The organism is Heyndrickxia coagulans 36D1, assembly GCF_000169195.2.
Taxonomy (GTDB): Bacteria; Bacillota; Bacilli; order Bacillales; family Bacillaceae_C; genus Weizmannia; species Weizmannia faecalis.
The window spans coordinates 2,364,528-2,422,198 of sequence record NC_016023.1 but is presented as its reverse complement, the minus strand read 5'-3'; the positions used below and the strand labels follow the sequence as shown (position 1 = coordinate 2,422,198).

Here is a 57,671-nt window from a genome sequence, read left to right as displayed (position 1 = left end):
GGATGGCACGGTCAGGACGGAAGTTATAGAAAATGACCGAGTCATGATCCTGAACCGTTGCAACCGGTGATCCGTCTTCTTTTGTAATCACAGAAGGAATAACGAATTCATCAAAGATGCCATTTTTATAGGAATCTTCAATGACCGCCATTGGGTCCGGATATTTCGGACCTTCGCCGTATGCCATGGCGCGGTACGCTTTTTCCACACGGTCCCAGCGTTTGTCACGGTCCATGGAATAGTAACGGCCGGTAATCGTTGCAAATTCGCCGACACCGTATTCTTTAAATTTTTCTTCTGTTGCTTTGATGTATTTTTCCGCTGTTTTCGGGCCTACATCACGTCCGTCAAGGAAAGCATGGACGTACACTTTTTTCACACCTTGATCGGCTGCGAATTTCAGCAGCGCGAACATATGGCGGATATGGCTGTGCACGCCGCCGTCCGACAACAAGCCGAATAAGTGGAGGCTTGTCCCGTGTTTTTTCACGTTTTCAACCGCGCCGAGGAAGGTTTCGTTCTTTTCAAACTCGCCTTCGCGGATCGACATGTCTACGCGCGTCAAATTTTGGTAAACGATACGCCCTGCACCGATGTTTGTATGGCCGACTTCCGAGTTCCCCATCTGGCCGTCAGGAAGGCCGACGGATTCGCCGCTTGCGCCGAGTTGATTGTGCGGGAATTCCTTCCAGTAGCGGTCAAAATTTGGTTTTTTTGCTTGGGCTACAGCATTGCCGTATGTTTCTTTCCGGCAGCCGAAGCCGTCTAAAATGATTAATGCCACAGGTGCTTTACTCATGGCTTACCGCCTCCAATAATTGCAAATAAGATTGTGGGTCAAGGCTTGCACCGCCCACTAATGCGCCGTCAATATCCGGTTGTTCCATAAATTCTTTAATGTTGCCGGGTTTTACACTGCCGCCGTATTGAATTCGAACGCTGTCAGCAACATTCCGGCTGAATTGGTCCGCGATCACACTGCGGATATAGGCACAAACTTCGTTGGCATCTTCGGCAGTCGAAGATTTGCCTGTTCCGATTGCCCAGATGGGTTCATAGGCAACGACAACCTGTTTTGCCTCGTCGTCAGAAAGCCCGGCAAAAGCAGCTTTTACTTGCGATCCGACGATTTGTTTTGTTTCATTGTTTTCCCGTTGTGCCAGTGTTTCTCCCACGCAAACGATTGGTGTTAAATGATGGGCAAAAGCAGCTTTTACTTTCTTATTGACTGCTTCATCCGTTTCATTAAACATTTCACGGCGTTCAGAGTGTCCCAGGATGACATATTCAACATGCAAATCAGCGAGTGCAACCGGGCTGATCTCGCCTGTAAAAGCACCACTTTCTTCATAGTGCATGTTTTGGGCGCCAATTTTTACGCGGGTGCCTTTCGTTGCTTCCACCAGGCGTTCCAAAAAGAGCGCAGGCGCACATATGACGCTGTCGACAACAGATTCGCCAGGTACCGAATGTTTTACCTCTTCGGTAAAAGCCAGCGCTTCCGGCAAGGTTTTATTCATTTTCCAGTTCCCCGCAATGATCGGTTTACGCAATAAGGACACTCCCTTTCCTGATAAAATTATTTGTCATTTAAAGCTGCGACGCCAGGAAGTGTTTTTCCTTCCATGAATTCAAGCGATGCGCCGCCGCCTGTTGAAATATGGTCCATTTTCTCTGCCAGATGGAATTTTTCAACAGCTGCCGCAGAGTCGCCGCCGCCGATGATGCTGTAAGTGCCGGTTGCATCCGCGAGCGCTTCTGCAACGCCTTTTGTCCCGTTTGCATAGGCGTCCATTTCGAATACGCCCATCGGTCCGTTCCAAATGACAAGTTTCGATTCTTTGATGACTTTGGCATACAGTTCAACCGTTTTCGGGCCAATATCAAGTGCCTGCCAGTCAGCCGGGATTTCTTCAATCGCTACCTCTTTTTTGTTGGCAGTTTCGGAGAATTCGTCTGCTACGATCGCATCAACCGGCATATAGAAGTTGACGCCTTTTTCTTTCGCCTTTGCCATAAAAGATTTTGCAAGGTCAATTTTGTCTTCTTCAAGCAGCGATTTGCCGATTTCATGGCCTTGTGCTTTGACGAACGTATAAGCAAGGCCGCCGCCGATGATCAGGTTGTCGACTTTATCCAGCAAATTGTCGATGACGCCGATTTTGTCTTTTACTTTTGCGCCGCCGATAATGGCAGTAAAAGGGCGTTCCGGATTGGACAATGCTTTGCCGAGCACATCCAGTTCTTTTTGCATTAAAAAGCCGGATACTGCAGGCAGGTGATGGGCAATCCCTTCTGTTGATGCATGGGCACGGTGGGCAGCGCCGAATGCGTCGTTTACATACAGTTCAGCTAAAGATGCAAATTCCTTTGCCAATTCCGGGTCATTTTTTTCTTCACCCGGATAGAAACGGACGTTTTCAAGTAACAATACGTCACCATTATTCATTTTGCTGATTTCCGCCTTAACCGATTCGCCATAAGCTTCATTTGCTTTTTTGACGTCTTTTCCAAGCAGTTCGCTCAGGCGTTTTGCAACCGGTGTGAGGCGCAACTCTTCCACAACCTGGCCCTTAGGACGGCCGAGGTGGCTGGCAAGAATGACTTTCGCACCGTTTTCCACCAAATATTTGATCGTTGGAAGGGCAGCACGGATTCTTGTATCATCCGTTACATTGCCGTCTTTTAACGGAACATTGAAGTCGACACGGCAGAAAACGCGTTTGCCTTGCAATTCAACATCTTTAATCGATTTTTTGTTCATGGCAAAACGAACCTCCTTTTGTTTTACAGGCATTGAAAAAAGGGAGAGGGGATTCTTCCCCACCCCCCTGCAACGTTTTATCGTTCAAATTAAAGGCCTTTAGAAGCGATGTATTCAACAAGGTCAACAACGCGGTTGGAATAACCGAATTCGTTGTCATACCAAGAAATGACTTTTACCATGTTGCCTTCGATAACCATTGTGGATAATGCATCAATGGTCGAAGAAACAGTTGTATGGTTGTAGTCACGGGATACAAGCGGTTCTTCGCTGTATGCGAGAATGCCTTTCAATTCGCCTTCAGCCGCTTCTTTAAATGCTGCGTTTACTTCTTCAACCGTTACGTTTTTGCCAAGTTCAGCAACAAGGTCAACAACAGAAACGTTTGGAGTCGGAACGCGCATGGCCATACCGTTCAATTTGCCTTTCAGTTCAGGCAATACAAGTGCAACTGCTTTAGCAGCACCGGTTGTAGTCGGGATGATGCTTTGTGCAGCTGCACGTGCACGGCGGTAGTCTTTGTGCGGCAAGTCAAGAATTTGCTGGTCGTTTGTGTAAGAGTGAACAGTTGTCATCATACCACGTTTGATTTCGAATTTTTCTTGCAGCACTTTTGCAAACGGCGCCAGGCAGTTTGTTGTGCAGGATGCGTTCGAAATGACGTTATGGTTTTTAGGATCGTATTTGTCTTCGTTAACACCCATTACGATCGTAATATCTTCGTTTTTCGCAGGAGCGGAAATGACGACTTTCTTTGCGCCTGCTTCAAGGTGTTTTGCAGCCCCTTCACGGTTTGTAAAACGACCTGTTGATTCAACAACAACGTCAACACCGAGGTCGCCCCATCCGAGATTTGCAGGTTCGCGTTCAGCCAAAACTTTTACTTTATGGCCGTCTACAACGATGGAATCACCGTCTACAGTGACTTCTTCTTCCAGGTTGCCATGAACAGAGTCATATTTTAACAAGTGTGCAAGCATTTTTGCGTCTGTCAGGTCATTGATTGCAACGATTTCAACATTAGGATTGCCTAAAGCAGCACGGAATACGTTACGTCCGATACGTCCAAATCCGTTAATACCAACTTTAACTGCCATTTGTGTTTCCTCCTTGAGTCGTAAAGATTTTATATTTCAAAAGGGTTATCCCTTTTAAAAACAGGTTAGCGCCAAGCGAGAATTTGTTTTGCTGCCCCTTCGTCCGTAATCAGAACAGTGGATTCCGGTTTCGTGTTCATGTAGGCTTTAATGGCCTTTGCCTTGGATGCCCCGCCGGCAACCGCAAAAACATGGCGGATCCGGTGCAAATCCTCGAGTTGCAGGCCGATCGTCCGGACCTTGTGAACAATTTCACCCTGTTCGTTAAAATAGTACCCGAACGCTTCGCCGACTGCATGCCCACGGATGATTTTCTCCATCTCTTCTTTTCCGGTCTTGCGGCGTTCTGCCATTGTCATGGCTTCGCCAATGCCGTGCAGCACAATATCCGCTTGTTTAATAAGGGTAAGGACTTCTTTAATGGACGGCTCGTTTACGACCGATTTGTACACTTCCGGGCTGACCTGGTCAGGCACGTATAATACCCTGTGTTTTCCGCCGGTCCTTTCCGCCATTTTTGCGCAGATCGTGTTGGCCTGATTTGCGACATCTTCACCAATTCCGCCTCTGGCCGGCACGAACAGCAGCTGCCTCTTGGCACTGATGTCGGGAGTTAACACATCTGCGACTGCGGCCATCGTCGATCCTCCGGTTACAGCGATTATATTGTTTCCCGTTAAGGCGGCTTTCATTCTTACAGCACAAGCCCTTCCAAGCTCGTTTTTCACCCACGGTTCTTTGTCGCTGTCCCCTTGAACCACGACCACGTCTTCGAGGCCCAAAGCTTGTTTCAGCTTTTCTTCCGTTTCATTTATACCCGATATTTCTCTCATCATGCTTTCCATATTTTGTAACAAGGCAGCACCATCATTTGTCACCGACATGCCCGAGGGTTTTACGTCAATGAGCTTTTGGTTTTTCAAAAAATCCGTTTCGCTCCGGAGAACGCGTTCTGACATGCCAAGCATTTGTGCCAATGTTCTTCTTCCGACCGGTTCCGCAAAAGAAATGGAACGGAGAATCCGGTATCGTTTTTGCATGACAGCGAGGATATCGGGGTATAATTTTTTTTGAACCTCTATCAACGATCGCATAGATAATGTACTCCCTTAAATAATTATGTAGGTCGTGTTGAGTCCCACAGAGACATTTTTTGTCCCACCTGCTTCAAAAAAAATTACCCTCGCTACATGTTTCATTCTAGCAGGATAAATTTTGCATTTCAACTATTATTGCTCATGAATTTCATGTAAGCGCTCCTTTATGGCAAAAAGGTGAATCCGCCCATATCCGAGCAGTTCCCCTTTGTACTCGATAACCGGGATCATAAGGCCGTATTTTTCCGTCCATGCATCGCACGCTTCGATGTCTTTTTCAATCAGCCGGAACGGGATTTCCTTTTGCAGGAGTTGCAGCTGTTCTTTTGCTTCCGCACAAAGCGGGCATTGTTTTCTTGTATATAGCACCAGTTCCATTTTAAAATCCTCCCCCTTTCCGGCCATTCGTGGCAGGCACATGGGCTGTGCTCCCGACCCGATATACCCAAATGCCTGATCCGTTATTTATTTATTTCAAAGTGTGTGCGAAATTTGCCCGTTCCCGTCCGATTCGTCCTTTTTTGCCGGCGGATGAAACGCGAAACTTCCGTTTTGAAAAAATATTCCCGGCTTATTCGTACCTTTTTCTTTTGGAAGATGACGGAATGCCGAGCTGTTCGCGGTATTTCGCCACTGTCCGGCGCGAGATTTCAAACCCTTTTTCATTTAATACGGTCACAATCGCCTGGTCGGAAAGCGGCTTCCGCTTGTCTTCCCCGCTTATAAGTGCTGAAATTTCATTTTTGACCTCGGCGCTTGATGCTGCTTCTTCCCCGCCGGCAGAACGAACCGGCAAGGCGGTCGTGAAAAATGTTTTTAATGGGAAAGTCCCGAATGGCGTTTCCATATACTTTTCTCTCACTGCACGGCTCACCGTCGACTCGTGCATCCCGATGTCATCCGAAATTTCTTTCATCGTAAGCGGCTTCAAATGCCCTTTTCCATATAAAAAGAAATCCCGCTGTTTTTCAAGCAGTGCTGCGCCGACTTTTAGCAGCGTTTTTTTCCGGCTTTCGATGCTTTTTCGGATCCAGTAATATTCCTGCGTTTTTTCTTTTAAATAACGGGTGACGCCGGCATCTCCGGCCGGGTTCATGCTTGCATAACTTTCATTCAAACGGAGTTTTGGAACCTGGTTTTCTACAAGATACAATTCGAGCTTTCCCGCATGATTTTTGACCAAAAGATCGGGAACGATGTATTGCGGCCGATCTGCCATAAAACCGGATCCAGGACGCGGGTTTAACGTCTGCACATAATCAGATACCCGCTGGATTTCCTGCAGGGATATATCAAGTTTTTTCGCAATGCCTCTCCATTTTTTTTCGGCAAAATCGAGAAAATGGCGGCTGATCAATTCTTCCGCATGCCCGGGCGCATCCGGATCCCTTTTTATCTGGATCAGTAGACATTCCTGAAGCGATCTTGCGCCGATTCCGGCCGGATCCAGCGACTGGAGAATGCCAAGTGCTTTTTCGGCGTCTTCTTCGGAAATGGCAGCCATTTTTGCCGCTTCCTGAACCGAGATGGCAAGGTAGCCGTTTGCATCCAGATGGCGCGCATAAAGTTGGACCGCTTTCAAAATCTTGTTTGATAACGCTTTCATATCCAATTGGCTGATCAAAAAGTCTGGAAGTGTTTCCGTCTGTGCAGGAATTTGTTCAATCCAGTTTTTGTCCTGGCTTTTTTTCTGCCCCTTTACACGGCTCAGCCCGGAAAAACGGGAATCGACCAGTTTAATATTGGCGCTGGACAGTTCGATGAGAGGATTTTCCGCAGCTTTTTCTTCCAAAAAAGATGCGAGCTCCTGGGATGAGAACTGAAGAACCTCGATTGCTTGTTTTAATTCCTGGGTCATTGCCAGTTTCATTGACTGCTTTTGCCACAATCCGACTTGAAGATCCATAACATTCCCCCCTTGGCAATGATAAAAGGCTTCTCTTGCTATTGTCTTTTATTTTACAACATTTTTGTGTTTTAGTATATGCAATGGCAAGAAGTCCCATGCTTCCGGGGATATGGGCAGCCGGCAAACGCAGACGCCATTTTTTTTGCCGGAAAATTTGCGCACATAAATGGCGTTGCGGTGCCGCAACGCCATTTGCTTAATTTTCTTCTTCAAAATCGAATTTCCGGTCGGTCCGGCAGTTTTCACAGACATAAAGCACTCTTCTTGATTCCGCTTCGTTTTCTTCCGGTGTTTGGGAACCGCAGATTTCGCATACTTTCAAGTGCCTTCCTCCTTTTATGGTTCCATCATTTCAGCACGGTAACCCTGCTCCGTCACGGCTTGCATCATATCGTGGCAGGATGCCGATTGGTCATTATAGGTAAAAGTCGCTTCTTTTCTTGCCAAACTGATTTCAATATCGCGGACGCCCCAGACTTCATTCAGGGCGCGGCGGACTTTGGCGGCATCTTCTTCATTCACCATATCACTTACTTTCAACATCCCTTTAGCCAATGTCCGTTCCTCCTTCAGGAAGCGAATGGTTTTGCTCCATGGCTTCCCCCATCCCCGCCAAAATGCTTGTCATCATGGCAAGCGACCGCTTCACTTCCGGGGAGCGCATGCTTTTTCCGAGCTTCCACAGACTCTCCTGGCCCCCGGATTGGGCTGCTTTTTCAAACCCGCTCGTGATGCCTGACAAGATCGTTTGCAGTTGTTCCGGATCGATGGCGCCTAAAAATTTAAATACGTTCATCCCGTTTTTGACGACATGGTACATGGTGGGCTGGTTTAGTTGCCCTAAGGCAATTTCGGCAACGTCAACGCGGTTTTGGAGCAAACCTTCCATCGCATTAAGCACGCCCATGCCATCCAGCTGTTTGATGATCTCTAACAGTTTAATCAGTGATTCCCCGTTTTCGGCGGCTGCCTTTACAACCGCCGACAGAGAGGCTGCCTGCCATTCTTCCGGGGCCGGATCCACTTGTTTAATTTGCCTGATCGCCTTCGCCATATGCTTTCCCTCCCGGCTTTATTAATTTCACGGCCGGAACAGAGCCTTCCCGTCCGCGGATTTCTTTCTCATTACCGGCCCGTCCCGTTTGCCTGATCACCTTCGCCATATGCTTTTCCTCCCGGTGAAAATAATGCCGTGATCGGGATAAAGTCATCCCGCTTCCATTTTTCTTCCACTCTTACACTGATTTGCGGAATCCGATTGCCATAACGGTGGTTCACCTTTGGCAGCGGCGGTTTTCCTTTTTCCTCTAAAATCTCCATTTTTACGCCCATTTCTTTATAGTTCGGGGTATGGGTCACCCTGTCATGATAGCTGCTCGTCAGCCGGTTCACCATTTCATCCTCTTTCCGGGCGTTCATCGTTAAGTACAATTCTTTTCCTTGTACCCGCCCGGTCACAACGGCCCGTACTTTCACCTTTCCGTAAGGCGATGTCAGCCGTACAAGCGCCCCGTCTTTTATCCCCCGTTCACTTGCTGCCTCCGGTGAAATCTCAAGCCACGGCTCCGGCACTTTGTGATGGATGCCCGGAGAACGGTCCGTCAAATTCCCTTCATGGAACTGTTCCAGCAAGCGGCCGTTGTTAAGATGGTAATCAAATCCCTCCCCGGCTGAAAAAGGCGGTTCCCAGTCAACCGGTACCAGTCGGGCTTTACCGTCCGGAAAGGCAAAACGGTCTTGATATAGAAGCGGTGTGCTCGTACCGTCTTTTTTAACCGGCCATATTTGGCTGTTAAACCCTTCCAGTCTCTCGTAGCTGATGCCTGCAAAGTACTTTGCTAGGCTTGCCGCTTCTGCCATGATTTCGCCGGGGTGCTGGTAATGCCACTGGGCTCCCATTTTGTTCGCGAGCTCCTGAAAGATGACCCAATCCGGCTTCGATTCACCCATCGGTTCAAATACCTGGTAAAAGCGCTGGATGCGCCGTTCCGTATTTGTAAACGTCCCTTCTTTCTCAAGGCTCGGCGCAGCCGGCAGGATCACATCGGCAAATTGGGCCGTTTTGCTGAAAAACACATCCTGTACAACAAAAAAGTCGAGCTTTTCCAGATGTTCTTCCACAAAATTAATATTGGAATCAACGATCGCCATTTCTTCACCGAACAGGTAGAGGCCCCGGAGCTTGCCGCTTTTTATCCCGCCGATCATTTGATGATTGTCAAGCCCCGGGTTTTCCGGAAGTTTGACCCCCCAAGCCTTTTCGTACCGTTCCCTCACTTCATTATCTTCTACTGGTTCGTAGCCCGGGAACCAAGCGGGCATCGTTCCAAAATCACAGGCGCCTTGCACATTGTTGTGCCCTCTGAGCGGATATGCCCCCGTCCCAGGGCGGCCGTAATTACCGGTAACCAATAACAAGTTGGAAATGGCCGTGCTTGCATCCGTCCCGCATGTGTGCTGGGTGATGCCCATCGCCCAAAGAATGCATACGGATTTGGCTTCATGGATCATCGTTGCCATTTTGATTAAGTTCTCTTTCGAAATGCCGGTTTTCTCCTCGGCAAACGCCAGCGTGTATTTTTCCAGTGAAGCTCTGAACTTGTCTAGCCCTTTGACCCTGGCTTCAAGAAATGCTTTGTCTTCCCAGCCCTGATCGAGAATGTATTTTGTCACGGCGTTAAGCCAAATCAAATCTGTGCTTGGCTTCGAATGAATAAATAAATTGGCGCGGCTGGCCAGTTCGTTTTCCCTTAAATCGACGACCATAAGCTTTTGTCCATGCAATTTGTGCGCCCGTTTAATGCGTGTCGCAAGGACAGGATGGGATTCGGCCGGGTTCGCCCCCACCGTAACCACCAAATCCGCCTGCTGGATATCCCGGATGGTGCCGGAGTCCCCGCCAATACCAACGGTCCGCAAAAGCCCTGACGTTGCCGGCGACTGGCAGTAACGCGAGCAATTATCCAGATTATTTGTACCGATGATCGCGCGGGCGAATTTTTGAAAGAGATAGTTTTCTTCATTCGAACATTTAGATGAAGCAATAAAGCCAAGCGCGTCCGGCCCGTGCTGTTTTTTTATTTCCTGCAATTTGCTTGCGATCAGATTCAGGGCTTCATCCCAGCTTGCTTCAACAAATTCTTCCCCTTTGCGGATCAACGGCTTTGTTAAACGTTCTTCGCTGTTGACGAAGTCCCACCCGAACTTTCCTTTGACACATGTCGAGATGCCGTTTACTGGCGCATGTTCCTGCGGCTCGACTTTTAAAATGTGGCGCCCTTTTGTCCAAATTTCAAAACTGCAGCCGACACCGCAATAGGTGCAAACGGTTTTCGTTCTTTTGATTCTCGATTTTCGCATTGCCGCTTCCATTTCGGATATTGCAAAAATCTCTTTATATCCCGGTTCGACTTCTTTAGTGAGATCGATCATCGGCTCCAGCACTTTTTGCGGAATGCCGGTTAAATACCCTGCTTCCCCGAGCATGGACTTTTCCATAAGCGCATTGCACGGGCAGACCGTGACGCAATGGCCGCAAGATACACAAGAGGACTCATCGATGGGAACATCATTGTCCCAGATCACTCTTGGCACTTCCCGGTCCCAGTCAATCGTCAATGTTTCATTGACTTGCAAATCCTGGCAGGCCTCAACACATCTTCCGCAAAGAATGCACTGGTCCGGTTCATAGCGGTAAAAAGGATGGGATTGGTCCGGCGGGTAGGGTTTAGCTTCAAACTGGTATTTTTGATGCTCGATTTCAAGATGCTCGGCCGTGTTATGGACAACACAATTGCCATTATTGTTGTCACACACGGTGCAATAAAGCTCGTGGTTTTTCAGAATCCGTGACATTGCTTCATATTGGGCATCTTTTACAGGTTTGGAACCGGACTCCACTTCCATTCCCGGCTCTACCTTGGTTGCACATGCCCGCACCAGATTCCCGTTTACGTTCACAAAACAGGTATCACAAGTTTGAATCGATCCGAGATTCGGATGGTAACAGATCGCGGGGATGTACATATCGTGGGCGTTGGCCACTTCCAAAATCGTTTGCCCTTTACGCGCCGCCAGTTCTTGCCCGTTTATTCGAATCGAAAAGGTTGCTTCTTCCATCATCGGTCCCCCAATCATGCCTTTTTTATTAGGATTGCCAATTGACTTTCTTCTATAACTGATTTGGGATTGTTTCTTTACCATTTTGCGTATAATAAAAGTAGATTTTTTTAAAAAGGGGATCAAACCATGGAACAAGCGGAATTGTTTGAACGAATCAAAAACATGATTATCTCATCCACAAAAGAACCGAAATATACTGCACTGTCTACTGTCAAGCTTGCCGATCTATTTGACACGGACCCTCGTGAAATAGAGAGGGTCATCGGGGAATTGGTTGAAAAAGGAAAACTGAAGAAATCCAAACTTGAGGAACCGCCGCACGCGGAAATCTATTCCTTGCCTTGACTTGTCCCGCTCCCTGCATCCGGCAAAGCGGTTTCGAAAAAATGAAAAAACATGGGTGTAAGCTTGCATAAGCCGGCTTTGGATGCTACCTTTAAGAAAGGGAAAGCTGCAAACGGTTTAAATGGCCGGAGCATTTTGTGTGGGGGAGGGGAATCTATGAACGGGTTTATGAAAAAACAATATTTACCTATGATAATCGTTGCCATCGCCTTGGGCATTATGATGGCCCCATTTGTTTTAAACTTGATTGCCTATCTTGCTTTGCGATAAATTTTATTGGTAGTTTCTGTTAAAAAAGCGGGAATTTTTCAGATTCCCGCTGCATTGTGGAGTTTTTCAGCCGCGGCCGCGACCCCGGCGCTGGCTGTTTCAATTTCTTTTACAGTATTGACGAGTTCTGCTATATGGCCTTGGACGGTTAAAGCAGTTTGTTTGCTTTGTTTGACCGTGGCGGTAATTTGCTGGAACGATTGCCCTGCCTCTTCCGCGCTGCCCAATCCGGAGTGAATGGCGCTGTCAACTTGGATTAAAGAATTTTTAACATCCAAATTGTATTGCCCTGAGGCGGATAACATCGATTGGATCTGCCCTGCCAGCTTTTTCGTCTCCTCTGATAACTTCCGGATTTCTTGAGAGACAATCGAAAATCCTCTACCATACTCTCCGGCCCGTGCTGCCTCGATGGCTGAGTTTAACGCGAGCAGGTTGGTCTGGTCAGCGATCTCTTTCACAGACAGCACCACATCTTCAATCTGGCGGGAAGAGTCGCTCAGATTCTCGATCGTTTCCATCATTTCTTTTGTACGGGTGGCAATCATTTTGACATCGCGGATCAGGATGCCCAGCTTTTTTTGCCCCTCTGCTGCCGATGACTCGGCATAGCTTGCTTCCCGGCTGCTCTCAATAGCCATTTCATCCGTTTTTTGCAGATTGAAACCTAAAGATTCTACCGAAGCTTGGATTTCCTCTGCCAGCGCAACCAAACCTTCACTGATTTGTACCATTTGTTCTTTCAAATCGTGCTGCCCGTTTTGATACTGCTCATTCAGTCTCCTGATCGTCTCATTTTCGTAAGCTTCAAGAACGATTTGTTGTTCAAAACTCAATATTTTGCTGATGGCAGCCGAGATGATCCGGACTTCTTCTTTCCTGCCGATTTCTTGAAAAAGGATATCGTTCAAGACATTTTGAATATTTTGGAAAGAACCGATATACCAGCCGTGTTCAAGGCCGATCCGGTAATGCGTGCTTGCAATCTGCAAGCGTTTTTCGACAAAATTTTTGTTGATGTTGCCTTGAAACATTTCAATAAGATGGACCCTTAACGTTTTTTGGAGCCGCTCAACCGTACTGTGTTTTTCAATGATATCCCTCAGCTCCTGCACTTGCAAAATCGCATCATAAAAGGCCTTGACAATTTTGTCAATATATTTTTGTACAAGGGGTTGTGCACTTTTTATGATTTTTAAATCTTCTTCTGTCAGGTGAATCAATTTCAATCGTTCCGGAATGCCAGGTTGATCGAGATCGATGGAAACCTCCATTTTTTCTGCATTTTCCAATACGCTGCTGTGTTTATCTGATTTCAACTTATAATACAGACCCATTCTGCCTTCCCTCCTATCGATGCCAGTCAAAAATGAACATCAGATACGCCCCACCTATGTCTTTAGACCTATTATACAATAATTTTTCCTTATTTCTATCTTTTCAATAAAAGAATCGTTCCCCTTTTTCTGTTGAAGCATTGTATGAGTGAGCGGGGTGAGGAGAAATGGCACAAGTTCTGAAAGGGAGGGGCTTATGTATAAGCCCCTCCCTGTTTTTTCGGTGATGGTGAAAAGCATTTACGGCTCCTGCCCTTCTACCTGCCTTTTGATTTTCATGATCTCATCTTCACTCAAGCCGGATGCTTGGGCAATGAGTTTCACATCCACTTGATTTTTTAACAAATTGACAATAAATCTTCTTAACCTTTCTTCACCTTCTTCTTTCCCCTTCTTATACCCGCGGTCAAAGTAAGAATTCGGCAAGTCTAAGAAAACTTCTTTTCCATCCACACCGGGAAATTTGACTTCCATCTTATGAATACTCCAGTCGCTGTTTTATTTTTTCCACTTCTGTCTGGCTTAGGCCGGTCATCTCAACTATCAATTGTGGGTCCAGGCCATTCTTAAGCATCCTAACCACAATTGTTTGTAATAATTCCTTTCTCCCCTTTTCTACTCCTTCTTCTAATCCTTTTTATACCCGCGTTCAAAATAGGAGTTCGGCAATTTTAATACTTGCTCTGCTTCGTCATAGCTCAGGTTCAAGGCTTTTCCCCTTCTATCTGCCTTTTGATTTTCATGATCTCGTCTTCACTCAAGCCGGTTACTTCTGCAATGAGCTTCAAATCTAATTGCTTTTTTAACAAATTAGAAATAAATCTTTTTCTTAATCTTTCTTCACCTTCTTCCAATCCTTTCTTATACCCGCGGTCAAAATAGGAATTCGGCAATTTCAATACTTGCTCTGCTTCGTCATAACTCGGGTTCAAGGCTTTTCCCCTTCTATCTGCCTTTTGATTTTCATGATCTCGTCTTCACTCAAGCCAGATGCCTGGGCAATGACCTTCACATCCACTTGATTTTTTAACAAGTTGACAATAAATCTTCTTAATCTTTCTTCACCTTCTTCTCTTCCTTCCTCTTTCCCCTTCTTATACCCGCGATCAAAGTAAGAATTCGGCAATTTCAATACTTGCTCCGCCTCGTCCGGGTCCAGCATTTTAATGTTTTCCATTACTTCCGCCTCCTCTTTTTCGTTCAATTTTAAATAATAATCAAAGAAACCGTATAGCAGCCTCATTTTTGCAGGGTCGAGTTCCATCCGGGCCAGCATCCGCAGAAACTCCAGTTTGACCTGCACCCGTTCTTTTTCTGTATACCCCATTTTGCTTAATAATGCCGCGGCAACAGGGTTGTTGCTCCGGATATAATTTCTCCAATTTTGCTTCATCAGATGAATGGATAAATAGTGAAAACGAAGAATTTCAATGTTGTGGAACGCAAAGGTGTATGTATCAGGGGTTTCTGTTTTCTCCTCATAACTGAAGACGGCAATCGGCAATACCGGTTTCCGGTGCCGGAGACTGATCATCATGTAGTAACGAAACATGCGTTCAGGAAAAGGTTTCTCGTAATACGACTGCGGCTCTACATGGATGAGAATCACGGTGTCTTTCCCTTTTACCTTCGTTTCAGCAAGGATGTCAACCCGTTTCTGCTCACCGCCCGGAAAATCCGTAAACTGTTCCTGCGACAAAAACCGCACCCGACGGTAGTCGAGATCCGCTGAAAGATCCGGGAAAAACGCCTCCATAAACTCCTGAAAAAAGTTTTGGATCAGCTCCTTAAACAAACGATCATGCACGTGATAACCGGCATGTTTTTCCATTACCAATTCCAATGGCAGCACTCCTTTTCTTATTTTTCAGTTTTATTTTATAGGGCAAAAGTCCTTTTTTCAAGTACTTTTCACTCTCGCAAGCTGCCGAGTTTAACGGCAAACAGGGGAAAAACATGCAGTCCCCGCAATCCTTTTTAAAAGCAATCAATCATTAAAGCCGAAATGTCTCACCTTGATGGAAGACATTTCGGCTTTATAAATGTGTACTGTTTATTGACCAAGAATCCCTTTCAGCTGCTTTTTAATCTTATCTGTCGCACCTTTCCAAAATCCTTGGTTATCCTCAATTTTTTTCTGCAATTTATCGGCTTGTTCTTTTATCGCTTCATCGATGTTTTGCAGTTTTTCTTTTAACGGGTTACCGTTTTCCTTCTGGTCATTGATGGATTCCACCCCGAAGTCACCCGGTTTTGTATATTTCAGTGTGGCATTCATCACACCATTGAAAACCGGCACAATGCCCTGTTCACTCAGACCGTATAAATAATGGTTCCGGTCTGTCTGGTCATATCCCATCCAGACCACCCCGACAAGATTTGGCGTATAGCCCGCAAACCATTGATCCATTGTACCGTCGACCCCGCTGAACGGCAATTGGGTGGAGCCTGTTTTTCCGGCAATTTTATAGCCGGGGACCGCTACCCCTTTGCCGGTTCCGGATTCCACAACGTTCAGCAGCATAGATGTCATTTCCTGGGAAACTTTTTTCGATATGACCCTTTCCTGCTTGTCTTTATGCTCTGCCAAAACTTTTCCGGTCGGGCTCACGATTTTTGTAATGATGTGCGCTTCGGAACGTTTTCCGTTGTTTGGAAACGTGGTGTAGGCCTCTGCAATGTCTTCGGGGGAAACGCCGTTTTGAATATTCCCGAGCGCAATGCCGAGCTGCTTATCCTTCTTTGTGACCGGGATGCCGAATTTTTTCGCCGACTCGTACCCTTTTTCCACCCCGATTTTATTCAACAGCCAGACAGCAGGAAGATTAAGCGATTTTTCGACCGCCATGTACATCGGCACTTTACCGAGATATTGGTTGTTATAGTTTTTCGGCGCATAACCGCCTTTAAACGTCATTTCTTTATCTTCTAGCATCGAGTCGGGGCTGTACCCTTCTTCAAGCGCCGGCGTATAAACGGTAATCGGCTTCATGATCGATCCGGGTTGCCGTTTCAGCTGCGTTGCCCTGTTGAAGCCGCGGAATACTTTTTCTCCCCTTCCTCCGACAAGCCCGCGGACGCCGCCGGTTGACGGATCTACAAGTATTGCGCCGCTTTGGATGATCTGACCGGATGTGCCGGAAGGAAAGAGTGATGATTTCTGGTAAACATTTTCCAATGCTTTTTGAATATTTTGATCCATGGCGGTATAAATTTTATACCCTCTTGTTAAGATCTCTTCCTGTGTCAGTCCATACTGATCGATTGCCTCGTCCAGCACCGCATCGACGTAATACGGGTATTTGCCTGTCAGTGCATCTGTTTTTTTATCTTTTAGCACAAGCTTTTCGCTTTTTGCCTGTTTATACTCGGATTGCGTGATCATCCCGTACTCTTTCATGGCGAAAAGCACGACATTACGGCGGTGAATGGCGCGTTTATAATGACGGTACGGGTCGAGTGCATTCGGTGAATTAACAAGGCCCGCCAAAGTTGCCGATTCGGATAAGTCCAGATCTTCCACGTCTTTTCCAAAATATTTATTGGCCGCTTTTTCAACACCCCAGGCGCCTTCCCCGAAATAGACCTGGTTTAAATACATCTCCAAAATTTCTTTTTTTGTGTAATGCTTCTCAATTTCAATCGCCAAAAAAAGCTCCTGAATTTTCCTTTTTAATGTCCGTTCCGGGGAAAGCAGCGCATTTTTCGTTAACTGCTGGGTAATGGTGCTTCCCCCGGCAGCCGCCCCTCCGATCCGGATATCTTTTAAAAGCGCGCTCAAGGTACCGATGATATCAAACCCATGGTGTTTGTAGAAACGGTGGTCTTCGATGGCTACCACCGCATTTTGCAGGTCTCCCGGCATTTTTTTAATCGATACGCCTTCCGAGCGGTTTGCCGAAATTCTGCTTGCTGTGTCCCCGTCTTTGTCATAAATAACGGTCGTCTGTTCCAGCCCTTTTTTTAACTGCCCGACATTCGCGCTTTTTGCATAATAAGCAAAAAAAGCTAAAAAGCCAAGCAATGAAAGAGAAGCTGCCAGAATGATGATTTGAGTCATATGGGCTCTTTTCCAAATTTTTTTGAACCCGTCCCAAAACACCCGGAAATAAGGTTTGATTTTATCTATATAAGGTTTGAATTTGTTCATATCTGTTGATGTCCTCATCTTTCCCCAATCTGTGAACCTTCTATCTCAAACACCATGCTGATTTGCCCTTTAGCAAAAGGATATTATGAATGGCCGGAAAAATCAATGACAACTATAGAAAATACAGTGCTTTAAAACCGTAAAAATGCACTGAAACCGTTTTTTTCCTTCTGGTTCCGGGTAAAGAAAAGAGGGTGTTTCAAGCCATACATGAAAGGATGATGGTACATGTACAAGCATATTGCCATTGCATACGATGACTCAGAGGGGAGCCGGAAAGCGCTGGACAGAGCCTGTTCATTGGCCCTTGCCTTAAGAGATATAAAATTATCCGTTGTCCACGTGAACCAGGAAAGTGAAGTGGCAGCACCGGTACCGGATGAAAACATCGGCGTGCCGCCAACCATTTCCGTGCCGGGGCTGGACGGTCGGGTTTACCCGGTTGACCCACCGCCGGTTGATGAACCTTCCACACAGCAATTCATCTTAAACGATGCGGAGGAAGTCATGAATCATGCCCGCGAATTATTAGATGCAAAAGGGGTCAAAGCCGATACCCATATTTTAGAAGGCAAGGTGGCCGACAGCATCATTGATTTCGCCCGCAACGAGAATGTAGACTGCATCATTACTGGAAGCAGCGGAAAAAATGCTGTGAAAAGTCTATTCATTGGAAGTGTGAGCAAAAGCCTTGTAAAAAATGCGGAGGTGGATGTGCTTGTCGTGAAATAACCAACCATCGGCACCGCTAATGGCAAAAATGGAAGGGAAACAACTATTTTGACAATAGACAAAAAATTGTATCCCTATAAACGATAACAGATTGGCAAACATGATCGCATTCTGGTGGAAAACCGTGGCGGACGTACAGGAAAGTCGCAATTCCAGAATGCTTTTTTGTATTCTTTGATAAACGTCCAAACTTCTGTCTTCCGTCTTGCATACATTAACATTGCATGACGGAAAGATGGAGGTGAAAAATATGGGCTTTTGGGGCTGCGGATACGGCGGCTATGGCGGTGGCTATGGCGGCGGATACGGCAACAGCTTTGCGCTGATTGTTGTACTGTTTATTCTGCTGATTATTGTAGGTGCCGCATACCTGTTCTAAGAACCGAGGCCCGGCCTTATTGGGCTTGGGCCCGGCTTCTTTTTCCCAAACGCTTATAAGAAAACCATTCGTACGGTTTCTACATACCACTCCCGCACTGTTCCACCGGCTTGCCGCAGCTGCATGTCTTTTCAAACAATCAAACTTTTCCTACCTGATTTGCACTGGAAGAAACGGTTGCTGCCGGACTGCCCTTTCCATCGTAAAGATGACATGCGACATAATGGTGGTCTTCAATCTCCAGCCATTCCGGTTTTACACTTGCACATATATCCATTGCTTTCGGGCATCTTGTCCGGAATACACACCCGCTCGGCGGCGTAACCGAGCTCGGGATTTCCCCTTTTAAAATAATTCTTTCCCTTTTATCTTCAATTTTCGGATCCGGAATCGGAATGGCCGACAGCAACGCTTCCGTGTAAGGATGCAGCGGTTTGCGGTACAGGCTCTTGCTCTCCGTCAATTCGACTAGATGGCCGAGATACATGACGCCGATCCGGTTGCTGATATGCTTTACCATCGATAAATCATGGGCAATAAACAAGTAGGTGAGGTTTTTTTCCCTTTGCAGTTTTTTCAATACATTGACAACCTGGGCCTGGACAGAAACATCCAGTGCGGAAATCGGCTCATCGCAAATCACAAACTCCGGGTCAAGCGCGAGCGCCCTTGCAATCCCGATCCGCTGCCGCTGCCCCCCGCTGAATTCATGCGGGTACCGGCCTGCATGCTCTCTGTTTAGCCCGACTTCTTCGAGCAATTCATATATTCTTTCAAGCTCTTCACGTTTGCTTTTATAAATGCCATGGACTTCAAGCGGTTCAGCAAGGATCTCGCGGACAGTGGAACGGGGATTCAGAGAAGCATACGGATCCTGAAAAATCATTTGGACATTTCTTTTCATCAGAAAACGCTCCCGCTCATCCAGTGCGTGGATATCTTTGCCGCCGTAAAGGATTTGCCCTTCAGTTGGGGTGTAAATCCCCATCATCAGCCGCCCTGCCGTCGATTTTCCGCATCCCGATTCCCCGACAAGCCCGAACGTTTCCCCTTTATAAATATCAAAAGAAAGATCGTCCACCGCTTTTAAAAATTGTTTCTTCCCAATCTCAAAATATTTTTTGACATGCTTGACTTCCAACAGTTTTTCCATCATGGTGCACTCCCTTCACCCGGCTGCTGTAACCCGTATTGCTTTTGCGGCAGGTTTGCCGCATTCTTCCGGCCACCAACGCCGCGCTGCACTTCATTCGCAACCAGTTGCGTTGCGGTTTCCCATTGCGCGGCTTTACATCCAGTAACGCCGCGCACAGCATAGTTCTTTTTCGTAAATCGTTCCTTCCATATCCAGCAGTTCAACAGGCCGGCCTGTTTTCGGCGAGTGGAGTAGCTTCCCCTCCCCCGCATAAATCCCGACATGGTGGATGGCGCCTCTTCCTTCCTCATGGGCAAAAAATAAAAGATCGCCGGGTGCGATGCTTCCAAGCGGGACGGCTGCTCCTCCTTTTGCCTGTTCATGAGCGTCACGGGCAATGGTCCTGCCTGTCGCAGCAAGCACCATCGTATAGGAAAATCCTGAGCAGTCATAGCCATATCCGCTCATGCCGCCCCATAAATACGGCAGGCCGAGAAACATTTTTCCGGCGTCAAGCATATACCTGTTCTGGCTGCCGGGACTGCTCCCTTTCAACTGCACATCTTGTTTTTTGAGCGATGCCGGTTTCCCGTGCACCGTTTTTACAACGAACTGGTCCTTTGTTTCATCCACTACAAAAAAACGTGTTTGAAAGCTCACTTCAAATAAAGGGAGTTGATTTTCATCATAGAGCATTGCAAATGGTTTTTTGACGGCACAAACAGCAGCATCTTGCGGCCATCCTTCTCCCTGCTTCAGCTGGCAGCGGGGAACCCAGCCGGGATAGCCGTCCGGATGTTTGCTGGAACGCTGTTCCGGAACAGAAATATACGCCCACTTCCCCTCTGTTTTGTGGACAATGACTTTCCGGCCGTAGAGCACCTGTGTCTGGATTTTATTTTTCCGCCAAAGTTCGTGCCGCTGTTCCAATGAGAGGCCGGTGAGCCACTGCTTCATATTCGCCGGGTTCCGGAGGGCTTCTTCGTCTCCGGCACCCGGTGATTGTGCGGAAGTCCAAACGGTGGCGACAGGGGTATCTACCAAATAAACTTGCTTTCCCATGTTCAACCCCCTTTCCCTCAGATTTCCATGTTGGGCAGTATCAAGCGGGAACTCCCCCGCTTGATACTGCCCATTCTTTTCCATTCGTCCAGACAGCCGGGCTGCGGATAATGCCTGCCATATGGCTCTCATGGGCAAACCGTCCCCTGCCAAAAACAGAACATTATTTTACATTGGCCCATTTCAGTTCAAGATAGCCGACAGGGTGGCGGACAATGCCTGTTACATGATCTTTTTGCAAAAATACCTGGTTGTAAAAATAGAGCGGGAAGATCGGCATGTCGTCAAACAGAATTTTTTCCGCTTCGTGCATCAGCTCGTAACGTTTCGTTTCATTGGTTTCATTTTTTGCCTGCTGGATCAACTGGTCATATTTCTTATTGCCCCATCCAGTCCTGTTCATCGCTTGCCCGGTTGTGAAGCTTTCGAGGAAGTTAATCGGATCCCCGTAATCAGCAAGGAATGAACTGCGGGACAATTGGAATTTCAATTTTTTCTGCTCAGCCTGGAAGACATTCCATTCCATATTGGCAAGTTTTACCTGGATGCCGAGATTTTCTTTTAGCATCTGTTGGATTGTTTCAGCAATTTTTTTATGAACCGGGTCCGTGCTGTAAGTGAGGGTGACCTCAGGCAGTTTCGTATACCCCTCTTCTTGCATTCCCTTTTTCAGGAGGGTTTTCGCTTCTTTTGCATTTGAAGTATACAAATTGCCGCCTTTTTTCCGGAAGTCGTTGCCGTCAGGTTCGGTAAACCCGTAAGAAACAAAACCGTAAGCCGGCTTTTCATCATTTTTTGTGACATATTTGACAATTTGTTTCTGGTCAATGGCCATCGCGAATGCTTTCCGGATATTTTTATTCTGGAACGGTTCTTTATTGACATTAAACCGGTAAAAATAAGTGCCGGCCTGGTCCTCTACTTTCACTTTTCCTTCCTTAAACAGCCGGGCTGCCATATCTGCTGGAACATCTGAAACATCCAGTTCCCCGTTTTGGTACATTTGGTATTCAGTGTTCGGATCGTCAACCTCCGCCCATTTCACTTTATCAAGTTTTACATTTTTGGCATCCCAATAGTTTTCATTTTTTTCCATGATGAAATGATCATCGTGTTTCCATTCTGTGAGCTTAAACGGCCCGTTCGAAACATACGTTTTCGCTTCTGCAAACCATTTCGGATTTTTTTCTGCCACTTTCTCGTTGATCGGGAAGAAAGCAGGGTTTGCGATGACGTTCAGAAAATAAGATTGCGGCCCGGTTAACGTGACTTCCAGTGTTTTGTCATCGGCCGCTTTCACTTTGACGCCGTCTTTTGATCCTTTTCCGGTGTTATACGCCTCCCCGCCTTCAATAAAGTATCCTAAAAATGCGGCAGGCGAAGCAGTTTTCGGGTCGAGCATTCTTTTCCACGCATATTCAAAATCACCCGCTGTCACCGGATCCCCATTTGACCATTTTGCATTGTCCCGGAGGTGGAACGTATACGTCTTGCCTCCATTTGTGACATCCCAGCTTTTTGCAATCGCAGGGTGCGGCTTATTGTCTTTGCCGAGGCGGACAAGCCCTTCCATTAAATTGTTCAGTGCATTCCATGAAACGGAATCGAACCCGATTGGCGGGTCAAATGAGGTGGGCTCAGACCCATTGTTTAAATTTAATACCTTTTCTTTGCTGCTTCCACCCGGACTGTTTTTTGAGCTTGACTGGCTCGTACAGGCAGCAAGCGAAGCAATAAGCGCCAAACTGACAATCATACTCCAAAATTTCTTCATACATTTCCCCCTTTTCTTTTCCGCATTGCGGGCAGCCCTGACCCGTTTGTCCCCCTTGCAGTATCCGGGCGCCGTAAATGCCTGTTTTCTATTTCATCTACAGGCGTACACCCGTAGTTGAAAACGCAAATTTTGCCCGTTCGTCCTGCAGCCAACAATAAACCTGATGGGAAGCTGATTTTTTCGTGCGAAAAGGTTCCACACGGCTGCATACTTCCATTGCCATTGGGCATCTCGCCGTAAACGGGCAACCGGGAGGCGGCGCAAATAAATCCGGCGGCGTACCGGGAATCGGAATCAGTTCTTCCTCTTCCATATCAAGCCTTGGGACCGAGTTTAGCAATCCTTTTGTATAAGGGTGTTCCGGATGATAAAAGATTTCTTCTCTTGTGCCGGTTTCGACAATCTTACCGGCATACATCACCGCTATCCGGTCGGCAACCTGGGCCACAACACCGAGGTCGTGCGTGATCAAAATAATGGATACGCCCGTCTCCCGCTGGATTTTCTTAAACAGTTCAAAAATCTGCGCTTGAATGGTGACATCCAAAGCAGTAGTCGGTTCGTCCGCGATAATGATCTCCGGATTGCAAATCAAAGCCATCGCAATCATGATCCGTTGGCGCATGCCGCCGCTGAACTGGTGCGGGTATTGTTTTAACCGTTCATGCGGGCTCGGAATGCCGACCATGTGCAACATGTCAATGACCGTTTTTTTCGCTGCCTCGCGGGATAGATTTTGATGCTCCTGAACCGCTTCAAGCAACTGGTTCCCGATGGATAAAGTTGGGTTCAGACCTGTCATCGGATCCTGGAAGATCATGGAGATTTCCGCCCCACGGATTTTCCGCATTTGCTTTTCGCTGTATTTTAAAATATCCGTTCCTTTAAAGTGGATCGAGCCGCTTAATTGTTTCACATTATTATTGGGAAGAAGCTTGAGGATCGCTTGCGATGTCACGCTTTTGCCGCATCCGGATTCACCGACAATGGCAAGCGTCTCGCCTTTGTTTAAATAAAAGTTCACCCCGCGCACAGCCTGCACCGTTCCGCCGTATGTCGAAAACGAAACGTGCAGGTCTTCCACTTCCAGAATCTTGTTCATTTCCGTCACCTCCTCAGCTTCGGATCGAGCGCATCCTGCAGCCCGTCGCCAAGCACATTAAATGCGAACATCGTCAGCGAAATAAAGAATGCCGGGAAAAATAAGCGCCACCACTCGCCCGTTAAAATCGCCGACAACCCGTCATCCGCCATCACGCCCCAGCTCGCATGCGGCGCCTGAACCCCCAATCCTAAAAAACTGAGGAATGCTTCACTGAAAATGGCACTTGGCACGGTCAGCGTCATTTGGACAATAATTGGGCCCATTGTATTGGGGAGCAGGTGTTTGCGGATGATCCGTGACGTTTTGGTGCCGAACGTTTTGGAGGCCATTACAAATTCATAGTTTTTTATCTGTAATACCTGGCCGCGGACAATCCTGGCCATGCCGACCCATCCTGTTACGGTAAGCGCAACAATAATTGTGCCGAGCCCCGGCCCCATCACAACCATCAACAAGATCACAACAAGCAAATAAGGAAGGCCGTACAGCACTTCAATAATCCGCATCATCACTTGGTCGGTGCGACCGCCTTTGTAACCTGCAATACCGCCGTATATCACCCCAATGAAAAATTCAATGATAGCCGCCATAAACCCGACAAACAGCGAAATACGCGCGCCATACCATGTTCTTGAAAACATATCGCGCCCGAGCTGGTCGGTCCCGAACCAATGCTCCTTGGAGGGCGGCAAATTCTGGTTCGTTAGTGACAGTTTCGTCACGCTTTCAGGTGCAATCAGCGGGCCGATGATGGCCATCATGATCAAAAGAATCAGCACGACAAGGCCGAGCATCGCGAGCTTATTTTTGGCAAGCCGGTTCCATACATCATGCCAGTATGATATGCCCGGCCTGACAACGGCTTCCTGCATTCCGGCTTCTTTCTTTTTCGGGACAAACCATTCATCCGGAATCTCTGAAATGGTATCCACTCTATCCTGATTGGCTGTTTGCAAGATGTCCACCCCTTATTGCTCTATTTTATGCACCAGATTTTGTGAATCGGGACGATGGTTGTTTTTGCTCGCCTGCACCTTGTGTTACGAAAAGCCAAGGCCCGATACTTATGTAAAGCCGGGCTGCTTCTTTTCGAAACCAGGGCTCACTGTTCTTTTTTATGTAATTTGATCCGCGGATCGAGAATGCCGTACGCGATATCCACGAGAAACAGCATAATAATCAAAAAAATGCTGTAAAATACGGTTGTCCCCATGATGACAGGATAATCCCGATTATTGATGCTTTCGACAAAATACTTTCCCATGCCCGGAATGGAGAATATTTTTTCAATGACAAAGCTTCCCGTCAAAATGCTCGCCGTCAATGTCCCTAAAATGGTAATAACCGGCATCAGCGCATTTCTGAGGGCATGTTTGATGATAATTTTAACAGGAGAAAGACCTTTTGCACGGGCGGTTTTGATGTAATCCTGCGTCAGCACTTCCAATAGGCTTGACCTTGTCAGGCGGGCGATGATGGCCATCGGGCTGACTGCCAAGGCGGCAGTTGGCAGGATCATATGCGCCGGGGATGTCCACGTTGCAGCCGGCAGGATTTTCAGATTGACCGCAAACTCCTGGATTAACATCGTTGCCAGAATAAAGTTCGGAATCGAGATGCCAAGCACGGCGATGGTCATCGCCAGATAGTCGATGATGCCGTTATGTTTTAATGCAGCAAAAACGCCAAGCACGATGCCGGATAAAACTGCAACCAGAAGTGCTGTCATACCAAGTTCGAATGAAACCGGAAAGCCCCTGCCCAGCATGTCGTTTACCGTCTGGGACGGCTGTTTGATGGACGGGCCGTAATCAAATAAAAGAATGGATTTCACATAATACAAATACTGGATATAAACCGGCTGATCCAGATGGTACTGCGCCTCCATATTTCTTTGCACGGCTTCGGATGTATTGCGTTCTTGGTTAAAAGGCGATCCCGGAATGGCCTGCATCATGATAAAAGTCAGGGTGGTGATCACCCACAGTGTGACAACCATGGCGGCAAGCCTTTTGAGTACATACTTTGCCATACGCAGACACCTTCTCACGTTTAAAATGGGCATACTGTTGTGGTATATTTTTATTATTAAATAAATAGACGAAAAATTCAATAGCGTTCAATATTTATTTTAATTCCACAATAGCAATATTTTCGGAATACAGGAAGCGCTTTTATTTTTTCTTGTTCTCCACCGGTAGAAGACAGGAGTTAAGCAAGCGCCTGCAAATTTTCCGGTTTAAAAAATACGAGGAGGCAAGCATTTCATAACAGCAAACGGACTAAACGGTTTTACAGGAAGCGATAAAGGCGGAAAATATTTTCAAGGAAACAGGATCCTTTATGGCGGCCAAAGCTTCAGGATGCCACTGAACGCCAATCATAAAACGGGCATTGCGATTTTCCACCGCTTCAATGATTCCATCAGGCGCACGAGCAGAAACCATAAGCGGCGCTTTCACGGTCCGGACTGCCTGGTGATGAAAAGAGTTTACTTTCATCGTTTCGCTTCCGGCCCATTTTTCCAGTAAACTTCCCGGCAAAACATGGACCGTGTGGGAAAGATGGGAACGGGCGGCCCGCTGTTTGTGCTGCAACAGCGGGGGTTTTCCCTGGCTGTAAATATCCTGGAACATATCCCCGCCGGATGCAACAGCGAGAATCTGGATGCCCCTGCAAATGGCGAGAATCGGCACATCCGCCTGAATCGCAAACCGGCATAGCGCAATCTCAAATGCATCGCGGCCGGGCTCAATTTCACCGAGCCCCGGAACCGGCTCTTCCCCGAACCAGGATGGATCTACATCACCTCCCCCGGAAAGCAGAATTCCGTCCGTTTTGGACAATAATAAAGGGATGTCCGCTTCACCGCCGGCCGGAAGCAATACCGGGACGCCGCCCGCCATGCGGACAGCCTTGATGTAGTCATCAGCCAAATACTGGGAAGTCTGATTGGCACTGCATGTAATGCCGATCACCGGTTTCATTTTTCATCATCCTTTCGCATTTTTTGTATCAACAGCACGGGCGCCTGTCTTTGCGCCCGGTTTTTCTGCCAGGCCCAGCGTGAATGGCCGTGACGTTTATGTTCTTGCTGCTTTCGATATCGCGGATGCCCTTCTTTTTTCGCGCCCGTTATCCCGAAAAAAAGACGAGCGAATTGCCTTTCATTTTGATTTAATGCAAGGCCGTCTGCGACATAGTAAAATAATGCTAAACGGACGATTGGCAAACCTCATGTGAAAAGGATGTGCCTTTTTATGATACATATTATGGCGATGACAAAAGAAAATGTACTGAAAGCCCCCGCTTCCATTGAAGAATTGGAAGGGACCAGCTGGAAATGGTATTGGATTGATTTCGACCAGCCTTCACAAGAAGAAATATTAAAACTGCGCCATCCGCTCGGTTTCCATCCGCTGGCCATCGAAGACTGTATTCATAAGCTGCAACGGCCGAAACTGAATGATTACGAAGACCATGTCTTTTTTGTATTCCAAAGCCTGAATCCCGACAGGCTGCAGAAAGAAGAATTGAACCTGTTTCTCGGGGAGCATTTTGCCGTGACCTTTCACCATCTCCCGTCAAAAGAAATCAGCGAAGTGCGGGATAAGCTGAAAAAAACGGATAAACCGGGCAAATGGGGGCCGGCCATTATTCTTTATGAAGTACTGGACAAGATTGTCGATCAATATTTTCCTTATTTGTATAAGATTGAAGACCGTCTGAATGAAATTGAAGATAACTCAAAAAATGAATCGATGGAGGATCTGCTTACAAGCCTGTATTCAACGAGGCATGATTTGCTTGTGTTAAGGAATACGATTATGCCGATGACGGATCTTGTGTACCGGATGCTGAATTCCCATACGATTCCAGGCATTCAGGAAAAACGCGCGTATTTTCATGATATCCATGACCACTTGCTGAAACTATCCGGGATGGTGGAGTCCAATCGTGAGTTTACGACCGATATCCGGGACAGTTATTTGTCTTTAAACTCACACCAAACGAACCGGGTAATGAAGATTCTTACCATTTTCACTACGATTTTTATGCCTTTAACTTTTATTGCAGGGGTGTACGGCATGAATTTCAAATATATGCCCGAACTGGAATGGAAATACGGTTATTTCGCTACCCTTATTGTCATGTTTCTGATCGGCGCCGGCATGACTTACTGGTTTTTCAAAAAAGGCTGGCTGAAATGAATTTGCAAACACCCCGCATCCGCCCAGAATAAAGCAGGACTGGAACAAGGTGCAAAGCAAAAAAGCGGAGGCGCCTTTTTCAGGCATGGCCTCCGCTTTGGTACACAAAACCCGGTTCCGCCCCGCTCCGGTCCGCCATTTCGTTGGCATGGTCAATATAGCGGTGCAGCGCAAACAGGCATCTTTCAATTACGTTATAGTCATGCGAAAAATGATAAGCATGTAAGACATGCTCAATTTTTTTGGAAAGAAAATCATCTTTCGTCCGCACCATCAAAATCAGCAAATTATCCCATTGCGAGCGGTGTGTGTAATATAAAGCGCGGTCATAATCAATGGGATTCATCCCGGCTCCCCCTTTCTTGTGCATTTGCTTGAAAAAAGCAAATCCTAATAAAAGGAGTCAACATTATTGTATGTGTTTTTCCTGATTTTGCGCGCTGAAAAACTTGCCTGGAGGGAAAACAAAAGGCTGTTATCATTTGGAATGCATTTTGCTGGTTTTCAGCCCGTGGCAAGCTTTTATGCAGCCGGGTCAGAATCATTCGGATCTTTTTTACCGGAAATAACGGGTGATTTCCAGTGCTTTGTCGCCTGCTCGTGCGCGGGCTGTTTCATTTCTCGTGATCATGCGAAAATCCTTCTTTGTGTCCTCATGTTTTTTCCCTTTCATTCATACATTGGAAAAAAGGGTGACTTTTAAAGGGAGGAACATTTCATGCGTGATCATGAAAGCCTGCAATATGCGATTGATGAGATAACGGAAATCGCGTCCGGTTTTGGGCTTGACTTTTACCCGATGCGCTACGAAATCTGCCCGGCGGATATTATTTATACTTTTGGCGCTTACGGCATGCCGACCAGGTTTTCGCACTGGAGTTTCGGTAAGCAGTTTTTCAAAATGAAGTTACAGTATGATCTCGGGCTGAGTAAAATTTATGAGCTTGTCATCAATTCCGATCCGTGCTACGCCTTTTTGCTGGATTCCAACACGCTTGTTCAAAACAAGCTGATTGTGGCGCATGTTTTGGCGCATTGTGATTTTTTCAAAAACAATGTCCGTTTTCAAAACACGAAGCGTGATATGGTGGAGAGCATGTCTGCAACGGCGGAAAGAATCCGGGCATATGAGCTGAAATACGGTAAAAAGGAAGTGGAGCAATTTATTGATGCCGTGCTTGCAATTGAAGAGCATATCGACCCGTCGCTCATGCGGCCGAAATTGAACTGGAGCATGGAAGACGCGGAAGAATGGGATGAGGAACCGAAACGCAAAGAGGGACCTTATGATGAATTATGGTCGCTTGATGAGAAAAAGCCGGAACAAAAAGCAGTGAAAAAAACGAAAAAGTTCCCGCCACAGCCGGAAAAAGATATTGTCCTTTTTATTGAACAATACAGCCGGGAATTGACGGAATGGCAGCGTGACATTATGACCATGATCCGCGAAGAAATGCTCTATTTCTGGCCGCAGCTCGAGACAAAAATCATGAATGAAGGGTGGGCCTCTTTCTGGCATCAGCGGATCATGCGCGAACTTGATTTGACAACAGATGAAGCAATTGAATATGCGAAACTGAATGCGGGCGTTGTCCAGCCGTCCAAAACCGGCATCAATCCGTATTATTTGGGAATCAAAATTTTTGAAGATATTGAAGAACGCTGGAACAACCCGACGGAAGAAATGAAAAAACGGGGCATACGGCCTGGGACCGGGCGTGAAAAAATATTCGAAGTGCGCGAAATTGAAAGCGATATTTCATTTCTGCGCAATTACTTGACAAAAGAACTGGCCACAAGGGAAGATATGTATTTGTTCCAAAAACAGGGGCGGGACTATAAAGTGGTGGACAAAGAGTGGGAACATGTACGCGACCAGCTTGTCAGCATGCGGGTAAACGGCGGTTTCCCATATTTGACCGTTACGGACGGAGACTACCGGAAAAACGGGGAATTGTATATTAAACACTGGTATGAAGATATTGAACTTGATTTAAAATACCTGGAAAAAGTGCTGCCCTACCTTTACCAGTTATGGGGCAGAAATGTCCACCTCGAAACGGTTGTGGAAGAAAAGCCGATTGTCTTCTCTTATGACGGAAGAAGCGTGCAACGGAAATACATGTAAAAAACACGAGCCCTCCGCTCAATAAAAAAACAGCTTTCATGATTGGGACGCAGCATACCAAAAAGCGGCGAAAAACCATTTGATTTTCCGCCGCTTTTTAGCTATTTTATTTTTTCTACAACCGGAGTTCAATAATCGGCCTTGTAAATTTCCGGATATAGTAACTGCCGAGAAATAAACAGATGCCAAGTGAAAAAACAATCAGCAACAGGTAATTGCCCGCCAGCCAGTCAAGCACATTGGGGGAAGCGGCTGCTTCTATTGTCTTAATGATAAAACCGTGCAGCAAATACACATAAAGCGTGCGCTCGCCGATTTTTGTCCACTTGTACCCTTTGCTCGGGATTAACAGGAAGAACCCGAGAATAACAAGCAGCGTGACAGCATATTGTACCAGCCGGATTAGCCCGCTAAACCAATATTCCATCCCCATGCCGGCGTAAGAGGTATCGCCAAGGAGCCACGGCACAGCATCTTTCGGGAAAAACTGGCCGGTTGCAAGCGTGACGGCACACAAAATCAAAATGCCGGCTGCCGGCGCGTAAGGTATATTGCGCATTTTTTGCAAATGCTTCCCTTCCAGCAAAAATCCGAGCAGAAAATACGGAAAAAATACGAACGTGCGGGAGAGGCTCAGAAAACTTCCGGCCTCATCCCAGTAGCCAATCCCTATGCCGAGCGCCGCCGCAGCCGCGAGACCGAAAAAGTGGAAGCGGGCAAACAGATGGAGCAAAAGGTTCCAAAAAAACAAGCTCAGCAAAAACCATAATGTCCAGTGCGGTTTCAGAAAATTTACTGTCAGGTGCGATTCTTCGCCTGTATAGTAATAATAAACGGAATAAATACATTGAAAAATGAAATACGGGACCAAAATCTTTTTAAAGGATTTTGAAATATGGCCTTTTTTTCGGTATCCTTTTGAAAAATAGCCTGAAATAAGAATAAATGCTGGCATATGAAACAGGAAAATGACGGTATACAGCGTAAAGAGGAAATTGTCTTCGGTTTTAAACGGGCTGATCAGATGCCCGAGAACGACAAGATAAATCAGAATAAATTTTGCATTGTCAAAATACGAATTTCTTTTTCCTGCTGACATCTGCCATCCCCCGTTCCTGTTGTACAGCAAGTATTGCGATGTCGACGTCTTCCGTTTTCTATACCCCCTGTACGGGAAAATGAATCAATATTCATGCAGGAAACCCTGCGGTTCCTATTATACAAACTTTATATTACAAAACGGTAAAAATTTATTTAAACCATGAAGATTTTTAACAGCATTGCAAAAAGGCCGGTCACCGGCCTTTTTGATCACAAATATGGTTGGTTTGTTTTGTGCAAGGGGCGGGCAGCATCTGTGACGTTCGGTCAAACCGCCGGAAACCCCTCTTGCCTGCTTGTATTGCTTAAATTCCGCTCCCGGCTTTTTGCCCGGCAAATTGCGCAGTTAAATCCGTGTAAATTGTTTTCGCCATTACTTTATAACCTTCTGCTGTTAAATGGATGCCATCATCACTGATCAAGTCCTTCAGGTCACCGGCTTTTTTGATCGCTGTCCGGACATCAATGGCCGGGACGTTCAACTGGTTGATGAGTTTTTTCAGGCACCTGTTATATTGGCCGTGCCAGTGTTCAATACCGCCCGACAATCCGATCCAGTGGCCGATGCTTTTCCCAAAGCGTGCACTGATGGACTGGTAGTAGCGTTTCGGGTCAAGCGGCGGGAGCGTCAGCAAAATGGGCGTAATGCCCTGTTCTTTTACGGTTTTGACTAGATGCCTGATATTGTTCGCATATCGCTCAAGGGGTACAACCGGGACATGCGTATCATCCGGTTTCTCTGCTACTTCGTTCCATTTGAAATTGCAGTCATTACCGCCAATACAGATCAGCACGGCATGGGGATGCTCGCCGATCACATCCTTGTCGAGACGCCGAACAAGCAGGTCGGAATTATCATTGAACACGCCTTTATTAACAATCTCTGTGCTGCTGTCACCAAAATACTGCTGAAGTACTGTGGGATAATTGTCTTTTAAAATCCGGAGCCTTCCTTTTATACAAGTGACACCTCTTGTAATACTATCCCCGAAACAAACAATTTTCATTTGAGGCCCTCCCTTGAATGCATAATCATGCAAAAAGTCAGAATGATAGACATATTTTATTGTAAACTTGCCGGGCTTATTCGACAAGTGATTGTACTGCCCGCGGGCGAACGCTCTCCGCTTCTCATTGTCCAGGTGCGGGGGCTGTCGGCTTGTGAATTTCCAGTCCCCTCTCCTACGATAGGCGGGCGACGATTCATCGTGTTTCCTTTCGCTCGGCCGAAGACGATAAAATCCGTACGCCGCTGTACAGTCGCCTCCGCCTTTCTTTGTCCGGCTGTTGCTCCTAGCCCATCGAGTGGAATAACCCGTCCATCATGAAGCGCATGTCTATTCCGGCCGGAACAGTCGCCAGGCTGAACAGTCGCCTCCGCTTTTCATTTTTTGGGATGGATACTATAATTTACAAGGAAGGGATTGATGAAGGAGGTAAGGGATTGAGTAGAGGACGGAGGGAAGAGATTTGGTTTTTTGCCTGGGCGGTTTCGGTCGTTGCTACGCTCGGCAGTCTTTATTTTTCGGAAATTAAGGGGTATGAACCGTGCGAACTGTGCTGGTACCAGCGCATTCTCATGTATCCAATGACGGTCCTGATCGGGATGGCCGTTGCCAGGAAAGATACCCGCATGTCGCTTTATACCGCTGTTTTGTCCGGAATCGGCATGTGTGTGTCACTTTACCATTACTGTCTGCAAAAACTTGCTTTTTTTTCGGACAGGCTTCCTGCATGCGGCCGCATCCCCTGTACGGCGGAATACATCAACTGGTTCGGCTTTATCACCATCCCCTTTTTGGCTCTCACAGCATTTGTCCTGATTTTTATTTCAAGTCTCATCGTTTGGAAGCAGGCTGGCACTTCCAAGTAAACACAACTGGAGGATTATCATGAAAAAAATTATCCTTTTTTTGGCCATTGTTCTCATTGTTTTTGGCGGGATTGCCGGAATCACAAAGTATAAGCAATCCCAGCAGGCGAAAAACAATCCGTATGCACCCGCAAAAAGTGTAAGCAAATTATCGGCGGAAACGCGTGACCAGCTGGATGACCCTCTTTACCAGAATATTATTTTGCCAAAAGAACTGAACCGTGATTTAAAATCCGGCAAAGATGTCACCGTTTATTATTTCATGCCGACCTGCCCGCATTGCAAACGGACGACGCCTGTTGTATCACCGCTCGCGAAAGATATGGGCATCGATTTGAAGGAATTTAACCTGACTGAATTCGAAAGCGGCTGGGATGACTACAAAATCAAAGCGACACCGACGATCGTCCATTACAAAAACGGCAAAGAAGCCGCACGCCTTGTCGGAGAGCATACAAAACAGGAGTTCCGCCAATGGTTTAAAGCACATGTAAAAAAATAAGGCTGCGTGCTTGCAAGGAACCCTCAAAAAAATAATGCCCGGTTTTTCCGGGCATTATTTTTTACACAAGCAGGCGATTGGCTGCTTTTTTAAACATACTGAACGTATCCGTATGCTTCTTCTGAAAATGGGAAAACGAAAAAGGAAAATGCAAACCAAACTGTTCAAGCGTAAATTTATTAAATTCAAACAGGCCGGCGTAATGCTCGTCCCGCTTATTCTCTTCCGTTTCCAAAATGGAAATGATGGTCTGCAGACTGGCAATCATCTGATACCCTGCTTTTAAAGTGCCGATTTGTTCTGTTGGGTCATCCGGCAGGGCAAGCACCCTGTCGCGCTGGAATGCGGTGATCTCCTCATCCGTAAAGTAATCAGGAAATACTTCTGTAAACATATGGCGGACCAATTCCGCGATCTTATCCATCTGTTCTTCCGTAGCAGCATAAACGATCTTCACAGCAGTCCCACCCTTTTTGAAAAATCCATATGTAAGCCAAATCATAGGCGCAATATAAGTACAGCATAGCATAGGAAAACGGGAAAAAAGTATGGTAAATGTGACCATGGCCCTGCCCCCTAAAAAGATTGGATTTTTTCTGAAAAAGCGGGACAAAAGCCCAAGCCTCATAGCCGGACTTTCTTCCAACAAAGCAACCTGTTTTTAGCTTTTTGACGAAAGTCGAAAATTGGAACCGTATACAAAATTTTATTTTCGACATTCTTCTTTTATCTTCGCAGGAAATCAGATAAAATAAAGACGTTTGATAATGAAAAGGATATGAGGAGGATCTTACATGGTATTTAAAAACAAGAAAGACAAGTTTACAGTGCTGTTTGGCCATATTTCGACCAACCTCCGGGAAGCCACCAATTACTTTGCCGACTATAAAATCCATAATAAAGACGATTTAAAAATTTTTACTGAAAAAATGAAAGAATACGAAACGACCGGGGATACTTACGTCCATGACATGATTCTGGAACTGAACGATGCCTTTATCACCCCGATTGAACGGGAAGACCTTTTGTCACTAACGAACAGCCTCGATGACGTGCTGGACGGCATTGAAGAAGTTTCCGGATTATTTGAACTGTACAATATTTACCAGGCGGACGATTTTATGGTCGAATTTGTTGAAATGATCCGCCGCTGTACCGACGAAATTGAAAAAGCAATTGACATCCTTTTTTCGAAAAAACTCGACAAGATCCGCCCGCATGCCATTAAAATTAAAGAATTTGAATTCCATTGTGACGAAATTTTAAGAAAATCATTAATTCACCTCTTTCAAAACGAAAAAGACCCGATTCGCCTGATCAAATATAAGGATTTGTATGAAAAGATGGAAGATGTGGCCGACTACTGCCAGACGGTGGCCAACATTTTAGAGACGATTATCATGAAAAATGCGTGAGGAGTCTGCTGAATGGATAGCATTTTAGTATTAACTGTCTTAATAGTAATTTTTGGATTTGGATTCGACTTCATCAATGGATTCCATGACACGGCTAACGCGATTGCAACGGCCGTTTCGACAAAAGCATTAAAACCCCGGCATGCGATCGTAATGGCCGCGCTTATGAATTTTCTCGGCGCCATTTCTTTTACAGGTGTTGCCGAGACCATTACGGAAAGTATTGTAAACCCGTTCACCCTTGCAAACGGACAGGTGGTCATTTTGTCCTCACTGATGTCAGCGATTATTTGGAATTTGATTACATGGTATTTCGGCATTCCGAGCAGTTCTTCCCATGCCATCATCGGATCCATTGCCGGCGCGGCGATTGCCTCGTCAGGTTTTCATGTAATCGAATATCGTGGTTTTATCAGCATTATTGAAGCCTTAATTTTATCCCCGATCCTCGCTTTTACGGTCGGTTTTACGGTTTACAGCATTTTTAAAGTTGCATTTCAGAATTTTAAGCTTGCGAAAACGAACCGACACTTCCGGCTGATCCAAATTTTCACCGCCGCTCTCCAGTCTTACTCCCATGGGACAAATGATGCCCAGAAATCGATGGGGATTATCACAATGGCTTTGATTGCCAACCATTATATTGCCGAGAACCATATTCCATTCTGGGTCCAGGTCGGTTGTGCGGCGGCAATGGGGCTTGGGACATCGATCGGCGGCTGGCGGATTATTAAAACGGTCGGCGTCAATATTATGAAGATCCGGCCGATTAACGGGGTTGCAGCCGACTTGAGTTCAGCTTTCATTATTTTTGGTGCAACATTTATACACTTGCCGGTCAGCACCACCCATGTCATTTCTTCTTCCATTCTCGGGGTTGGTTCGGCCCACCGAATTAAAGGGGTCAAATGGGATACTGCAAAAAGAATGGTGATCACTTGGGTCATTACCCTTCCGATTTCAGCCGTTTTATCCGGTGCGATTTATCATATTGTAAACCTTTTTTGGTAAAACGGGGTGAAAAAAGAGCAGCGTTAAGCATGCTCTTTTTATATGCAAAAGAAATTTACATAGACAATTGAAAAATTTCCATTTTATGATACATTTTTAATAAACCATTCAGAACTGCGAGGGATAGATGTGAGAATCGAAGACATATACCGGAACTTGCCACTGCTTGAAACGGACCGGCTTGTTTTAAGAAAGCTCAAGCGGGATGACGTGCTCGATTTATTTTCCTATGCGTCAAGAAGTGAAGTAGCAAAATACGTGACGTGGGATGCACACCGGTCTGTCCGCGATTCGAAAAATTTTATAAATTTTGTGCTCAGCCAGTACCGCGAACACAAGATTGCCCCCTGGGGAATTGAAGACAAAGAGACACGAAAGCTGATCGGGACGGTCGATTTTGTATGGTGGAAGCCGGAAGAAAGGACGGCCGAGATTGGCTATGCCCTTTCTCCTGAGCACTGGGGAAAAGGCATCATGACAGAAGCCGCTAAAAAGCTGATTGCTTTCGGGTTTGAACACATGTATTTGATCCGCATCCAGGCCCGCTGTTTTGCAGAAAATATCGCGTCGGCCCGCGTCATGGAAAAAGCCGGCATGACCTATGAAGGCACTTTGCGCAAAGCCGTTTATAGAAAAGGAAAACATTGGGATCTCAAAATCTATTCCATTTTAAGAGAAGAGCATTTTTAACGGCCATAGCATGAAGGAAAGGAGATATCCCTATGGAATGGACAATAGACGACAGAATTTATGATACATTTTGGGAAGCTGAGGAAGTAGGATTCTCCAGTGTTAGTGATATGGGGGAAGGAAGAGGATTCATTACGCCTGATTTGAAAGTTGCAAGTGTCCTTTCCTACGCTTTATGTGGATTACCGGATGTAACATACCTTGTTCATACAGAAGAATTTTTGGAAGATGGCATTCTTAAATAGGGCTTGCTGAATAAGTGAAATTCCTAGATTTGGCAAGGCTGCTGACAGCTTTGGCCACCATTTAAATGCATGGGTTTTACAACAAATCCAGGGAAATGCCTGCACGTGAAATCCGATTCAACGTATGGAGAAGATCAAATCACCCCTTTTCGCAAAAGGATTCTTCTATATTTTGAGACAGATGTTGTAGATAAATTGGGCACAAACTCAGCGTCGGATTCGTTCAGCAAGCCCTAAATATAAGATATGGGTAGAAAACTTATGAGATCACAGCACGCGGCACACACAGAATCAGGTGAATCACCCGTTATCAGCACCCGCAAAAATAAGGGGCCCGCATCAGCCGTTGTGCAGCCCCTTTCTTCTTATGCCAAAGCTTTGTCTGCTTCCTTTGAAAAGAAACTTTTCATCGCATGGAAAACATCTGCTTTTTGTTTCAGCACGTAATATTTAAATTTCTCATCTTTAATATTTTTATAGGCCGACATGAGGGTGCTATGGCGGTTGTACTGGTTCACTTCCCCGTAGTAGAACATATTCGAGACTTTCATAATTTCCTGGACAAGTTTCACGCAGCGCGCATTGTCTGATGTCAGGTTGTCGCCGTCCGAAAAATGGAAAGGATAAATATTAAAGCGGTACGGGTCATATTTTTCATTGATCAGGCTGAGCGCTTTCCGGTAAGCCGATGAACAGATCGTGCCGCCGGACTCCCCTTTTGAAAAGAAATCTTCCTCTGATACGACTTTTGCCTCTGTATGGTGGGCGATAAATTCAATTTCCACGGTCTCGTATTTCGTCCGCAAAAAACGCGTCATCCAGAAGAAAAAGCTGCGCGCCATATACTTTTCCCATATCCCCATACTTCCACTTGTATCCATCATCGCAAGGACAACCGCTTTTGATTCCGGTTTTTCCACTTCATTCCATGTGCGGAATTTGAGATCTTCCGGCACGATCGGGTGAAAGGCCGGTTTGCCATTCATCGCATTCCTTTTAAACGCCGACATCATCGTCCGTTTTTTATCAATATTGCCCATTAGCCCCGTTTTCCGGATATCGTTAAACTCAATCGCCTCTACCGTGTTCTCATCTCGCTCTTTCCTTTGAAGATTTGGCAGTTCCAATTGGCTGAACAATGCTTCCTCGATTTCCATCAGAGATACTTCCGCTTCATAATAGTCTTCTCCCGGCTGGTCGCCTGCTCCCTGGCCTTTGCCCGGTCCCTGCTCGGGGGAACCGTCGCGTGCAATGATATCACCGACTTTGGAATCGCCCTGGCCCTGGCCGACATGTTTATTTTTATCATAATTATAGCGAATTTTATATTCGTCCAATGACCGGATCGGTATTTTGACAACATCCCGGCCGTCTGACATAATGATGCTTTCTTCCGTAATTAAGTCGGGCAGATTGTTGCGGATGGCTTCCTGGACCTTTTCCTGATGGCGGACCTGGTCATCATGCCCTTTGCGGTGGAGCGACCAGTCTTCCTGTGAAAGAACAAAATGCTTCTGATCCTGTTTATCCATGCTCATCCTCCCTTTTTTGAAAAATTTGCCGAGAATTTCGCCGTCACCATACCGGATATCCTAACATATGCTATTTTGGCGTTTAAAAACTTGGATCATCACATTTAAGATTACTCTATCTTATGCAATAAGGCAGAATATTTGACATTTTTCTTTTAGAAACAGGCTAAAGCCGGATAAGGAAAAAACCGGGCTGATATCGCCCGGCTTCCGGCTGCCGGATTACCGGTTCAGCAAGCTCCCGACATAGCGCAGCAGTTCATTGGCCGATGTGGAATTATAGCCGTAATCATCAATTAAACGCGCCACCACTTCATTGATCTTCTTCAACTGCTGTTCATCCGGCGTTTTTGTGGATGTTGTAATCTTGACAACGTCTTTTAAATCCGCAAACAATTTTTTCTGGATGGCTTCACGGAGCCGGTCGTGTGAATTATAATCAAACCGTTTCCCTTTTCTCGCATAAGCCGAAATGCGGATGAGGATTTCTTCCCGGAACGCTTTCTTCGCATTTTCCGAAATGCCGATCTGTTCTTCGATCGACCGCATCAGTTTTTCATCCGGATTAATTTCTTCGCCTGTTAAAGGATCATGCAGCTTCACTTTGTTGCAGAATGCTTCTACATTGTCGAGATAATTGTCCATCAGCGTTTTCGCCGATTCTTCATACGAATATACAAATGCTTTCTGCACTTCTTTTTTGGCAATTTCATCGTATTCTTTCCGCGCTAAAGAAATGAAATTCAAATACTTCTCTTTCAATTCCGGGGTAATCGACGGATGCTGGTCAAGCCCTTCCTTCAATGACAGAAGCACATCGAGGGCATTGATGGATTTCATTTCTTTTTTGATGATTGTAGAGGAAATACGGTTGATGACATAGCGCGGATCAATCCCGAACATGCCTTCATCCTGGTATTCATTTTTCAGTTCCTTTACATCCTGTGAATTGTACCCCTCTACTGCCATCCCGTCATACAAGCGCATTTTCTTAAGCAAATCGATATCCGCCCGCTTCGGTTCGCGCAACCTTGTTAAAATGGTAAACATCGCCGCAACTTTCAGCGTATGCGGAGCGATATGAATATCCGCCACATCGCTTTCCCGGATCATTTTTTCATAAATTTTCTCTTCCTCGGTTACCCGCAAATTATACGGAACCGGCATGACAATAATCCGTGAGTGCAAAGCTTCGTTTTTCTTATTGGCAATAAAAGAGCGGTATTCGGTCTCATTCGTGTGCGCGATGATCAATTCATCAGCAGAAATCAGCGCAAACCGGCCTGCTTTAAAATTTCCTTCCTGCGTCAGCGACAACAGATGCCAGAGAAATTTCTCATCGCATTTGAGCATTTCCTGAAATTCCATAATGCCGCGGTTGGCCTTGTTCAGTTCGCCGTCGAAACGGTAAGCGCGCGGATCCGATTCGGAACCGTACTCGGCAATGGTCGAAAAATCAATGCTGCCGGTTAGATCCGCGATATCCTGCGATTTCGGATCCGACGGGCTGAACGTGCCGATCCCCGTCCGCTTGTCTTCGGAAAAAAAGATCCTTTCAACGAGCACGTCTTCAATCCTTCCGCCATACTCTTCCTCCAGCCGCAGCATATTCAAAGGAGACAAATTGCCTTCAATCCGGATACCGTATTCCTCGTAAAAATCCGCCCGCAAATGTTGCGGAATCAAGTGAAGCGGATCTTCATGCATTGGGCAGCCTTTGATGGCAAATACAGCGCCCTGTTCAGTCCGCGAATACGCTTCAAGGCCCCGTTTTAACATTGTCACAAGCGTCGATTTTCCGCCGCTTACAGGTCCCATCAACAATAAAATCCGTTTTCTGACATCCAGCCTTTTCGCAGCCGGGTGGAAATATTCTTCCACCAATTTTTCAAGCGCCTCTTCCAAACCGAATAATTGATGGCTGAAAAAACGGTATTTTTTTACTCCGTCCACTTCCTCCACACCGGCATCCTTAATCATATTGTAAACTCGGGAATGAGCGGATTGTGCAACCCATGGCTTTTCTTTTAGCAAGTCAAGATACTCCCTGAACGTTCCTTCCCATCTCAGTTTTTCCTCTTCTTCACGGTAGTTTGTGAGTTTCCTCAGAATATCCATTTCGTACCTCCCCTTAGTCTTGTTGAAGAGACGTTTATATAATCTATGCCCCCAAGCGAGGGAACATGATAAAAAGAGACAACCTTATTCGGGACGAACGGACAGCGATAAACGCGAAAAACGAATAGGAAAAATTTCGTTTAGGGAGATTCTGGTGGATAAGGTACGTTCAAAAATTGAAAATAGGTGCATCTTTCAGTGAAATGGGCTATAATGAGGGGCAAAGAAGGAAAAACAGGGAGGATATCGAAGTGAAAACGTTCCTTATTATATTGGTAGCGATTTCATTCTTGTCCGCCATTTTCACGGCTGGATACGAAGACAAAGGGGAAAACTTCCGCGAGCAAGAGCCGGAGTATTAAAATGCTGCTCAAAGATTTTTTTGCACCGGGAGTCTTCCGTGGGCAAAAGGCCGGGTGATCCCGACCTTTCCGGCATCGGCGCTTCCACACACGAAAGGGCCGGAGAAATTCAGCCTGGCATATGGCAGGGATTTTGAGCGGGCAAGGCCTAGAAAAAATTGCAGCTTAAAACATTCGGAAGGGATTTTTCACCGGGATCTTTCGTGAGCACGGGCCGGATGATCCGGAGCCGTTTCCGGCATTGGCGCTTCCGCAAACGAAAGGGCCGGGCGATGAATCAGCCCGGCCCTTTGTCATTTTAATCCCGGATACTGCTGCTGCCGCAACGCTTCATATACAAGGATGGCGGCAGTATTGGAAAGGTTCAGTGACCGCACTTTGTCTGTCATCGGAATACGCAGGCAACGGTCCTTATTTTTTTCAATCAAGTCATTCGGCAGCCCCGAGGTTTCCCGGCCGAACATGAAATATAAATTTTTGTCCGGATCGCTGAAATCAAAATCCGTAAACGGCTTTTCGCCAAACGTCTCAATGTAGTATACTTCGCCGTCCGCATTTTTTTCAAAAAATTCTTCCAGTGAATCATAATAGACGATATTCACATGCTTCCAATAATCCAGCCCGGCTCTTTTTAACATTTTATCATCCGTTGAAAAACCGAGCGGGCGGATCAGATGGAGCGTTGTCCCGGTCCCTGCGCAAGTGCGTGCAATATTGCCTGTGTTGGCGGGAATTTCCGGCTGGTACAATACAACATGCAAGCTCAACATTTGTCACCTCGGGACTTATTATAACACGTTTCTCAACTATCATCTTCAATGGTAAAAAACTTGTACTTGATATTCGGCGTATAGGCGGAAGAGTCTTCATACGTCCAGTACCGTTTACGGCTATTGGTCGTATGGGCATTCACAAGCGGCATCCCGTAATAATCATAACCCGTGACAATGAGCGTATGGTCAAACCGGCCGTCCCCCTGGAAATCGATACAAATGACGTCACCGTACTTCAGCTCCTGCGGTGACGAAACTTCCTTTGCGCGCAAACCGGTTTTAGAATACTGCAGGTATGTCTTAAACGAATGTGCAACCGTCCAGCTGTAACTCCAGTTATTGTGCATCATCCACCAGCCCTGTGCCCTGTCCGGGTATCCGCGCATCGGTGCCCCGCCGGCGTGAAGGCATTGCGAGATATAGTTCGTGCAGTCATCCGTAAACGATTTGTAAGCCGGATTAAAACGGTTCCACCACTTTTCCGCATACTGGACAGCTTTCATGCGGTCATACACGTATGCGATCCGTTCGCCGCCAGCTGCTCCAGTTTTCTGCTCCTCATCATCCGGCAGAGGACCGCACCATTCCGGAATGTCCGGCACAAGTTCCTCGTCTTCATAAAGCCTTCCATCGTAAAAAGATGCTTTTCTTTCCTCCACTGCTTCTTCAATGTAAAAAGCCGCTTTTTGTTTGATCATATACTGCATATGCACCGTATAATAAAGAAAGCTGTGGCTTCCCTCCTGGTCAGCCCGGGTTACTTTTGCTTCCGCTTTCACCTTTACAATCCGGGCATCCCGATTTGAAAGCCCCGTCTTTTTTCGTTCAATATCTTCAAATTCCCGCTCTGTTCCTCGCCCGGTAAAGTGAGCAAGCCTGTTTTCAAGATGTGCCTGGATTTGTTCTTTCAATCAGAAAACCCCCTCTCTTCATCACTATATGATGAAAAAATGGGGGAAATCAGTATCTGTATATTTTCGTGCTTTTTGAAAACGCAAAGATTCTTTTGTTTTGCTGAAAATTTGCGTTGGCGCTGCTTTTGGCACATAAAAAAGCGGCAGCCGTTATCAAGGAACGTGATACATTCCTAGAGCTTTCTTGACGCAGTACCGTTCCATGTGACGATTTTTTACCCGTATCCACGAAAGAAGCGGCATCAAAGTTTATCCTGAAATAGGCACCGGCTGATTTTCATTCTCCTGCTGATGCCGCGTGCACTGCGATGGACGTCTAATCGAAAAATGCAAGGCCTTTTTCGATTTCATTGCGGGCATCCGGATCTTCTTCCTGTTCGCGTGCGGAAAGAAGTGCAGCTTTTGCTTCTTCCCCGCCGATTTTCCCAAGCGCCCAGCCTGCCGTCCCGCGAATAACCGGGCGCGGATCTTCCTGCAAAATTCGGATCAGCTCCGGTACTGCGCTTTCTTCCTTAAAATGGGCGAGCGCGATAATCGCGTTTCGCTGGATCGGCTTTTTCCCGCGCCACGATCCTGCCATATGGCCGAACCGTTCTTTAAACGCGCGGTTGCTGAGGCGGAGAATCGGTTCCAGAAGTGGCTTGGCCGCTTCCGGTTCCGGCTCCATTTCCTCATGAAAATGAAAATCAATCCCTTTGTTTTTCGGACAGATTGTCTGGCACGAATCACAACCGTACACGCGATTGCCGATTTTCCCTTTAAACTCGTCCGGCAAGTAATCTTTTGTCTGCGTTAAAAAGCTGATGCACCGTTTGGCATTCAGCTGCCCGGCAGAAACAAGCGCGCCGGTCGGACAGACATCTAGGCATTTCCGGCAGTCACCGCACTGGTCCTCAACAGGTGTATCCGGTTCAAACGGAATATTGGTAATCATCTCGCCTAAGTACACATAGGAACCAAATTCCGGTGTGATGATCGAACAATTTTTTCCGCTCCAGCCAATGCCGGCCCTCTCGGCTACCGCCCGGTCGGAGAGTTCCCCTGTATCGACCATCGATTTGCAGCGGGCCCCTTCCACTTTTTCTTTAAGAAAATCTTCCAGTTTCGAAAGCTTGTCCCTTAAGATGGTGTGATAGTCCTCGCCCCAAGAAGCCCGGCAAAAGATCCCGCGGCGTGCGCCTTTTTTCCCTTTCGGCGGATTCTTGATTTTGGACGGGTAGGCGAGCGCAACGGCAATAATCGACTGGGGCGAATCAAAAATTAAAGAAGGATTCACCCTTTTTTCAATATCTTTTTCCTCAAAGCCGGACTGGTAGCCGAGTTCCTGTTGACGGATCAGGCGCTGCTTCAACTCCGTAAACGGGTCTGGAGAAGCAAACCCGATTTTGTCGATTCCGATCGTTTTGCTGAAGGCAATGACTTCTTTTTTCAATTCGGCCGTATCCATGATTCACCTCCCCCAAAAACAAACAATTTATATAAAATGAACTTAAGTTTTTGCATTCAGTCCGACCACCAATTTGCATGACGAGGACTTTTTGTACGGCAACAAGCGGCAATATGCGTATTGCTGCCATTAAAAACGCGCCATCATCAACTATAAAAATGATTGTCACAATAAAAACGCAGGGATTCTCCCCCGCTCTCCGGGTGAAACACTGCGTTGCTTCTTACATACATCAAAAAGATATGAACATTATATTAAAGACATCCGCTTCTGTAAAGAAACGCGGGGATCCGTCCATCAAAAAACTGTTACCCCTGTTACATTTTCCACCAACAGGGTAATGCAATAAAAAATAAACAAAAAGGGGTGTAGAAATTGTTCGGCGAAATTATAAAACTTTCGCTCGGTTTTTTTGCGGTGATGAATCCGATCGGGAATATTCCAATCTTCATTTCATTAACTGGTGGATATTCCTTAAAGGACAAACGGAAAACCGCCCGCAAAGCGGTCATTGTTTCTTTTATCATACTAACGGTTTTTCTTTTTCTTGGAAAATTATTGTTCGAGGTCTTCGGGATTACGATTCATGCGTTTCGCGTTGCAGGGGGGATCTTAATCTTCGGGATTGCCTACAGCCTGCTGCACGCTAAAAATGCAAGATCGCAAAGCCCGCATCCGAATGAGCGGAAAGAAGTTGAAGCCCGGGATGACATCTCTATTACACCGCTTGCCCTCCCGATCCTGGCCGGGCCCGGGACGATCGCAACCGTCATGGCGCAGACGTCTTCCCATTCCCTGCCAAACCTGGCAAGTGTTTTAATCGGCTATACCATTGTGCTCGCTTTAACCTTTGTATTGTTTTATTATTCATCTTCGATTATCTCTAAGCTCGGGCAAAGCGGCCTTAACATTATAACAAGGCTGATGGGGCTGATTCTTGCCGTCATGGCGGTTCAAATGATCGCAAGCGGCATCCACGGGCTGTTCCCGAAGCTGTAAAACAATCCGCTTCCATATACGGAACATATGGATATCTGCGTCCCGTTCTGGTCCCCCGGTTGAAAAAACGGTGCCGGTTGCGGAAACAGCGGGGTTCCGCAAGCCAAAATTTGAAAAGGCAGCACAATACCCAAGGATCATACGGGTATCTGAGTCGCATTCCGATCCCCCGTTGAAAAAACCGGTGCCGGTTGCGGAAACAGCGGGGTTCCGCAAGCCAAAATTTGAAAAGGCAGCACAATACCCAAGGATCATACGGGTATCTGAAAGCCCTGTTCCGGTTTCTTGGAATGAAAAAAGCCGGTGCCATGTGTCGGCACCGGTTTTTTCAGCTATGAAAGGATTCGGTTAAAACCGGAACAATTTGTTTTTTCCGTGATACAACGCCTTTTAAAGTGGCCGTGTTGTTTTCCAGCTTGACATTATAGGCTTTTTCCACAATATCCGCCGATTTGCCGAGTGCAAGTGCGACGGAATCGTTTGTTAAAATATCCGTTACAACAAACAGGAACAAATCAAGCCCTCTGTCTGTAATCTGCGCTTGGATCGCCTGTTCAATTTCCGCCTGTTTCACGAGCACGTCATTTGTATCAACGGCATTTACCTGGGCAATCACCACTTTATGGCCAGCCATATCAAATTCTTTGGAGTCAAGTGTAATCAGCTGTTCCACCGTTTTGTCACTTAAATCCGCGCCGGCTTTCAGCATTTCAAGGCCGTATGTATCTGCATCCACACCGGCAATTTCAGCCAGTTCTTTCGCTGCCTTCACATCTTCTTCCGTGCAAGTCGGGGATTTAAACAAAAGCGAGTCGGAGATGATCGCAGAAAGCATCAGGCCAGCTATTTCTTTACTGATTTCAACCCCATTCTCTTTGTAAAGTTTATTTAAAATCGTTGCTGTACAGCCGACCGGTTCCGCACGGTAATAGAGCGGGTCGCTCGTTTCAAAATTGGCGATGCGATGGTGGTCAATGACTTCAAGGACCCGCACGCTGTCAATGTCGTCCGCGCTTTGCTGGCGTTCATTATGGTCCACAAGAATGACATTTTCCACTTCGTTTGCAACCGTTTGAACGAGGCGCGGCGCTTCCATGTGGAATGTTTCCAATGCGAATTTCGTTTCATTGCTCAATTCTCCTAACCGGACCGCCTCCGCGTCAACGCCCAATTTTGTTTTTAACGCTGCATAGGCAATCGCTGAACAAATCGCATCCGTATCCGGGTTTTTATGGCCGAAAACAAATACTTTTTCCATTTCTTTGCTCCTTTTCTAAAAAAATATGAAGGAAATCTGGCATAGACATTCCTATTATAAAACATTTCGGGAAAATTTTTAAACATTGTCCGCTGGATGGATCAGAAAAAATCGGAACGATCCGCTTTTGCCCATCATACGATATACCGGTTGAAAGTGAGGAGGGAATCCAATGTTTGTCCATCCGTTTGATGATCATGCCGGTTTGAGAAACACACAGCCTGACGCCGGGAACCAGCAGGCAGTATGGCTCGCCAATCTAATCCAGGCAATAAACGGCGAATATAGTGCCATCGCCTGCTACGAGCAAATCGCAAGGAGAGCCCCGTCTGCTGAAGCCCGTAACATCATTATGGAAATCCGTGATGATGAGATTCGCCATTTCCAGACATTTTCGCAGTTTTACACGAACCTCACAGGCAGAAGGCCGCAGCCGCAAATCAGCGAAGCCTGCCCTTCCACTTACAAAGGAGGGCTTGAATTTGCCGTGAAAGACGAACAAAACACGGTCGATTTTTACAGAGAATTGGCGCGTTCCGCAAATAGCCCTGCCATGAAGCAGGCGTTTCTTGAAGCGGCAAGAGACGAACAGCATCACGCCGTCTGGTTTCTTTATCTGCTCATCAATATCCGCTGACCGTGCGCTCAAACACCTGCCAAAAATTCCCGGATCACCCGCACAAATTCATGGGGCTCTTCAAGGTACGGCTGGTGTGAGCTGTTTTCAAACATATGGAATTTTGCCCCCGGTATGAGCCGGCTATAGGCCCTCGTTGTTTCCGGCCTGGCTTCATCGTAACGCCCGCAGGTAAATAAGGCAGGCAGCCTGATCTCATGCAGGCGGCCTGTTACGTCAAATGTTTTCAAATTGCCGGACGGGTAAAATTCTGACGGCCCCCACATCGTCAAGTATACTTCTTCATTCGGACGGGCAAATTCCGATTGCAAGACGGCCGGCTTTTCTTCAAGACGGTTGACAAATTTTTTATAGAAAACTTTCATTGCCTCTTTGTATTCCGGAGAGGATGTCCGCCCCTCGCGTTCTGAACGCGCCAAAATTTCCTGGACATCGGGCGGCAGCTGTTTCCGGTGTTCATCCTGATCCTCTTTCCACTGTGGAGCGCTCAGGCATGGCCCGGAAAATATAACGCTTTTTACCCCTGCCGGCTGCTTCAGCAAATAGTTTGCCGCAAGCATTGTTCCCCACGAATGGCCGAGGATGTGGACTTTATCCAATGCAAGTGCCTCACGAAGCCGGGCAAGCTCCTCTGTGAATCTGTCAATTGTCCAGAGTAAGGGGTCATCCGGGTGGTCTGATCTTCCGGAACCGAGCTGGTCGTAAAAGACAACCGGCCGTTCATCCCCGAGTGCTTCAAGGGCAAAAAACGGCATATGTGTCCCACCAGGCCCGCCGTGCAATACGATAAGCGGCGTTTTGCTTCCGGTGCCCGTTATTTTGTAAAAGACATTCCCTCCCGTGACTTTCACATATCCTTCTGCCATATTGGGTTAACCACCTTTCGCTTTCCCTCATCCATATTTTACTATACAAAGCCTTTTTTCTGGATATTTTTTACCCCTTTGTTTACAATACAAAATGCTGGTTAAAGCATAGCTGTAGACTGTAAAGATAATAAAAAGGGAGTTGACAACATGAGAAAATACATCAAATGGCTGGCCGTGTTTTGCTTGCTGCTTGCGTTAACGGCATGCGGAAAAAATACGGACAACCAGAACGCTTCAAAATCCAATGACTTATACGGCCAGATCAAATCAAAAGGCGTCCTTTTGATCGGGACAGAAGGAACATATCCGCCATTTTCTTTCCATAAAAACGGAAAATTAACAGGCTACGATATTGATGTTGCAAAAGAAGTTGCAAAACGGCTCGGATTAAAAGCCGAATTTAAAGAAACCCAGTGGGATGCCATGTTTGCCGGGCTCAATTCCAAACGGTTTGATATGATCGCAAACCAAGTCGGGATCCGCGCAGACCGCCAGAAAAAATATGATTTTTCCACACCATATACGATTTCAAAAGCCGTTGTCCTTGTACGCAAAGACAATACGAACATCAAGTCCTTTGCTGATTTAAAAGGCAAAAAATCAGCCCAATCGCTTACAAGCAACTTTGCCACTATTGCCAAGAAAAATGGTGCCAATATTGTAAGTGTGGAAGGCTTTAACCAAGCGATCCAGCTTTTGACTTCAAATCGTGTGGATGCAACGGTCAATGATTCCCTAACTTATCTGGATTACAAAAAGCAAAAACCGAATGCTGCCATTAAAGTTGCCGCCACCGCAAACGATGCCAGCAAATCCGCTCTTTTGTTCCGGAAACATTCAGGAAAATTGACAGACAAAGTAAATGATGCTTTAAAAGATATGAAAAAAGACGGCACACTAACAAAAATTTCAAAGAAATGGTTTGGTGAAGATGTTTCCCAATAACCTTGCGTTTATCAGCAGCAACCAGCTGCATTTGGTGCAAAGTTCCCTTCTGTCGATGCTGAAGGGAGCTTTGCATTATACGATTCCATTAACGATTATTACTTTCTGTATCGGTCTTGTGCTGGCACTCGCCACGGCGCTGGCACGGATTTCCGGCATTAAAATACTGGAATGGATTGCCCGAATCTATGTCTCAGCAATCCGCGGAACCCCGTTGCTTGTGCAATTATTTATCATTTTTTACGGGCTGCCGTCTGTGCACATTACCATTGGTTCTTTTCCAGCCGCCATTATCGGCTTTTCGCTCAATGTCGGCGCGTATGCATCAGAAATTATCAGGGCAGCGATTTTGTCGATTCCAAAGGGACAATGGGAAGCAGCCTATTCGATCGGGATGAACTATTCACAGGCTTTGAGAAGAATTGTACTCCCACAGGCCGTCCGCGTATCGGTACCGCCACTTTCTAATACGTTTATCAGTCTCGTGAAGGATACGTCTCTTGCTTCCTTGATTTTGGTGGCCGATCTGTTCCGTAAAGCCCAGGAAATTGCCTCCACCACTTATCAATTTATGCTGCTGTATGTCGAAGCGGCCTTTTTGTACTGGGTGATTTGTTTGATTCTCTCAATAATCCAGCAAAAATTGGAAGGCCGTTTTGATAAATACATCAGCAAGTAAGGAGGGACCTGTATGATTCGAATAGAAGGGTTACATAAACAATTCGGCAACCTTGAAGTGCTAAAAGGAATTGACTTAACCATTGAAAAAGGGAAAGTGATCGTCATCATCGGCCCATCCGGTTCTGGTAAAACCACGCTGCTTCGCTGCATGAATGCTCTTGAAGTTCCAAATCAAGGCAGAGTACAGATCGGTGATGTATCCGTTGACTTTTCCCAACATCCCGGTAAAAAAGAACGCGCGGCTTTGCGGCAAAAATCCGGCATGGTTTTCCAACAGTACAATCTTTTCCCGCATAAAACGGTTCTCGAAAATGTGATTGAGGGGCCTATCATTGTAAAAAGGAAAAACCGCCAGGATGCAGTAAAAAAAGCTGAAATGCTGCTGGAAAAGGTAGGCCTGCTTGATAAAAAAGATGCGTATCCGGCAAGCCTTTCCGGCGGTCAGCAGCAGCGCGCCGGGATTGCGCGGGCGCTTGCGATGGAGCCGGAAGTAATGCTGTTTGACGAACCGACATCCGCACTGGACCCGGAACTTGTGAGCGGCGTGCTAAATGTGATGAAGGAGCTTGCTGAAGAAGGGATGACAATGGCCGTTGTCACACACGAAATGCGGTTTGCCCGCGAAGTTGCAGACAAGGTGATTTTCATGGATGGCGGTGTCATCCTGGAGCAAGGCAAACCGGAAGAAGTATTCCATCATCCAAAAAATGCACGGACCAAGCAATTCCTGCAGCTGATTCAAAACTAATGAAACGGATCAGGTTTTTCGATATAAAACGAGCTGCCCTCTATCAGGCAGCTCGTTTTATATTACTTGATTTTTTCAGCCGAAAAAGGGGATACGGTGTGTGTGTCAACAACAGCAACCGGCACTTTTTCTTTTTTCTTTGATGTTAAGAAGGCGTACATGGCACCGACAAAGACGCCGCCGCCAATCATATTGCCGAGCGTTACCACACCAAGGTTGTGCAAAATGCCCACGAGTGTAATGGTATCCGGGTATGGTGCGGCAAGTGCCAGCGAGAACAGCACCATATTGGCAATGCTGTGTTCGTAGCCTGAAATGACGAAGCCAAACACGAGCAGCATCATCGAAGCGATTTTAGCCCCGTCTCCCTTTACGTTTATCGGAACCCAGAACCCTAAACAAACAAGCCAGTTACAAAGAATCGAACGGAAAAACATTTGGGCCGTCGTCAGGCTAATTTTCCCACCAACAACCGACATTAAAAACTGGCTGTTATCCGAATCCGCATAGAGTCCGCTGTAATGGATAAACAGCGCGAAAATCGCCGCACCGATCAAATTTCCGGCATACGTTGCCACCCAGTTTGTGAGCGCATCTTTCCAAGTTGTCGCTTTTTTTACCGTGCTCATTGTCATCATCATCGTATTGCCGGTAAAAAGCTCGCCGCCGCCAAACATAATAAGCACAAGCGCTGCGCCAAAAAATATTGAAGCCATAAAGGAAGTAACCGGAGACTTCGCATCAAAAAACGGCTCAGCAAGACGGTAACATATTATAATGGCAAAACCGATGAACATACTTGCCAACGCTGCTTTTGTCACATAACGAAGCAAGGATTCTTCCAGATATTTTTTCTTATTTAATGCCATTTGAACAACAGATTCAACGGCCTCGTACATAAACACCATCTCCAACATGAAAAATGTTTAATTGTGAATCATATCACAAACAACTGCCTTTCTATCATATCCCCTTTTTCCCTGTTTGTGTTTGTATATATTTTGAACGTTTATGAAACGATTACACGAGAAAAGGTAAACCAGCAAGGATATGAAAATTCCGAGAAAGCGAGATTGGAATAATACATTTGAGGTATGGGAAGATAAATAGTAAGATGAAGTGTAAATCTTTAGTATAAAAAAATAAATTTACAGATCCCCACGTTGGGGTGAATAAATCTCAGGATTAGGAAAATAAATTACGGATTTGGGTGAATAAAAAGGAGGAGATGCTGTTCACACCTCCTCCGTCTTCTTCCTTACATCGCTGCTTTTATAATCGCTTCCACTTCTTTTTGTGTTGGTTTGCGCGGGTTTGTGGCTGCGCACGCATCCTGCATTGCATGCTGGGCGAGGATTTCGATATCTTCTTCTTTAGCCCCGAGTTCTTTAAAGCCTTTCGGAATGTTCAGCTGTGCTGCCAGCCTTTCAATTGCTGTAATGGCTTTTTCCGCCGCTTCGTCGACGCTCAGGCTATCCGTCTTCTCACCCAGTGCAACGGCAATTTCTGCAAATCTTTCTTTCCGCGCAATCAGATTGAAACGGCACACATGCGGGAGCAAAATCGCATTGCAAACGCCGTGCGGCAAGTTATAGAAACCGCCGAACTGGTGCGCAATCGCGTGGACATAGCCCAAAGATGCATTATTAAACGCCATGCCTGCCAAATACTGCGCATATACCATTTGTTCACGCGCTTCCATATCATTGCCGTTTGCAACAGCCTTTGGCAAATATTGCGGAATAATTTGAATCGCTTTAATGGCGCATGCATCCGTTACCGGTGTGGCCGCAGTTGAAACATATGCTTCCACTGCATGGGTCAAAGCGTCAAGCCCCGTTGCCGCAGTTAAAGACGGCGGCATCCCGACCATTAATAATGGATCATTAATGGACAAAACCGGTGTCACATGTTTATCTACAATCGCCATTTTCACTTTCCGACTCGTATCGGTAATAATCGTAAATTTTGTCATTTCGCTGGCAGTCCCGGCTGTTGTATTAATTGCAACGAGCGGCACCATTGGTTTTTCAGAACGGTCCAGCCCTTCATAATCATGGATTTTGCCCCCATTGGCCGCAACGAGCCCGATCCCTTTTGCACAGTCATGCGCGCTCCCGCCGCCAAGTGAAACGATTGAATCGCAATTTTCTTCATGATAGGTTTTTAACCCGTCTTCCACATTTTTGTCTGTCGGATTTGGTTCAGCCTTCGGATAGATCGCCACTTCCAGGCCGGCTTCTTTTATATAGGCTGCAATTTTTTCGGAATACCCCAGTTGGTGGAGCCCTTCATCGGTTACAATCAGCGGTCTGCGACACCCAAGATTTTTCAGCCTGTTTCCAATTTCTTCTGCCGTCCCCTGTCCAAACAAGTTTACGGAAGGCATTTGAAAATCAGTACGTAATCCTGTTAACATCTTTCCCCACTCCTTTTATGTAACTGCTTACATGAAAAATATAACGCAAACGCTTTCATCTGGCTGTGCCAATTTTGTGAAATATTGAGCATGTTACCAAATCACAAACTCTCCTCAAGAAGAATAATCATGTGAAAAACTGATCAATTTGTGTTATAACACGCTTTCATCGCATTTTTCTATTATATATCTACGGCCAAATGTTTTGAACATTCTTTGACAACTGCATTTTTCGGCCTTGAAATGTGAACGCTATCACTATCTTTTTAAAATCGACCATGCTAAAATGAAAGCGTAATAAGAAATGTTCACTATTTAACAAACAAACATCCAATTCTGAAGGCAGCTCATTAATCGGCTTAAAGGAGGCCATTTAAAATGACTGAACAATTACTGACAAAAGCAACGCTCTCCAAAAAACAATGGGAAGGCTTCAAAGGAGGAAACTGGCAAAAAGAAATCGATGTAAGGGACTTCATTTTGAAAAATGTAACCCCTTACGAAGGCGATGAAAGCTTTCTTGCCGGCCCGACTGAAGCCACTTTAAAATTATGGGATCAGGTCATGGAACTGTCGAAACAGGAACGCGAAAAAGGCGGCGTCCTGGATATGGATACGAAAATTGTATCCACCATTACCTCGCATGGCCCAGGCTATTTAAACAAAGAACTTGAAAAAATTGTCGGTTTCCAAACCGATAAACCGTTCAAACGTTCGATGATGCCGTTTGGCGGAATCCGGATGGCAGAAAGTGCCTTAAAATCTTACGGCTATGAAATTGATCCGGAAATCAAACATATTTTTACAGAATGGCGGAAAACCCATAACCAGGGTGTATTCGATGCCTACACACCGGAAATCAAAGCTGCACGGCATGCCGGCATTGTAACAGGCCTTCCGGATGCTTACGGCCGCGGCCGCATTATCGGCGACTACCGGCGCGTTGCCCTTTACGGTGTAGATTATTTAATTGAGCAAAAGAAAAAAGATCTCGATTTAATCGGCTGCGGCTTGATGACAGAAGAAGTCATCCGTGAACGTGAAGAACATTCGGAACAAATTCGTGCATTGCAAGAATTGAAACAAATGGCACAAAGCTACGGATTCGATATTTCCGAACCGGCTTCAAACGCACAAGAAGCTTTCCAATGGCTGTATTTCGCGTATCTGGCTGCCATTAAGGAACAAAATGGTGCGGCCATGAGTCTTGGGCGCACATCCACTTTCCTTGACATTTATATTGAAAGAGATTTGAAAAACGGTGTCCTGACTGAACGGGAAGCACAAGAACTCGTCGACCACTTTGTCATGAAACTCCGCCTCGTCAAATTTGCAAGGACGGAAGATTACAATGAACTGTTCAGCGGCGACCCGACATGGGTAACAGAATCGATCGGCGGCATGGCTTTGGACGGCCGTACACTCGTTACGAAAAACTCGTTCCGCTTCCTGAACACGCTCGATAATCTCGGCCCTGCGCCGGAACCGAACCTGACCGTGCTCTGGTCGACGAAACTGCCGGATAAATGGAAACAATATTGCGCGAAAATGTCGATCAAGACAAGCGCCATCCAATATGAAAACGACGACTTAATGCGTGAAGAATACGGAGACGATTATGGCATTGCCTGCTGTGTATCGGCGATGCGGATCGGCAAACAAATGCAATTCTTCGGCGCCCGTGCCAACCTGGCAAAAGCTTTGCTGTATGCGATTAACGGCGGCGTTGATGAACGGTATAAAATGCAAGTCGCACCTCCGTTCCAGCCGATCACATCGGAATATCTCGATTACGATGAAGTCATGGAAAAATACGATCGGATGCTAGACTGGCTTGCAGGCGTTTATATCAATGCTTTGAACATCATTCATTATATGCATGACAAATACAGCTATGAACGGCTTGAAATGGCATTGCATGATCGCAATGTACTGCGCACGATGGCTTGCGGCGTTGCCGGCCTGTCTGTTGCAGCCGACTCTCTAAGCGCCATCAAATACGCGAAAGTAAAAGTCATCCGTGACGAAGACGGCCTTGCTGTTGACTATGAAGTCGAAGGCGATTACCCGAAATACGGCAACAACGATGACCGCGTCGACCAAATTGCCGTCAATCTCGTCAAATCGTTTATGCAAAAACTGCAAAAATATCCGACTTACCGGAACGCTGTCCATACTTCTTCGATCTTGACGATTACATCGAACGTTGTATACGGCAAGAAAACAGGAAGCACTCCGGACGGCCGGAAAGCAGGCGAACCGTTCGCACCTGGTGCAAACCCGATGCACGGCCGCGATTCCCACGGCGCAGTCGCATCGTTGACATCTGTTGCGAAACTGCCTTATAAATATTCGCTTGACGGCATTTCCAACACTTTCTCGATTGTCCCGGAAGCGCTCGGACACGAAGAAGAAACACAGGTCTCCAACCTGGACGGCATGCTGGACGGCTATATGGCGAAAAAAGCGCACCACTTAAACGTCAACGTCCTGCATCGCGAAACATTGCTGGATGCGATGGATCATCCGGAAAAATATCCGCAATTGACGATCCGTGTATCGGGATATGCGGTAAACTTCATCAAATTGACAAGGGAACAACAACTTGAAGTCATTAACCGCACGTTCCATGAAATGATGTAAACTGATTCGGGCGGCATGCACCTGCGTGCCCCCTCCCCCCTATTAAACACTTAACTTATGGGGAATCTATATAGAAGGATTTGATTGAGATGAACATGACAACGCGCATTCATTCCACTGAATCGTTTGGCACAGTCGACGGGCCTGGCATCCGCTATGTCGTATTTACGCAAGGCTGCCCGCTGCGCTGCAAATTTTGCCACAACCCGGATACATGGAAAATCAATGAAGGCAATGAAATGAGCGTCGAAGAGATTATGAGCGATGTGCGCGATTACCTGCCTTTTATTAAAGCTTCCGGCGGTGGCATTACAGTGAGCGGCGGCGAACCACTTTTGCACCTCGATTTTCTAATCGAATTGTTTAAAGCGTGCAAAGAAATTGGCGTCCATACTGCCATTGACACAGCGGGCGGATGTTTCTCGCGCAGTCTCCGGTTTATGGAAAAACTGGATGAATTGATGAAATATACAAATCTTGTGTTATTGGACATCAAGCATATTGACCCGGAAAAGCATAAATGGCTGACGGGCATGTCAAATGAGCATATTCTCGATTTCGCCCGGTATCTCGCTGACAAGCATATTCCGGTCTGGATCCGCCATGTGCTCGTTCCCAGCGTCGATTCAGAAGAAGATTTGCAAAAAACATCTGATTTTATCCATTCGCTGCCAAACGTTGAAAAAATTGAAATCCTTCCGTACCATAAGTTAGGCGTCTACAAATATGAGGCGCTCGGCATCGACTATCCCCTCAAAGGTGTCGAACCGCCGACAAAAGAACAAGTTGCACATGCGGAACAGATTTTAAAAAGGGAATTGCAGTAAAGAAAAAGCGCCGGCTGTCCGCCGGCACTTTTTTATTCCGCCTAAAAGAACGATACAATGTTAAGAAAGTGGAAAAACTTAGAGCTCCTCTCCCCTGAAAAATTGCCCCGGGGTTTTTTATCCTTTTGCTGGTAACGCGTCATACGGCAAGATAAACGGCAAAATGGTCGCCTTCCTTCGCCTAGAGCACGTCTACCTAAGCTTCGCTGATGATCCACTATCGCCCATGCGCAACGGCCACGGCACTAGGCAAAAGTGCATCATCCCAAATTTCCAGGATTGCCTCCGGAGAAAGCTTTTCTCAATTGCAACAGTTCATGCGCAAGCTTTCGGATGCGTGCCTGGATATCGGCATTGATGATTTCATTGTCCTCATTAAAATCATCATTGTGGATAAAAACATTGCGGACTGCACAGGTGGCCTTTAAAAAGGTTAACACCGGTTTCAGCTGGTATTCAGCAACAAGAAAATGTTTGTCCGAGCCGCCGTTCATCACAATGCCGCATACTTTGGACTGAAAAGCATCGCGGTGCAAATGGTCGAGCAGATTTTTCAAAGCGCCTGTAATGGACGCCTGGTAAATTGGCGAGCCAAAAACAAGGATATCCGCTTCAAGCATTTTATTAACGACCGCAATCGTATCATCATTGTAATAAGAAAGTGGAAACCCTCTTGCAAACTCCACTTCATAATCTTTTAAATCGAGCAGTTCAGTTTCCGCTTCCGGATCTTCCGCTTTAATTGCCATAAGCACCTCATATACACCAATGGAGGTCTTCTCACCGGTAAGCGAGCCGGATATACCTAAAATTTTCACCGTTTCCACTTCCTGATGTCATTTGAAATTTTCCTTAATATATGCCGCTTCTTCAGAAGGCGTCAACCGCCGCTCCGCTTTTCCGATGTTGCCTTTCTGGTAAGCCCAAATCTCATTATGGGCCTTCACCGCATTGCTGAAATCGCCTTTTTTCCACGGTTTTAATATACTGAGCAGCATATCCTGCAGTTCTGTATCCGCAAAAGTTTGATTGCTAATTGCCGAATACAGGGCGTCCACCTTTTCTTTTGTGATTTCGGAAGCTCCCCATTTTTCATTTGCCGCCACTTTTTGATGCGTCATATTATGTACTTCCTGCACCAATGCTTCTTCGCTCATGCTTTTGTATGCCGAAAGTTTGCGCTCAGGCGTCTTCTGGCGGAAGCTTTCCTGTATAACCGCTTTTGCAGCCGTCTCTTCCTCTGCAGCCGGTTTTTTCGAAGGTGCTGCCTCCGTTGCAATCGCTTCTCCTTTGTTAAAGTAAAAATAAGTGACACCTGCAATAAACATAAACACAGCAATCCCCATCCCAACGACAAACCGTTGAAACACAGCATCTCCCCCTTTGCTTATCATACGAAATTCGTGCTGCCCCGTAAAAAATCCTGCTTTATCATTGTATTAATGCAGCGAAAAAATTTTACCGGAAATTGGCGGAATTCCGTTTTTCTTAATAAACATCCCGTTTTGTAAACACAACAAAAGAAACCACGAGCGAGAGAAAAAGCCACACAAGCAGCACAGCAACCGAAAATCCGAGCGTCATGCCTGCAACAGGCGGGCTTGTACCATTGAGATAATTTGTCAGCTGCAAATTCACCATAAACAAATATTTTGCGCTTGGCCAAGCCGATACCATGTTGGTCAAAATCGCGCCGGCAATCAATGAGGATAACATAATTCCCATTACGGCGGCCGTGCTGCGCAACAGGACAGAAAGCATAAACGTGAGGCTGCCTGAAACGACGCAGACAAACCAGGCAAGGCCGAACGCCATGAGCAAATATTTCCATTGCGGGACAGCATGCACATGTGCAGTAAGGAGCTCGTCCCCTTTTATCGTAAAACCGGTAAGCATTGGCATGTTCCAGCCGCGGTAGCCGAATACTATTCCGGAAATGGCATAGGTAAAAACGGCTGTGCACAGCAAAATAAACGAAACGGACAGCAGCATGGCAATGTACTTGCTAAGCAGGATGCGCCATCTTTTCACAGGGCGCGTCA

General features: G+C 46.3%; 57 protein-coding genes (2 of these 57 cut by a window edge). 18 read left to right on the top strand and 39 right to left on the bottom strand.

Annotation, left to right across the window (positions count from 1 at the left end; genetic code table 11):
* The 11 genes from gpmI to fdhF all read right to left on the bottom strand — a co-directional run.
* Window positions 1-799: the 5' portion of a 2,3-bisphosphoglycerate-independent phosphoglycerate mutase gene (gpmI, locus tag BCOA_RS28600; RefSeq protein WP_014097475.1), read on the bottom strand. 737 nt of this gene lie to the left of the window's left edge; 799 of the gene's 1,536 nt are visible here — the first part of the coding sequence; its start codon is at window positions 797-799; its stop codon lies beyond the left edge, outside the window.
* Window positions 792-1,553 carry a triose-phosphate isomerase gene (gene tpiA, locus BCOA_RS28595; protein ID WP_014097474.1) on the bottom strand — a complete coding sequence of 254 codons (762 nt, stop codon included), beginning with the start codon at window positions 1,551-1,553 and terminating at the stop codon, window positions 792-794. Before tpiA ends, gpmI begins: the two co-directional genes overlap by 8 nt.
* Window positions 1,554-1,579: 26 nt before the next feature.
* Entirely contained in the window at window positions 1,580-2,764 is a 1,185-nt protein-coding gene (locus tag BCOA_RS28590; protein WP_014097473.1) for a phosphoglycerate kinase, read from the bottom strand.
* Window positions 2,765-2,853: 89 nt separating this feature from the next.
* A complete protein-coding gene (gene gap, locus BCOA_RS28585; protein WP_014097472.1) occupies window positions 2,854-3,861 on the bottom strand; it encodes a type I glyceraldehyde-3-phosphate dehydrogenase in 1,008 nt (335 codons plus the stop codon).
* Between the two features lie 65 nt (window positions 3,862-3,926).
* Complete coding sequence (locus BCOA_RS28580) at window positions 3,927-4,955, bottom strand: sugar-binding transcriptional regulator (protein WP_014097471.1); 1,029 nt, start codon at window positions 4,953-4,955, stop codon at window positions 3,927-3,929.
* A 135-nt stretch (window positions 4,956-5,090) separates the two neighbouring features.
* A complete protein-coding gene (locus tag BCOA_RS28575) occupies window positions 5,091-5,336 on the bottom strand; it encodes a glutaredoxin family protein (protein ID WP_014097470.1) in 246 nt (81 codons plus the stop codon).
* 193 nt (window positions 5,337-5,529) lie between these two features.
* Window positions 5,530-6,864, bottom strand: coding sequence for an RNA polymerase factor sigma-54 (gene rpoN, locus BCOA_RS28570; RefSeq protein WP_014097469.1), 1,335 nt, complete (start codon window positions 6,862-6,864; stop codon window positions 5,530-5,532).
* Window positions 6,865-7,063: 199 nt separating this feature from the next.
* Window positions 7,064-7,189 (bottom strand): hypothetical protein, encoded by a 126-nt coding sequence (locus tag BCOA_RS35610; protein WP_014097468.1) that lies wholly within the window; start codon window positions 7,187-7,189, stop codon window positions 7,064-7,066.
* A gap of 14 nt (window positions 7,190-7,203) precedes the next feature.
* Window positions 7,204-7,422: a heavy-metal-associated domain-containing protein gene (locus tag BCOA_RS28565; protein WP_014097467.1), complete on the bottom strand. Its 219-nt coding sequence runs from the start codon at window positions 7,420-7,422 to the stop codon at window positions 7,204-7,206.
* Window positions 7,415-7,921 (bottom strand): DUF1641 domain-containing protein, encoded by a 507-nt coding sequence (locus tag BCOA_RS28560; RefSeq protein WP_014097466.1) that lies wholly within the window; start codon window positions 7,919-7,921, stop codon window positions 7,415-7,417. The genes BCOA_RS28565 and BCOA_RS28560 overlap by 8 nt, the downstream gene beginning before the upstream one ends.
* A gap of 71 nt (window positions 7,922-7,992) precedes the next feature.
* Window positions 7,993-10,986 carry a formate dehydrogenase subunit alpha gene (gene fdhF, locus BCOA_RS28555; protein ID WP_014097464.1) on the bottom strand — a complete coding sequence of 998 codons (2,994 nt, stop codon included), beginning with the start codon at window positions 10,984-10,986 and terminating at the stop codon, window positions 7,993-7,995.
* A 129-nt stretch (window positions 10,987-11,115) separates the two neighbouring features.
* Between fdhF and BCOA_RS28550 the strand changes: the two genes are divergently transcribed.
* A complete protein-coding gene (locus tag BCOA_RS28550) occupies window positions 11,116-11,334 on the top strand; it encodes a PCI domain-containing protein (protein WP_014097463.1) in 219 nt (72 codons plus the stop codon).
* Between the two features lie 308 nt (window positions 11,335-11,642).
* Here BCOA_RS28550 and BCOA_RS28545 read toward each other — a convergent pair whose 3' ends face one another.
* From BCOA_RS28545 to BCOA_RS28515, 5 genes are all read right to left on the bottom strand, one after another.
* Window positions 11,643-12,941 carry a globin-coupled sensor protein gene (locus BCOA_RS28545; RefSeq protein ID WP_014097461.1) on the bottom strand — a complete coding sequence of 433 codons (1,299 nt, stop codon included), beginning with the start codon at window positions 12,939-12,941 and terminating at the stop codon, window positions 11,643-11,645.
* A gap of 240 nt (window positions 12,942-13,181) precedes the next feature.
* Window positions 13,182-13,415, bottom strand: coding sequence for a hypothetical protein (locus BCOA_RS28535; RefSeq protein WP_014097459.1), 234 nt, complete (start codon window positions 13,413-13,415; stop codon window positions 13,182-13,184).
* A 230-nt stretch (window positions 13,416-13,645) separates the two neighbouring features.
* Entirely contained in the window at window positions 13,646-13,873 is a 228-nt protein-coding gene (locus BCOA_RS28525) for a hypothetical protein (protein ID WP_014097458.1), read from the bottom strand.
* A complete protein-coding gene (locus BCOA_RS28520; protein WP_014097457.1) occupies window positions 13,870-14,784 on the bottom strand; it encodes an Rpn family recombination-promoting nuclease/putative transposase in 915 nt (304 codons plus the stop codon). The genes BCOA_RS28525 and BCOA_RS28520 overlap by 4 nt, the downstream gene beginning before the upstream one ends.
* Before the next feature lie 210 nt (window positions 14,785-14,994).
* Window positions 14,995-17,091 carry a transglycosylase domain-containing protein gene (locus BCOA_RS28515; RefSeq protein WP_014097456.1) on the bottom strand — a complete coding sequence of 699 codons (2,097 nt, stop codon included), beginning with the start codon at window positions 17,089-17,091 and terminating at the stop codon, window positions 14,995-14,997.
* A gap of 228 nt (window positions 17,092-17,319) precedes the next feature.
* Between BCOA_RS28515 and BCOA_RS28510 the strand changes: the two genes are divergently transcribed.
* Together BCOA_RS28510 and BCOA_RS35640 are read left to right on the top strand one after the other, a co-directional pair.
* Entirely contained in the window at window positions 17,320-17,823 is a 504-nt protein-coding gene (locus BCOA_RS28510; RefSeq protein WP_014097455.1) for a universal stress protein, read from the top strand.
* Window positions 17,824-18,145: 322 nt separating this feature from the next.
* Entirely contained in the window at window positions 18,146-18,202 is a 57-nt protein-coding gene (locus BCOA_RS35640) for a YjcZ family sporulation protein (protein WP_272913181.1), read from the top strand.
* A 139-nt stretch (window positions 18,203-18,341) separates the two neighbouring features.
* On the opposite strand, the gene BCOA_RS28505 is transcribed toward BCOA_RS35640, so the two are convergent.
* The 7 genes from BCOA_RS28505 to BCOA_RS28475 form a co-directional block, all read right to left on the bottom strand.
* Window positions 18,342-19,358 carry an ABC transporter ATP-binding protein gene (locus BCOA_RS28505; RefSeq protein ID WP_035189515.1) on the bottom strand — a complete coding sequence of 339 codons (1,017 nt, stop codon included), beginning with the start codon at window positions 19,356-19,358 and terminating at the stop codon, window positions 18,342-18,344.
* A 132-nt stretch (window positions 19,359-19,490) separates the two neighbouring features.
* Window positions 19,491-20,399: a C40 family peptidase gene (locus BCOA_RS28500; protein ID WP_014097452.1), complete on the bottom strand. Its 909-nt coding sequence runs from the start codon at window positions 20,397-20,399 to the stop codon at window positions 19,491-19,493.
* A 163-nt stretch (window positions 20,400-20,562) separates the two neighbouring features.
* Complete coding sequence (locus BCOA_RS28495; protein WP_014097451.1) at window positions 20,563-22,173, bottom strand: peptide ABC transporter substrate-binding protein; 1,611 nt, start codon at window positions 22,171-22,173, stop codon at window positions 20,563-20,565.
* Window positions 22,174-22,270: 97 nt separating this feature from the next.
* The gene (locus tag BCOA_RS28490; protein WP_014097450.1) at window positions 22,271-23,278 is read right to left on the bottom strand and encodes an ABC transporter ATP-binding protein; all 1,008 of its coding nucleotides are present in this window, start codon (window positions 23,276-23,278) and stop codon (window positions 22,271-22,273) included.
* Window positions 23,279-23,283: 5 nt separating this feature from the next.
* Window positions 23,284-24,237, bottom strand: coding sequence for an ABC transporter permease (locus tag BCOA_RS28485; protein ID WP_014097449.1), 954 nt, complete (start codon window positions 24,235-24,237; stop codon window positions 23,284-23,286).
* A gap of 146 nt (window positions 24,238-24,383) precedes the next feature.
* Complete coding sequence (locus tag BCOA_RS28480; RefSeq protein WP_014097448.1) at window positions 24,384-25,313, bottom strand: ABC transporter permease; 930 nt, start codon at window positions 25,311-25,313, stop codon at window positions 24,384-24,386.
* 250 nt (window positions 25,314-25,563) lie between these two features.
* Entirely contained in the window at window positions 25,564-26,268 is a 705-nt protein-coding gene (locus tag BCOA_RS28475; protein ID WP_014097447.1) for a gamma-glutamyl-gamma-aminobutyrate hydrolase family protein, read from the bottom strand.
* A 273-nt stretch (window positions 26,269-26,541) separates the two neighbouring features.
* On the opposite strand from BCOA_RS28475, the gene corA reads away from it, so the two are divergent.
* Entirely contained in the window at window positions 26,542-27,492 is a 951-nt protein-coding gene (gene corA / locus BCOA_RS28465) for a magnesium/cobalt transporter CorA (RefSeq protein WP_014097446.1), read from the top strand.
* A gap of 79 nt (window positions 27,493-27,571) precedes the next feature.
* Here corA and BCOA_RS28460 read toward each other — a convergent pair whose 3' ends face one another.
* On the bottom strand, window positions 27,572-27,838 hold the full coding sequence (locus BCOA_RS28460; RefSeq protein ID WP_014097445.1) for a YhdB family protein: 267 nt from the start codon (window positions 27,836-27,838) through the stop codon (window positions 27,572-27,574).
* A gap of 372 nt (window positions 27,839-28,210) precedes the next feature.
* Here BCOA_RS28460 and BCOA_RS28450 point away from each other — a divergent pair, with 372 nt between their 5' ends.
* Window positions 28,211-29,620, top strand: coding sequence for a SpoVR family protein (locus BCOA_RS28450; protein WP_014097443.1), 1,410 nt, complete (start codon window positions 28,211-28,213; stop codon window positions 29,618-29,620).
* Between the two features lie 115 nt (window positions 29,621-29,735).
* On the opposite strand, the gene BCOA_RS28445 is transcribed toward BCOA_RS28450, so the two are convergent.
* The gene (locus tag BCOA_RS28445) at window positions 29,736-30,719 is read right to left on the bottom strand and encodes an acyltransferase family protein (RefSeq protein WP_014097442.1); all 984 of its coding nucleotides are present in this window, start codon (window positions 30,717-30,719) and stop codon (window positions 29,736-29,738) included.
* 307 nt (window positions 30,720-31,026) lie between these two features.
* A complete protein-coding gene (locus BCOA_RS28440) occupies window positions 31,027-31,728 on the bottom strand; it encodes an SGNH/GDSL hydrolase family protein (RefSeq protein ID WP_014097441.1) in 702 nt (233 codons plus the stop codon).
* Window positions 31,729-32,165: 437 nt separating this feature from the next.
* Here BCOA_RS28440 and BCOA_RS28435 point away from each other — a divergent pair, with 437 nt between their 5' ends.
* Together BCOA_RS28435 and BCOA_RS28430 are read left to right on the top strand one after the other, a co-directional pair.
* Entirely contained in the window at window positions 32,166-32,594 is a 429-nt protein-coding gene (locus tag BCOA_RS28435; protein WP_014097440.1) for a disulfide oxidoreductase, read from the top strand.
* 19 nt (window positions 32,595-32,613) lie between these two features.
* Window positions 32,614-33,096 carry a thioredoxin family protein gene (locus BCOA_RS28430; protein ID WP_014097439.1) on the top strand — a complete coding sequence of 161 codons (483 nt, stop codon included), beginning with the start codon at window positions 32,614-32,616 and terminating at the stop codon, window positions 33,094-33,096.
* 61 nt (window positions 33,097-33,157) lie between these two features.
* Here BCOA_RS28430 and BCOA_RS28425 read toward each other — a convergent pair whose 3' ends face one another.
* Window positions 33,158-33,553, bottom strand: a complete 396-nt coding sequence (locus BCOA_RS28425; protein WP_026104608.1) for a YhcU family protein — start codon at window positions 33,551-33,553, stop codon at window positions 33,158-33,160.
* Between the two features lie 337 nt (window positions 33,554-33,890).
* On the opposite strand from BCOA_RS28425, the gene BCOA_RS28420 reads away from it, so the two are divergent.
* From BCOA_RS28420 to BCOA_RS28405, 4 genes are all read left to right on the top strand, one after another.
* Entirely contained in the window at window positions 33,891-34,511 is a 621-nt protein-coding gene (locus tag BCOA_RS28420) for a DUF47 domain-containing protein (RefSeq protein WP_014097437.1), read from the top strand.
* Window positions 34,512-34,523: 12 nt separating this feature from the next.
* On the top strand, window positions 34,524-35,522 hold the full coding sequence (locus tag BCOA_RS28415) for an inorganic phosphate transporter (RefSeq protein ID WP_014097436.1): 999 nt from the start codon (window positions 34,524-34,526) through the stop codon (window positions 35,520-35,522).
* A gap of 129 nt (window positions 35,523-35,651) precedes the next feature.
* Window positions 35,652-36,212, top strand: coding sequence for a GNAT family N-acetyltransferase (locus BCOA_RS28410; RefSeq protein WP_014097435.1), 561 nt, complete (start codon window positions 35,652-35,654; stop codon window positions 36,210-36,212).
* Between the two features lie 32 nt (window positions 36,213-36,244).
* The gene (locus tag BCOA_RS28405; protein WP_014097434.1) at window positions 36,245-36,457 is read left to right on the top strand and encodes a hypothetical protein; all 213 of its coding nucleotides are present in this window, start codon (window positions 36,245-36,247) and stop codon (window positions 36,455-36,457) included.
* 365 nt (window positions 36,458-36,822) lie between these two features.
* On the opposite strand, the gene yhbH is transcribed toward BCOA_RS28405, so the two are convergent.
* The 5 genes from yhbH to queG form a co-directional block, all read right to left on the bottom strand.
* A complete protein-coding gene (gene yhbH, locus BCOA_RS28400; protein WP_014097433.1) occupies window positions 36,823-37,989 on the bottom strand; it encodes a sporulation protein YhbH in 1,167 nt (388 codons plus the stop codon).
* Window positions 37,990-38,211: 222 nt separating this feature from the next.
* Complete coding sequence (locus BCOA_RS28395; protein ID WP_014097432.1) at window positions 38,212-40,107, bottom strand: PrkA family serine protein kinase; 1,896 nt, start codon at window positions 40,105-40,107, stop codon at window positions 38,212-38,214.
* Between the two features lie 655 nt (window positions 40,108-40,762).
* Window positions 40,763-41,236 carry a tRNA (uridine(34)/cytosine(34)/5-carboxymethylaminomethyluridine(34)-2'-O)-methyltransferase TrmL gene (gene trmL / locus BCOA_RS28380; RefSeq protein ID WP_026683962.1) on the bottom strand — a complete coding sequence of 158 codons (474 nt, stop codon included), beginning with the start codon at window positions 41,234-41,236 and terminating at the stop codon, window positions 40,763-40,765.
* Between the two features lie 35 nt (window positions 41,237-41,271).
* Complete coding sequence (locus BCOA_RS28375) at window positions 41,272-42,153, bottom strand: amidase domain-containing protein (RefSeq protein WP_014097430.1); 882 nt, start codon at window positions 42,151-42,153, stop codon at window positions 41,272-41,274.
* A gap of 319 nt (window positions 42,154-42,472) precedes the next feature.
* Entirely contained in the window at window positions 42,473-43,603 is a 1,131-nt protein-coding gene (gene queG / locus BCOA_RS28370) for a tRNA epoxyqueuosine(34) reductase QueG (RefSeq protein WP_014097429.1), read from the bottom strand.
* Between the two features lie 375 nt (window positions 43,604-43,978).
* On the opposite strand from queG, the gene BCOA_RS28365 reads away from it, so the two are divergent.
* Window positions 43,979-44,602 carry a MarC family protein gene (locus tag BCOA_RS28365; protein WP_014097428.1) on the top strand — a complete coding sequence of 208 codons (624 nt, stop codon included), beginning with the start codon at window positions 43,979-43,981 and terminating at the stop codon, window positions 44,600-44,602.
* Between the two features lie 328 nt (window positions 44,603-44,930).
* Here the strand turns inward: BCOA_RS28365 and BCOA_RS28355 are convergent, their stop codons facing one another.
* Window positions 44,931-45,860 carry a manganese-dependent inorganic pyrophosphatase gene (locus BCOA_RS28355; RefSeq protein WP_014097427.1) on the bottom strand — a complete coding sequence of 310 codons (930 nt, stop codon included), beginning with the start codon at window positions 45,858-45,860 and terminating at the stop codon, window positions 44,931-44,933.
* Window positions 45,861-46,032: 172 nt separating this feature from the next.
* Between BCOA_RS28355 and BCOA_RS28350 the strand changes: the two genes are divergently transcribed.
* Window positions 46,033-46,497 carry a ferritin-like domain-containing protein gene (locus BCOA_RS28350; protein WP_014097426.1) on the top strand — a complete coding sequence of 155 codons (465 nt, stop codon included), beginning with the start codon at window positions 46,033-46,035 and terminating at the stop codon, window positions 46,495-46,497.
* An 8-nt stretch (window positions 46,498-46,505) separates the two neighbouring features.
* Here the strand turns inward: BCOA_RS28350 and BCOA_RS28345 are convergent, their stop codons facing one another.
* The gene (locus tag BCOA_RS28345; protein ID WP_014097425.1) at window positions 46,506-47,363 is read right to left on the bottom strand and encodes a proline iminopeptidase-family hydrolase; all 858 of its coding nucleotides are present in this window, start codon (window positions 47,361-47,363) and stop codon (window positions 46,506-46,508) included.
* A gap of 150 nt (window positions 47,364-47,513) precedes the next feature.
* Here BCOA_RS28345 and BCOA_RS28340 point away from each other — a divergent pair, with 150 nt between their 5' ends.
* The 3 genes from BCOA_RS28340 to BCOA_RS28330 are packed head-to-tail and all read left to right on the top strand — an operon-like array spanning window position 47,514 to window position 49,740.
* Window positions 47,514-48,311, top strand: coding sequence for an amino acid ABC transporter substrate-binding protein (locus BCOA_RS28340; protein ID WP_014097424.1), 798 nt, complete (start codon window positions 47,514-47,516; stop codon window positions 48,309-48,311).
* Entirely contained in the window at window positions 48,298-48,990 is a 693-nt protein-coding gene (locus tag BCOA_RS28335) for an amino acid ABC transporter permease (protein WP_014097423.1), read from the top strand. The genes BCOA_RS28340 and BCOA_RS28335 overlap by 14 nt, the downstream gene beginning before the upstream one ends.
* 12 nt (window positions 48,991-49,002) lie before the next feature.
* A complete protein-coding gene (locus tag BCOA_RS28330; protein ID WP_014097422.1) occupies window positions 49,003-49,740 on the top strand; it encodes an amino acid ABC transporter ATP-binding protein in 738 nt (245 codons plus the stop codon).
* A 62-nt stretch (window positions 49,741-49,802) separates the two neighbouring features.
* On the opposite strand, the gene BCOA_RS28325 is transcribed toward BCOA_RS28330, so the two are convergent.
* On the bottom strand, window positions 49,803-50,639 hold the full coding sequence (locus tag BCOA_RS28325; RefSeq protein ID WP_014097421.1) for a formate/nitrite transporter family protein: 837 nt from the start codon (window positions 50,637-50,639) through the stop codon (window positions 49,803-49,805).
* Between the two features lie 359 nt (window positions 50,640-50,998).
* On the bottom strand, window positions 50,999-52,159 hold the full coding sequence (locus tag BCOA_RS28320; protein WP_014097420.1) for an iron-containing alcohol dehydrogenase: 1,161 nt from the start codon (window positions 52,157-52,159) through the stop codon (window positions 50,999-51,001).
* 378 nt (window positions 52,160-52,537) lie between these two features.
* On the opposite strand from BCOA_RS28320, the gene pflB reads away from it, so the two are divergent.
* Window positions 52,538-54,802, top strand: a complete 2,265-nt coding sequence (gene pflB, locus BCOA_RS28315; protein ID WP_014097419.1) for a formate C-acetyltransferase — start codon at window positions 52,538-52,540, stop codon at window positions 54,800-54,802.
* Between the two features lie 89 nt (window positions 54,803-54,891).
* Window positions 54,892-55,629, top strand: a complete 738-nt coding sequence (gene pflA, locus BCOA_RS28310) for a pyruvate formate-lyase-activating protein (RefSeq protein ID WP_014097418.1) — start codon at window positions 54,892-54,894, stop codon at window positions 55,627-55,629.
* Between the two features lie 260 nt (window positions 55,630-55,889).
* Here pflA and BCOA_RS28305 read toward each other — a convergent pair whose 3' ends face one another.
* From BCOA_RS28305 to BCOA_RS28295, 3 genes are all read right to left on the bottom strand, one after another.
* The gene (locus tag BCOA_RS28305; RefSeq protein ID WP_014097417.1) at window positions 55,890-56,447 is read right to left on the bottom strand and encodes an NADPH-dependent FMN reductase; all 558 of its coding nucleotides are present in this window, start codon (window positions 56,445-56,447) and stop codon (window positions 55,890-55,892) included.
* Window positions 56,448-56,465: 18 nt separating this feature from the next.
* Window positions 56,466-56,999 (bottom strand): DUF6241 domain-containing protein, encoded by a 534-nt coding sequence (locus tag BCOA_RS28300; protein WP_014097416.1) that lies wholly within the window; start codon window positions 56,997-56,999, stop codon window positions 56,466-56,468.
* A gap of 118 nt (window positions 57,000-57,117) precedes the next feature.
* Window positions 57,118-57,671, bottom strand: partial view of an ABC transporter permease subunit gene (locus BCOA_RS28295; protein ID WP_014097415.1) — the 3' portion only. It continues 427 nt past the right edge of the window; 554 of the gene's 981 nt are visible here — the last part of the coding sequence; its start codon lies beyond the right edge, outside the window — the gene reads right to left on this strand; the stop codon is at window positions 57,118-57,120.

What these genes read in the sequence shown, in the direction of transcription:
- BCOA_RS28320 (WP_014097420.1), bottom strand. Translation starts at nt 52,159, where the DNA reads ATGTTAACAGGATTACGTACTGATTTTCAAATGCCTTCCGTAAACTTG.
- gap (WP_014097472.1), bottom strand. Translation starts at nt 3,861, where the DNA reads ATGGCAGTTAAAGTTGGTATTAACGGATTTGGACGTATCGGACGTAAC.
- fdhF (WP_014097464.1), bottom strand. Translation starts at nt 10,986, where the DNA reads ATGGAAGAAGCAACCTTTTCGATTCGAATAAACGGGCAAGAACTGGCG.
- BCOA_RS28325 (WP_014097421.1), bottom strand. Translation starts at nt 50,639, where the DNA reads ATGTACGAGGCCGTTGAATCTGTTGTTCAAATGGCATTAAATAAGAAA.
- BCOA_RS28420 (WP_014097437.1), top strand. Translation starts at nt 33,891, where the DNA reads ATGGTATTTAAAAACAAGAAAGACAAGTTTACAGTGCTGTTTGGCCAT.
- BCOA_RS28510 (WP_014097455.1), top strand. Translation starts at nt 17,320, where the DNA reads ATGTACAAGCATATTGCCATTGCATACGATGACTCAGAGGGGAGCCGG.
- BCOA_RS28550 (WP_014097463.1), top strand. Translation starts at nt 11,116, where the DNA reads ATGGAACAAGCGGAATTGTTTGAACGAATCAAAAACATGATTATCTCA.
- BCOA_RS28345 (WP_014097425.1), bottom strand. Translation starts at nt 47,363, where the DNA reads ATGGCAGAAGGATATGTGAAAGTCACGGGAGGGAATGTCTTTTACAAA.
- BCOA_RS28495 (WP_014097451.1), bottom strand. Translation starts at nt 22,173, where the DNA reads ATGAAGAAATTTTGGAGTATGATTGTCAGTTTGGCGCTTATTGCTTCG.
- BCOA_RS28395 (WP_014097432.1), bottom strand. Translation starts at nt 40,107, where the DNA reads ATGGATATTCTGAGGAAACTCACAAACTACCGTGAAGAAGAGGAAAAA.
- queG (WP_014097429.1), bottom strand. Translation starts at nt 43,603, where the DNA reads ATGGATACGGCCGAATTGAAAAAAGAAGTCATTGCCTTCAGCAAAACG.
- BCOA_RS28450 (WP_014097443.1), top strand. Translation starts at nt 28,211, where the DNA reads ATGCGTGATCATGAAAGCCTGCAATATGCGATTGATGAGATAACGGAA.
- BCOA_RS28330 (WP_014097422.1), top strand. Translation starts at nt 49,003, where the DNA reads ATGATTCGAATAGAAGGGTTACATAAACAATTCGGCAACCTTGAAGTG.
- BCOA_RS28515 (WP_014097456.1), bottom strand. Translation starts at nt 17,091, where the DNA reads ATGAACAAATTCAAACCTTATATAGATAAAATCAAACCTTATTTCCGG.
- corA (WP_014097446.1), top strand. Translation starts at nt 26,542, where the DNA reads ATGATACATATTATGGCGATGACAAAAGAAAATGTACTGAAAGCCCCC.
- pflB (WP_014097419.1), top strand. Translation starts at nt 52,538, where the DNA reads ATGACTGAACAATTACTGACAAAAGCAACGCTCTCCAAAAAACAATGG.
- BCOA_RS28480 (WP_014097448.1), bottom strand. Translation starts at nt 25,313, where the DNA reads ATGGCAAAGTATGTACTCAAAAGGCTTGCCGCCATGGTTGTCACACTG.
- yhbH (WP_014097433.1), bottom strand. Translation starts at nt 37,989, where the DNA reads ATGGATAAACAGGATCAGAAGCATTTTGTTCTTTCACAGGAAGACTGG.
- BCOA_RS28335 (WP_014097423.1), top strand. Translation starts at nt 48,298, where the DNA reads ATGTTTCCCAATAACCTTGCGTTTATCAGCAGCAACCAGCTGCATTTG.
- BCOA_RS28590 (WP_014097473.1), bottom strand. Translation starts at nt 2,764, where the DNA reads ATGAACAAAAAATCGATTAAAGATGTTGAATTGCAAGGCAAACGCGTT.
- BCOA_RS28405 (WP_014097434.1), top strand. Translation starts at nt 36,245, where the DNA reads ATGGAATGGACAATAGACGACAGAATTTATGATACATTTTGGGAAGCT.
- BCOA_RS28475 (WP_014097447.1), bottom strand. Translation starts at nt 26,268, where the DNA reads ATGAAACCGGTGATCGGCATTACATGCAGTGCCAATCAGACTTCCCAG.
- BCOA_RS28505 (WP_035189515.1), bottom strand. Translation starts at nt 19,358, where the DNA reads ATGATGGAAAAACTGTTGGAAGTCAAGCATGTCAAAAAATATTTTGAG.
- BCOA_RS28490 (WP_014097450.1), bottom strand. Translation starts at nt 23,278, where the DNA reads ATGAACAAGATTCTGGAAGTGGAAGACCTGCACGTTTCGTTTTCGACA.
- pflA (WP_014097418.1), top strand. Translation starts at nt 54,892, where the DNA reads ATGAACATGACAACGCGCATTCATTCCACTGAATCGTTTGGCACAGTC.
- BCOA_RS28545 (WP_014097461.1), bottom strand. Translation starts at nt 12,941, where the DNA reads ATGGGTCTGTATTATAAGTTGAAATCAGATAAACACAGCAGCGTATTG.
- BCOA_RS28560 (WP_014097466.1), bottom strand. Translation starts at nt 7,921, where the DNA reads ATGGCGAAGGCGATCAGGCAAATTAAACAAGTGGATCCGGCCCCGGAA.
- BCOA_RS28460 (WP_014097445.1), bottom strand. Translation starts at nt 27,838, where the DNA reads ATGAATCCCATTGATTATGACCGCGCTTTATATTACACACACCGCTCG.
- BCOA_RS28500 (WP_014097452.1), bottom strand. Translation starts at nt 20,399, where the DNA reads ATGGGAAAGCAAGTTTATTTGGTAGATACCCCTGTCGCCACCGTTTGG.
- BCOA_RS28575 (WP_014097470.1), bottom strand. Translation starts at nt 5,336, where the DNA reads ATGGAACTGGTGCTATATACAAGAAAACAATGCCCGCTTTGTGCGGAA.
- BCOA_RS28355 (WP_014097427.1), bottom strand. Translation starts at nt 45,860, where the DNA reads ATGGAAAAAGTATTTGTTTTCGGCCATAAAAACCCGGATACGGATGCG.
- BCOA_RS28430 (WP_014097439.1), top strand. Translation starts at nt 32,614, where the DNA reads ATGAAAAAAATTATCCTTTTTTTGGCCATTGTTCTCATTGTTTTTGGC.
- BCOA_RS28535 (WP_014097459.1), bottom strand. Translation starts at nt 13,415, where the DNA reads ATGGAAGTCAAATTTCCCGGTGTGGATGGAAAAGAAGTTTTCTTAGAC.
- rpoN (WP_014097469.1), bottom strand. Translation starts at nt 6,864, where the DNA reads ATGGATCTTCAAGTCGGATTGTGGCAAAAGCAGTCAATGAAACTGGCA.
- BCOA_RS28350 (WP_014097426.1), top strand. Translation starts at nt 46,033, where the DNA reads ATGTTTGTCCATCCGTTTGATGATCATGCCGGTTTGAGAAACACACAG.
- BCOA_RS28580 (WP_014097471.1), bottom strand. Translation starts at nt 4,955, where the DNA reads ATGCGATCGTTGATAGAGGTTCAAAAAAAATTATACCCCGATATCCTC.
- BCOA_RS28445 (WP_014097442.1), bottom strand. Translation starts at nt 30,719, where the DNA reads ATGTCAGCAGGAAAAAGAAATTCGTATTTTGACAATGCAAAATTTATT.
- BCOA_RS28415 (WP_014097436.1), top strand. Translation starts at nt 34,524, where the DNA reads ATGGATAGCATTTTAGTATTAACTGTCTTAATAGTAATTTTTGGATTT.
- BCOA_RS28340 (WP_014097424.1), top strand. Translation starts at nt 47,514, where the DNA reads ATGAGAAAATACATCAAATGGCTGGCCGTGTTTTGCTTGCTGCTTGCG.
- BCOA_RS28440 (WP_014097441.1), bottom strand. Translation starts at nt 31,728, where the DNA reads ATGAAAATTGTTTGTTTCGGGGATAGTATTACAAGAGGTGTCACTTGT.